General features: G+C 67.5%; 50 protein-coding genes (1 of these 50 only partly in view). 15 read left to right on the top strand and 35 right to left on the bottom strand.

The window, feature by feature from the left end:
- The 6 genes from AC3WL8_RS31000 to AC3WL8_RS30975 form a co-directional block, all read right to left on the bottom strand.
- Positions 1-432 carry the 5' portion of an IclR family transcriptional regulator gene (locus tag AC3WL8_RS31000; protein WP_018311864.1) on the bottom strand. 420 nt of this gene lie to the left of the window's left edge, so the window shows 432 of its 852 coding nt (coding positions 1-432); its start codon is at positions 430-432; its stop codon lies off the left edge, out of view.
- Between the two features lie 102 nt (positions 433-534).
- A complete protein-coding gene (locus tag AC3WL8_RS30995) occupies positions 535-1275 on the bottom strand; it encodes an SRPBCC family protein (RefSeq protein WP_013952381.1) in 741 nt (246 codons plus the stop codon).
- Positions 1265-1741 (bottom strand): (2Fe-2S)-binding protein, encoded by a 477-nt coding sequence (locus AC3WL8_RS30990; protein ID WP_010811673.1) that lies wholly within the window; start codon positions 1739-1741, stop codon positions 1265-1267. The genes AC3WL8_RS30995 and AC3WL8_RS30990 overlap by 11 nt, the downstream gene beginning before the upstream one ends.
- A 9-nt stretch (positions 1742-1750) precedes the next feature.
- A complete protein-coding gene (locus AC3WL8_RS30985) occupies positions 1751-2617 on the bottom strand; it encodes an FAD binding domain-containing protein (protein ID WP_013952380.1) in 867 nt (288 codons plus the stop codon).
- The gene (locus AC3WL8_RS30980; protein WP_492379558.1) at positions 2610-4901 is read right to left on the bottom strand and encodes a xanthine dehydrogenase family protein molybdopterin-binding subunit; all 2292 of its coding nucleotides are present in this window, start codon (positions 4899-4901) and stop codon (positions 2610-2612) included. The genes AC3WL8_RS30985 and AC3WL8_RS30980 overlap by 8 nt, the downstream gene beginning before the upstream one ends.
- Before the next feature lie 44 nt (positions 4902-4945).
- A complete protein-coding gene (locus AC3WL8_RS30975) occupies positions 4946-5938 on the bottom strand; it encodes a tripartite tricarboxylate transporter substrate binding protein (RefSeq protein ID WP_013952378.1) in 993 nt (330 codons plus the stop codon).
- A gap of 320 nt (positions 5939-6258) precedes the next feature.
- Here AC3WL8_RS30975 and AC3WL8_RS30970 point away from each other — a divergent pair, with 320 nt between their 5' ends.
- Positions 6259-6777, top strand: a complete 519-nt coding sequence (locus tag AC3WL8_RS30970; RefSeq protein WP_492379557.1) for a MarR family winged helix-turn-helix transcriptional regulator — start codon at positions 6259-6261, stop codon at positions 6775-6777.
- A 92-nt stretch (positions 6778-6869) separates the two neighbouring features.
- Here the strand turns inward: AC3WL8_RS30970 and AC3WL8_RS30965 are convergent, their stop codons facing one another.
- Positions 6870-7769, bottom strand: a complete 900-nt coding sequence (locus tag AC3WL8_RS30965; protein ID WP_492379556.1) for a LysR family transcriptional regulator — start codon at positions 7767-7769, stop codon at positions 6870-6872.
- A 136-nt stretch (positions 7770-7905) separates the two neighbouring features.
- Between AC3WL8_RS30965 and AC3WL8_RS30960 the strand changes: the two genes are divergently transcribed.
- From AC3WL8_RS30960 to AC3WL8_RS30950, 3 genes are all read left to right on the top strand, one after another.
- The gene (locus AC3WL8_RS30960) at positions 7906-9078 is read left to right on the top strand and encodes a TauD/TfdA family dioxygenase (RefSeq protein WP_492379555.1); all 1173 of its coding nucleotides are present in this window, start codon (positions 7906-7908) and stop codon (positions 9076-9078) included.
- Entirely contained in the window at positions 9075-9962 is an 888-nt protein-coding gene (locus AC3WL8_RS30955; protein ID WP_492379554.1) for an isocitrate lyase/PEP mutase family protein, read from the top strand. The genes AC3WL8_RS30960 and AC3WL8_RS30955 overlap by 4 nt, the downstream gene beginning before the upstream one ends.
- Before the next feature lie 125 nt (positions 9963-10087).
- Positions 10088-11041: a tripartite tricarboxylate transporter substrate binding protein gene (locus tag AC3WL8_RS30950; RefSeq protein WP_153955489.1), complete on the top strand. Its 954-nt coding sequence runs from the start codon at positions 10088-10090 to the stop codon at positions 11039-11041.
- Positions 11042-11116: 75 nt separating this feature from the next.
- Here AC3WL8_RS30950 and AC3WL8_RS30945 read toward each other — a convergent pair whose 3' ends face one another.
- From AC3WL8_RS30945 to AC3WL8_RS30885, 13 genes are all read right to left on the bottom strand, one after another.
- Positions 11117-12535 carry an MFS transporter gene (locus AC3WL8_RS30945; RefSeq protein ID WP_080569583.1) on the bottom strand — a complete coding sequence of 473 codons (1419 nt, stop codon included), beginning with the start codon at positions 12533-12535 and terminating at the stop codon, positions 11117-11119.
- 239 nt (positions 12536-12774) lie between these two features.
- Entirely contained in the window at positions 12775-13731 is a 957-nt protein-coding gene (locus AC3WL8_RS30940) for a PDR/VanB family oxidoreductase (RefSeq protein ID WP_492379553.1), read from the bottom strand.
- 26 nt (positions 13732-13757) lie between these two features.
- Positions 13758-14732 (bottom strand): VOC family protein, encoded by a 975-nt coding sequence (locus AC3WL8_RS30935; RefSeq protein ID WP_211979722.1) that lies wholly within the window; start codon positions 14730-14732, stop codon positions 13758-13760.
- A gap of 23 nt (positions 14733-14755) precedes the next feature.
- Positions 14756-16234, bottom strand: a complete 1479-nt coding sequence (locus AC3WL8_RS30930; protein ID WP_211979721.1) for an aldehyde dehydrogenase — start codon at positions 16232-16234, stop codon at positions 14756-14758.
- A 40-nt stretch (positions 16235-16274) separates the two neighbouring features.
- Positions 16275-17075, bottom strand: a complete 801-nt coding sequence (locus AC3WL8_RS30925; RefSeq protein WP_211979720.1) for an aspartate dehydrogenase — start codon at positions 17073-17075, stop codon at positions 16275-16277.
- A gap of 12 nt (positions 17076-17087) precedes the next feature.
- Positions 17088-18803 carry a thiamine pyrophosphate-binding protein gene (locus AC3WL8_RS30920; RefSeq protein WP_211979719.1) on the bottom strand — a complete coding sequence of 572 codons (1716 nt, stop codon included), beginning with the start codon at positions 18801-18803 and terminating at the stop codon, positions 17088-17090.
- Positions 18796-19599 (bottom strand): SDR family oxidoreductase, encoded by an 804-nt coding sequence (locus AC3WL8_RS30915; protein ID WP_013952366.1) that lies wholly within the window; start codon positions 19597-19599, stop codon positions 18796-18798. The genes AC3WL8_RS30920 and AC3WL8_RS30915 overlap by 8 nt, the downstream gene beginning before the upstream one ends.
- A 5-nt stretch (positions 19600-19604) precedes the next feature.
- On the bottom strand, positions 19605-20459 hold the full coding sequence (locus AC3WL8_RS30910; RefSeq protein WP_041228809.1) for an IclR family transcriptional regulator: 855 nt from the start codon (positions 20457-20459) through the stop codon (positions 19605-19607).
- Between the two features lie 38 nt (positions 20460-20497).
- Entirely contained in the window at positions 20498-21034 is a 537-nt protein-coding gene (locus AC3WL8_RS30905) for a cupin domain-containing protein (RefSeq protein WP_013952364.1), read from the bottom strand.
- Positions 21035-21068: 34 nt separating this feature from the next.
- A complete protein-coding gene (locus AC3WL8_RS30900; protein ID WP_013952363.1) occupies positions 21069-21842 on the bottom strand; it encodes an SDR family oxidoreductase in 774 nt (257 codons plus the stop codon).
- Complete coding sequence (locus AC3WL8_RS30895) at positions 21835-22896, bottom strand: aromatic ring-hydroxylating dioxygenase subunit alpha (protein WP_013952362.1); 1062 nt, start codon at positions 22894-22896, stop codon at positions 21835-21837. The genes AC3WL8_RS30900 and AC3WL8_RS30895 overlap by 8 nt, the downstream gene beginning before the upstream one ends.
- A gap of 40 nt (positions 22897-22936) precedes the next feature.
- Positions 22937-23242, bottom strand: a complete 306-nt coding sequence (locus tag AC3WL8_RS30890) for a recombinase-like helix-turn-helix domain-containing protein (protein WP_371827369.1) — start codon at positions 23240-23242, stop codon at positions 22937-22939.
- 251 nt (positions 23243-23493) lie between these two features.
- Positions 23494-24378, bottom strand: coding sequence for an alpha/beta fold hydrolase (locus AC3WL8_RS30885; RefSeq protein ID WP_013952360.1), 885 nt, complete (start codon positions 24376-24378; stop codon positions 23494-23496).
- A gap of 313 nt (positions 24379-24691) precedes the next feature.
- Between AC3WL8_RS30885 and AC3WL8_RS30880 the strand changes: the two genes are divergently transcribed.
- Both AC3WL8_RS30880 and AC3WL8_RS30875 read left to right on the top strand, forming a co-directional pair.
- Entirely contained in the window at positions 24692-25786 is a 1095-nt protein-coding gene (locus AC3WL8_RS30880; protein WP_492379552.1) for a porin, read from the top strand.
- A gap of 112 nt (positions 25787-25898) precedes the next feature.
- A complete protein-coding gene (locus AC3WL8_RS30875; RefSeq protein ID WP_013952358.1) occupies positions 25899-26891 on the top strand; it encodes a Bug family tripartite tricarboxylate transporter substrate binding protein in 993 nt (330 codons plus the stop codon).
- A gap of 85 nt (positions 26892-26976) precedes the next feature.
- On the opposite strand, the gene AC3WL8_RS30870 is transcribed toward AC3WL8_RS30875, so the two are convergent.
- Together AC3WL8_RS30870 and AC3WL8_RS30865 are read right to left on the bottom strand one after the other, a co-directional pair.
- Positions 26977-28560, bottom strand: coding sequence for a fatty acid--CoA ligase (locus AC3WL8_RS30870; RefSeq protein ID WP_153955483.1), 1584 nt, complete (start codon positions 28558-28560; stop codon positions 26977-26979).
- Positions 28561-28635: 75 nt separating this feature from the next.
- Entirely contained in the window at positions 28636-29418 is a 783-nt protein-coding gene (locus AC3WL8_RS30865) for an SDR family NAD(P)-dependent oxidoreductase (protein ID WP_013952356.1), read from the bottom strand.
- A gap of 264 nt (positions 29419-29682) precedes the next feature.
- On the opposite strand from AC3WL8_RS30865, the gene AC3WL8_RS30860 reads away from it, so the two are divergent.
- Positions 29683-32052: a mechanosensitive ion channel family protein gene (locus AC3WL8_RS30860; RefSeq protein WP_211979717.1), complete on the top strand. Its 2370-nt coding sequence runs from the start codon at positions 29683-29685 to the stop codon at positions 32050-32052.
- A gap of 27 nt (positions 32053-32079) precedes the next feature.
- Here the strand turns inward: AC3WL8_RS30860 and AC3WL8_RS30855 are convergent, their stop codons facing one another.
- Complete coding sequence (locus AC3WL8_RS30855) at positions 32080-32508, bottom strand: type II toxin-antitoxin system VapC family toxin (protein WP_211979716.1); 429 nt, start codon at positions 32506-32508, stop codon at positions 32080-32082.
- Positions 32505-32759 carry a FitA-like ribbon-helix-helix domain-containing protein gene (locus AC3WL8_RS30850; RefSeq protein WP_041228808.1) on the bottom strand — a complete coding sequence of 85 codons (255 nt, stop codon included), beginning with the start codon at positions 32757-32759 and terminating at the stop codon, positions 32505-32507. Before AC3WL8_RS30850 ends, AC3WL8_RS30855 begins: the two co-directional genes overlap by 4 nt.
- Between AC3WL8_RS30850 and AC3WL8_RS30845 the strand changes: the two genes are divergently transcribed.
- Both AC3WL8_RS30845 and AC3WL8_RS30840 read left to right on the top strand, forming a co-directional pair.
- Complete coding sequence (locus AC3WL8_RS30845; protein ID WP_211979715.1) at positions 32758-33138, top strand: hypothetical protein; 381 nt, start codon at positions 32758-32760, stop codon at positions 33136-33138. The genes AC3WL8_RS30850 and AC3WL8_RS30845 overlap by 2 nt on opposite strands.
- A 67-nt stretch (positions 33139-33205) precedes the next feature.
- Positions 33206-34402 (top strand): helix-turn-helix transcriptional regulator, encoded by a 1197-nt coding sequence (locus AC3WL8_RS30840; protein ID WP_153955480.1) that lies wholly within the window; start codon positions 33206-33208, stop codon positions 34400-34402.
- 24 nt (positions 34403-34426) lie between these two features.
- Here the strand turns inward: AC3WL8_RS30840 and AC3WL8_RS30835 are convergent, their stop codons facing one another.
- Entirely contained in the window at positions 34427-35317 is an 891-nt protein-coding gene (locus AC3WL8_RS30835) for a LysR family transcriptional regulator (protein WP_153955479.1), read from the bottom strand.
- A gap of 106 nt (positions 35318-35423) precedes the next feature.
- Between AC3WL8_RS30835 and AC3WL8_RS30830 the strand changes: the two genes are divergently transcribed.
- From AC3WL8_RS30830 to AC3WL8_RS30810, 5 genes are read left to right on the top strand one after another with little or no spacing between them, the layout of a single operon-like run.
- A complete protein-coding gene (locus AC3WL8_RS30830) occupies positions 35424-36647 on the top strand; it encodes a CaiB/BaiF CoA transferase family protein (RefSeq protein WP_013952349.1) in 1224 nt (407 codons plus the stop codon).
- Entirely contained in the window at positions 36644-37105 is a 462-nt protein-coding gene (locus tag AC3WL8_RS30825) for a MaoC family dehydratase (RefSeq protein WP_013952348.1), read from the top strand. The genes AC3WL8_RS30830 and AC3WL8_RS30825 overlap by 4 nt, the downstream gene beginning before the upstream one ends.
- A gap of 50 nt (positions 37106-37155) precedes the next feature.
- The gene (locus AC3WL8_RS30820; protein WP_153955478.1) at positions 37156-38145 is read left to right on the top strand and encodes a tripartite tricarboxylate transporter substrate binding protein; all 990 of its coding nucleotides are present in this window, start codon (positions 37156-37158) and stop codon (positions 38143-38145) included.
- A 40-nt stretch (positions 38146-38185) separates the two neighbouring features.
- A complete protein-coding gene (locus AC3WL8_RS30815) occupies positions 38186-39346 on the top strand; it encodes an acyl-CoA dehydrogenase family protein (protein WP_013952346.1) in 1161 nt (386 codons plus the stop codon).
- A gap of 38 nt (positions 39347-39384) precedes the next feature.
- Positions 39385-40383 (top strand): acyl-CoA dehydrogenase family protein, encoded by a 999-nt coding sequence (locus AC3WL8_RS30810; RefSeq protein ID WP_211979714.1) that lies wholly within the window; start codon positions 39385-39387, stop codon positions 40381-40383.
- Positions 40384-40414: 31 nt separating this feature from the next.
- Here AC3WL8_RS30810 and AC3WL8_RS30805 read toward each other — a convergent pair whose 3' ends face one another.
- From AC3WL8_RS30805 to AC3WL8_RS30770, 8 genes are all read right to left on the bottom strand, one after another.
- Positions 40415-41968: a SpoVR family protein gene (locus AC3WL8_RS30805; RefSeq protein WP_013952344.1), complete on the bottom strand. Its 1554-nt coding sequence runs from the start codon at positions 41966-41968 to the stop codon at positions 40415-40417.
- Positions 41969-42103: 135 nt separating this feature from the next.
- Positions 42104-43366 (bottom strand): YeaH/YhbH family protein, encoded by a 1263-nt coding sequence (locus tag AC3WL8_RS30800; RefSeq protein ID WP_013952343.1) that lies wholly within the window; start codon positions 43364-43366, stop codon positions 42104-42106.
- Between the two features lie 37 nt (positions 43367-43403).
- Positions 43404-45326, bottom strand: coding sequence for a PrkA family serine protein kinase (locus AC3WL8_RS30795; RefSeq protein WP_013952342.1), 1923 nt, complete (start codon positions 45324-45326; stop codon positions 43404-43406).
- A 426-nt stretch (positions 45327-45752) separates the two neighbouring features.
- Positions 45753-46940, bottom strand: coding sequence for an acyl-CoA dehydrogenase family protein (locus AC3WL8_RS30790; RefSeq protein WP_041228807.1), 1188 nt, complete (start codon positions 46938-46940; stop codon positions 45753-45755).
- Between the two features lie 131 nt (positions 46941-47071).
- Positions 47072-47851, bottom strand: a complete 780-nt coding sequence (locus AC3WL8_RS30785) for an enoyl-CoA hydratase/isomerase family protein (RefSeq protein ID WP_013952340.1) — start codon at positions 47849-47851, stop codon at positions 47072-47074.
- A gap of 24 nt (positions 47852-47875) precedes the next feature.
- Positions 47876-48859 carry a Bug family tripartite tricarboxylate transporter substrate binding protein gene (locus AC3WL8_RS30780; protein ID WP_153955476.1) on the bottom strand — a complete coding sequence of 328 codons (984 nt, stop codon included), beginning with the start codon at positions 48857-48859 and terminating at the stop codon, positions 47876-47878.
- A 34-nt stretch (positions 48860-48893) separates the two neighbouring features.
- Positions 48894-50606 carry a long-chain fatty acid--CoA ligase gene (locus tag AC3WL8_RS30775; protein WP_153955475.1) on the bottom strand — a complete coding sequence of 571 codons (1713 nt, stop codon included), beginning with the start codon at positions 50604-50606 and terminating at the stop codon, positions 48894-48896.
- A 34-nt stretch (positions 50607-50640) separates the two neighbouring features.
- On the bottom strand, positions 50641-51633 hold the full coding sequence (locus tag AC3WL8_RS30770) for a tripartite tricarboxylate transporter substrate binding protein (RefSeq protein WP_492379551.1): 993 nt from the start codon (positions 51631-51633) through the stop codon (positions 50641-50643).
- A gap of 318 nt (positions 51634-51951) precedes the next feature.
- On the opposite strand from AC3WL8_RS30770, the gene AC3WL8_RS30765 reads away from it, so the two are divergent.
- Complete coding sequence (locus AC3WL8_RS30765) at positions 51952-53133, top strand: AraC family transcriptional regulator (protein ID WP_492379550.1); 1182 nt, start codon at positions 51952-51954, stop codon at positions 53131-53133.
- A 73-nt stretch (positions 53134-53206) separates the two neighbouring features.
- Here AC3WL8_RS30765 and AC3WL8_RS30760 read toward each other — a convergent pair whose 3' ends face one another.
- Positions 53207-54559, bottom strand: coding sequence for a TolC family outer membrane protein (locus tag AC3WL8_RS30760; RefSeq protein ID WP_153955474.1), 1353 nt, complete (start codon positions 54557-54559; stop codon positions 53207-53209).
- A gap of 166 nt (positions 54560-54725) precedes the next feature.
- A partial coding sequence (locus tag AC3WL8_RS30755; protein ID WP_492379549.1) for a VCBS domain-containing protein occupies positions 54726-56670 on the bottom strand: 1945 nt, incomplete at its 5' end.

Here is a 56670-nt window from a genome sequence, read left to right as displayed (position 1 = left end):
GCGCGAGGCCACCGACTTGGCCACATAGACGATGGAGCGCCCGTCGCGCACCACCAGGTTGCACGGATAGTGGATCTCGTCGCGCAGCCGGTCCAGCAGCGGGCGGCCCAGCTCGGTCAGCTCCAGCGAAGCCAGGTAGTCAAAGCCCAGCCGCAGCACCGCCATGCCCAGGCGGAACTCGCGCCCGCCGTCGGTGCGCTCGACGAAGCCCATCATTTCCAGCGTGGCCAGCAGCCGGAACACGGTCGAACGCGGCACCTTGAGCCGGCGCGCCAGCTCGGCCGCCGACAAGGTGCGCTCACGGCTGCTGAATTCGGCCAGCAGCCGCAGGCCGCGCTCCAGCCCCGGCACGATGTACTTGTCCTGGGCGCTCTCTTGGGCGCCCTCCTGGCCGCTTTCCTGCGTGTCTTCCTGCGGCGAATCGGTCGTCATGGTCTGTCTCTGCAATATTCGGTCTTGGCGTAACGCTCTCATATATCACGCCTGCACCCCGTAGGGTACCCGTATTGCCGGCAGACCCCGCCCCGGGCCCGCCTATGCCCCTGGGCGCAGGTAGTCGCGCAGCCAGGCCGCGCATTGCTCGCCCTGGGCGGCGGGCCAGCGCACCACGATGGTCTCGTCGCGGCGGCGCAGCTCGACGCAGATGTCCGACAGCGGCCCGCGCGCGGCCTCGCCGCGCCCGAACAGCCGCGAGAACAGCCCGGCGGCGGCGGGTGCCGGCGGCGTGGACTGCGCCGGCAGCACCGCATGGCCGTTGACCGCCGCGGCCGATGCCACCGGTGCCGCAGGTGCGGACTTCGCCGCCGGCTCGGGCGCTGCTTGCGCCTCCTGCGGCGACAGCCGTGCCAGCAGGTTGGCGCCGAACTCGTCCCACATGCGGTCGGCCTTGGTCTTCATCACGCTCAGGCCGAACGTGCCCAGCCGGCCCAGCACGTCCACCTGCACCTTGATACGCACCTGCGTGCCGCCATCGTCCAGCGCGGTCAGGAAGAGCTCGCTCGACTGGCGCAGCGAGCTGGCCACCGAAGCATCCTCGCCGGTGCCCTCGGTGCGCAGGTAATGCGGCGCGCGTGTCTCGACAATCTTGGTATGCAGACGGAAGCGCGCGTTGATGAAGGCGATCTTGACCGCCATATGGGCGATGTACTCGACATCGCTCAGCACCTCGATCGATTCCATGCCGGGCACGCACGCGCCCATCACGTTGGGGTCGAGCAGCAGCTCCCACACGCGCGCCGGCGGCGCCGCGGTGACCAGGGTCTTTTCAATTTCCACGCATTTTCTCCGCGGCGGACAGGACCGATTCAACGATGCCGACATAGCCCGTGCAACGGCACAGGTTGCCGTTCAGGCCGTGGCGGACCTCGTCTTCGGTAGGGTTGGGGTTGTTGGCAAGCAGCGCGCACGAGGCCATCAGGAAGCCCGGGGTGCAATAGCCGCACTGCAGCCCGCCGTTGTCCATGAAGCACTGCTGCAGCGGATGCAGCTGGCCGTCGGCGGCCAGCCCCTCCACGGTCATCACATGGCGCCCGCGTGCCTGCACGGCGAGCATCAGGCAGGACTTGACCACCTCGCCGTCGACCAGCACGGAGCAGGCACCACAGATGCCGGTCTCGCAGCCGCGCTTGGTGCCGGTCAGGTTCAGGTCGTCGCGCAGCAGGTCGGACAGCAGGCGCCGCGCCGGCACCTCCACCTGGTGTTCTTCGCCGTTGACGGTGAGTTCGATGCTGACTTGGTTCATGAGGACTCCTTACTCCGATGCCACGCCGAACAGCTCGGCAATGGTGCGGCGCGCGACTACCCGCACCATCTCGCGCCGGTAGCTTTCGGACCCGCGCATGTCCGAGACCGCGTTGATGTCCGCGGCGACAATGGCGGCCGCTTCCTCGGCCAGTTCCGCGGTGACGGCCTTGCCGGCCAGTAGCGCTTCGGCGCGGCGCAGCCGGGCCGGAATCGGCGTGGACGCGCCTACCGCCAGGTGGGCCTCGACGCAGAACGCGCCCTCGCGCCGCACCGCCAGCGCCACGCTGGCGAGCGGCCGGTGCTCGGCGGCGGTGCGCAGGAAGCGCGCATAGCGGCCATCGGCGCCGGCACCCGGCGCCGGCACGCGGATCTGCGTGAGGATCTCGTCGGGCGCCAGCGCCGTGACGTAGTAGTCGACCAGGAAGTCCTCGATATCGATCTCGCGCTCGCCGCCTCGGCCGCTGACCACAATCCGCGCGCCCAGCGCCATCATGCAGCCCGGCGGATCGGTGGCGGGGTCGGCATAGCAGAGGTTGCCGCCGATGGTGCCCTGGTTGCGCACCTGCGGATTGGCCACGCGCGAGGCCATGCTGGCCAGCATGGGGTAGTGCGCCTGCACCAGCGGCGAGCGCGCCACCTCGGCATGCAAGGTCAGCGCGCCGATGCGCAGGCCCTCGCGCGCATCGAAGGTGATGCCGCGCAGCGCATCAAGCCGGCCCAGCGAGACCAGGTGGCCGGGCGTCAGCATGCGCTGGCGCATGCCGAGCATCAGCGCGGTGCCGCCGGCAAGGATGCGGCAACTGTCGCCCAGGTCGGCCAGCATCTGGCTGGCCTCGGCCACGGTGGCCGGCTCAAGGAATGCAAAGTCACGCATGGGCGGCCTCCTTCTGCTTCAGTTCGCGCAGGCCAGCCAGCACCTTCTCCGGCGTGATCGGCAGCGACTGGATGCGCACGCCCACGGCGTCGAACACGGCATTGGCGATCGCCGCCGCGCCCGGCAGGATCGCGGTTTCGCTGGCGCCCTTGGCACCATAGGGGCCGTTGGGATCGTTCGATTCCACCACGTCAGTGCGCAGCATCGGCACTGCGTCGGCGGTAGGCATGGTGTAGTCGGCAAAGTTGCCGTTCATCAGGCGGCCATCCTCATATTGCAGGTTCTCGTACAGGGTCCAGCCGATCGCCTGCACGGTCGCGCCGTGGGTCTGGCCGTGCACGGCGAGCGGGTTGATGGCCTTGCCGCAGTCGTCGGCGACAAAGCTGTCGATCACGGTAACCTGGCCGGTGCTGGTGTCGACTTCCACTTCCACCGCCTGTGCCGCGAAGGAGTGCGCGGGCGCGACGTTGCCGTAGTAGTCGGCATCGTGCATCACCGTGGGCGCGTCATAGGTGGCGCGAACATGGATGCCCTCGCCGCCGTGGCGGAAGATATGCAGCCGCGCGATCTCCGCCAGCGTGGCGGACTTGTCGGGCTGGTCCGGCGCGGCGATGCGGCCATCGGCAATCTCCAGTTGTTCCGCGTCCACGCCGAGCTTCTCCGCCGCGAGTGCCAGCAGCTTCTGCCGCGCCTCGCGCGCGGCACGCAGCACTGCATTGCCGGCGATGATGGTCACGCGCGACGCCAGCGAGCCCAGGCAGAACGGCGCGGTATCGGTATCCGGCGCCATCACGGTGATGTGCGACAGCGGGATGCCCAGCTCCTGCGCGCAGATCTGGCTGAGCATGGTGTTGGCGCCCTGCCCCATGTCGCATTCGCTGGTCTGCAGCATTACGCGGCCGTCCTCGTTGACCTTGAGCAGGATGGTCGAGCCGTCCCAGTTGCCCAGCGTGCGGTTGCCGCTGACGTGCATGGCCGCGGCAATGCCCACGCCGCGCCGGCGCGTGCCGGTGCTGCGCGGGGCGGCGCGCTTCTCGTCCCAGCCGATGGCCTTGCGGGTCATGTCCAGGCACTCGGCCATGCCGGTGCTGCTGATCTTCCAGCCATGCACGCTGGTCTCGCCGGCGCCGATCGCATTGCGCTTGTGCACCTCCACCGGGTCCATGCCGACCATGCCGGCCAGCACCGTCAGGTGGCAGTTCAGCGGAAACTGCATCTGCTGCCCGCCAAAGCCGCGGAAGGCGCCGCGCGGCGGGTTGTTGGTATAGGCCATGACCGCGTGCGAGCGCACGTTCTGCACGCGGTGCATATTGTCGCTGCGCATGACGGTGACGTGCATCACGTCACCGGCAAGCCCGGAGTAAACGCCGCATTCGGCCGTGATGCGCACATCCTTGGCCAGGATCACCCCGTCCGCCGACAGCCCCATGCGCAGCCACACTTTCATCGGCACGCTGGCGCGCGCGCCCTGGAAGTCTTCCAGCCGGTTGTTGACCAGCCGCACCGGGCGCTCCAGCCGGCTGGCCAGGAAGGCGCAGATCAGGCTGTTGTTCTCCTCGACGATCTTGGCGCCGAAGCCGCCGCCGGTGGTGGCCTGCACCACGCGGATGGTCGAGACCGGCCGGTCCAGCGCCTCGGCCAGCCGCGCGCGCGCCAGGAACACGGACTGGGTCGAGGCCCACAGCGTGAGCCGCCCGTTGCCGTCCTGCGCCGCCACCGAGGCCATCGGCTCCAGGTAGCCCGGATACTGCGAGTGCATGTCGTAGGTGGCCTCATACACCGCGGCGCAGGCTTCGAACGCGGCATCCACGTCGCCCCGCACGATGTGCATCTCATGGCCGATATTGCGCGTGCCGGCATGGATCTCGGGTGCGCCCTCGGCCAGCGCCGCTGCGGGCGTCAGCAGCGCGGGCTGCGCCTCATACTCGATGCGGACCAGGTCCAGCGCGTCGCGCGCGATTTCCTCGCTGACCGCCACCACCGCGGCCACTTCCTCGCCGACGTGGCGCACCACGCCGCAGGCCAGGATGCGCTGCTCCTTGCGGTGCGGGCCCCAGTTGCGGGTGGGCACATCCTGCCCGGTCACCACCAGCTTGACGCCGGGCAGCGCCTTCGCCGCGGCGGTGTCGATGCGCACGATACGCGCGTGCGGGTGCGGGCTGCGCAGCACCTTGGCGTGCAGCATGCCGGGCAACTTGATGTCGCCGGCATACCGCGCGCGCCCCATGACCTTTTCCCGCGCGGTCACCTGCGGCGTGGAGCTTCCCACGATGGCCTTGCTCATGCCGGCCTCCTGCTTGTCTGGTTGCATGAATGCGATGCGGTGCGTCATTCCGCCGCGATCGCGAGGTCGCGGATCACCTTGCCCAGCCGCTCGTAGTCGGCCGCGTTGACCTTTTCCAGCGCGGCCGGGACGCCGCCCACCGGGCTGGCGCCGAAGGTGGCCATCTTCTCGGTCACGTCGGGCAAGCGCAGCACGTCGTTGAGCTGCTGGTTCAGCACCTTGACCACCTCGGGCGGCGTGCCCTTGGGCGCCATCACGCCATGCCAGGCGCCGACCACCACGTCCTTGTAGCCAAGCTCGGCCAGCGTCGGCACGTTGGGCAGCAGCGGCGAGCGCTTTGCGTCCGTGATCGCCAGCGGGATCAGCCGGCCGGTGTTGATGTACTGCGCCACCGGGCCCAGCGTGACGTAGGCAAAGTTCACGTGCCCCGCCACCACGTCGTTGACCGCCGGCGCCACGCCCTTGTACGGCACGTGCTGGATCTTCACGCCCGCGGCGCGGTTCAGCATCTCGCCGGCGATATGCATCGGCGAACCCGCGCCCGGGCTGCCATAGGTCAGCGTCTTGCCGCCCTTGGCCGCGGCAATCATCTCGCCCACGGTCTTGATGCCCGCCTGCGGGTTGGCCACCAGCAGCACCGCCTGCACCGCGGTCTGGATCACGGGGGTGAAGCCGTACAGCGGGTCATAGCTGGCCGACGGCGCCAGCCTGAGCACCATCGGCGCCAGCGTGAAAGGGTTGGGCGTGTACAGCAGCGTGTAGCCGTCCGCCGGCGCGCGGCTGACAAAGCTGGCGCCGACCACGCCGCCGGCGCCGGGGCGGTTCTCGACAATGACCGGCTGCTTCAGGCGCGCCGACAGCTTATCGGCATAGAGCCGGGCCATGGCGTCGGTGTCGCCGCCGGGCGGATAGGCCACGACCATGGTCACGGTCTTGGCCGGATACGCGGCGGTGGCCAGCGCGCTGCCCGCGGCAAGCGCGAGCGCGGCCATGGCAGTGGCGGCAAGGAAAAGGCGGCGGGGGCGTTCGTGTCTCATCAACAGCTCCTGTGGGGGCGCATTCGCGGTTGGAGTGGGCTGTTTTGCGCACCGCGAAAACCGGGTTGGCTCGGGTTACAACACTTTTGGTTGTTTTATTAGTAAAACGTACGTTCACATCAGGAACGTTATTAATCCTAGGTCGTCAATATTGACAACTCAACTTACGTTAAATACCAATTGACATGGTAATTTTTTATACGTCTTGCCCGTTGCCGTGAAAGCGACACACGGTGGCGGAATTGGCTAGCGGCTGTGAGACAATCTGGCCCGCAAACCGGCCCCGCATGACGGCCGGCAGACCCGATCAAGAGGAACGCATGCCCCGTGACGCCGCGCCCGCCAAGGGCCAGCCCGCGCCAGACACCGACATCACCAGCCCGTGGACCGACCTCGACGAGGCCGGCAGCGGCCTGACCGTCGACAATTTCCTGACCACGATGCTGAGCCAGCTGGTCACCGCGCTGCGCAGCACGGTGACCAAGCCCTATGCGGAACAGTTCGGCCTGACCGTGCCGGAGTGGCGCATCCTGGCGCTGCTGGCGCACGCGCGCGAGCTGCCGTTTGCCGAGCTGGTGACGCAATCGACCTCGGACAAGGCGCTGGTGAGCCGCACGCTGCGGCTGCTGGAGGAACGGGGGCTAGTGCAGCTGACTTCGGCCGGCAACACGCCGCGCAAGAAGCTGATCTGTGCGATCAGCGAAGCTGGTGTGGCACTGCACGACCAGGTGATGCCGCTGGCGCGGCGGGGGCAGGCGCAGGTGATACGGCAGTTGTCGCCAGAGGAGCGCGAAGCGGTCTACCAGGGGCTGCGCAAGCTGTTGCGCGCGCAGGCCTGACAAGGAAAGCGGCTTCCGGACGACTTGCTCGCCCGGAGCCGCCACAGCCAGCGTTTGCCGGGCACCCCAACCCGGCCTTCACTCCCGCCGCCTCAGTGGCGCGCTGCCACGCTCTGGCGCTGGTACGAGGCCAGCGTCAGCCGCATGGCGTCACGCACAGCCGCCACCGAGCGGTTGTCGTCATCCCCCTTGCGCGTCACCAGCGACAGGGTCAGCACCGGCGCCGAGCGGCCCAGCCGCACCAGCCGCACCGGGTAGTTTTGCACCAGCGTCGGGTCGGGCCCCTGCAGGATCGACACCCCCAGCCCGGCACTGACCATTGCCACGATCGCCGGCGCACTGTCGAACTCCAGCGTGCCGCGGATTTCGGACACGTGCGCATGCACGTACTGCGCCGCCATCGCCCCGGACACGGTATTGCGGTCGTAGCGGATCCAGTCGTACAGGCGGAACAGCGAGGCCACGTTGGTCTCGGTGGACGCGGGTGGTGCGATCAGCATCAGTTCGCGCCGCATCATCGGGGTCCAGCGCAGCCGCGCCGAACCGCCGGCTGCCGGCTGCGCCACGAGCGCCGCATCGATGTCGCCTGCCTTGACCGATGCCGTCAGCGTGCTGCTGCGCCCGCGCACCAGCCGCAGTTCCAGCCTGGGATGGCGCTCGCGCACATAGCGCACGATGCCGGGCAGCACGACCGGTTGCAGCGACTCGATCACCCCCAGCCGCACTACCCCCTCCACCGCCAGTCCACTTCCGGAGCGCAGCGCTTCCAGGTTCTGCAGTGCCTGGCGCATGGTGTCGGCCACCTCGCGCGCGAGCTGGTTGGGCCGCGCCTGCAGCCCGTAGCGGTCGAACAGCGGCTTGCCCAGGTACTGCTCAAGCTGCTTCATCTGCATGCTGACAGCGCTGGGGGTGACGTTGGCCTGACGCGCGGCGCCGGCGAAGGTGCCGGTCTGCAGCACGCCCTCAAGCGTATGGAAGGTCTCAATTTTCATCAAAAAATCTTATGAAGTAACTCAAATAAGTTCGCTTTTCTAATGATAGGGCACGCCGCTAGACTGGGCTCACGGGATCGAACACAGATCGAACCCAACCACTGCACGCTACGCAAAACACGGAGGAGCCCCCGACATGTCAGTCATCGCCGCATCGCAACGCCCCGTCGCCTGGACCGCCCAGCAAGCCCGCGAGGACCGCTCCTGGGTACTGCGCATGAACGAGGCCGAAGTCCAGGGCATGCGTGACGCGCTCGACCACGCCAGGACACTGAACAAGCCGCTGCTGGCAATGCAGCAGGCCGACTTTCCGCTCAATGACGCCGCCCGCGCCGTGCTCAGGCGCGCCATCGACATCACCCAGGGCGGCTGGGGCATGTGCCTGCTCAAGGGCTTTCCGGTCGACGAATGGACCGAGGAGGAATCGCGCCTGGCCTACTGGGGCATGAGCCTGTACATGGGCGTGGGCCGCACGCAGAACCGCGCCAGCCAGTTCATGAACGACGTGCGCAATGAAGGCGGCGAATACAAGGTCAAGGGCGGCCGCGGCTACAACACCAATGCCGGGCTGGATTTTCACCAGGACTCGTGCGACGTGGTCGGCCTGCTGTGCCGGCGCACCGCGCGCGCGGGCGGCACCAGCAAGGTGACCAGTTCGATAACGCTGTATGAGGAAGTGCAGCGCCGCCGCCCCGACCTGATCCCGGTGCTCAAGGACACCTTCTTCCACAGCTACCAAGGCACGCAGGACCCCAGCCAGCCGCCGTACTACCGCTGCCCGGTCTTCGGCAGCCATCCCGAGTATTTCTCCGCGCGCACCAACCGCAAGAACACCGACGCCGCGCAGCGCGACTTTGCCGAGCTGCCGCGCCTGACGCCGGCGCAGGTCGAGGCGCTGGACCTGCTCGACGAGCTGATGCCGAGCGAGCTGCTGTGCTTCACCATGGAACTGGAGCAAGGCGACATGCAGCTGCTGAACAACTACGTCACGCTGCATTCGCGCACGCCGTTCGAGGACCATGAGGAGCCGGACCGCAAGCGCCACCTGTTCCGCCTGTGGCTGGCCGTGCCGGGTTCGCAGCCGCTGCCCGAAGACTGGAAGGAATATTACGGCGACGTGCGTGCCGGATCGGTGCGCGGCGGCGTGCGCGGCAGTGAGATCACGCAGGAATTCCTTGACTATGAGAAGCGCCAGGCGGCGGCGCTCGGCATGCTGTTCGAGACCTGGCGCCCACAGCTGCGCCAGGAAGACATGGTGCGCATCCTGGCCGGGCATGCGGCCAAGGCGGCCGCGGGAGCCACGGCATGAGCGGCGACAGCACGCACTCCCCTTCGCTGAAGGAACGCCTGCGCCGGCCCGAGCCGGTGCTGGCGCCCGGCGTCTACGATGCCCTCAGCGCGCTGCTGGCCGAGCAGGCCGGCTTCGAGGCGCTGTACCTGTCGGGCGGCGCGGTCGCCTACACGCTGCTGGGCCACTCCGACGTGGGCCTGACCACGGCCACCGAGACCGCCGACGTGCTGGCGCGCATCACCGACCGCGTGTCGCTGCCGGTGATCGTCGACGGCGACACCGGCTACGGCAACGCGCTCAACACGCAGCGCACGGTGCGCGCTTTCGAGCGCGCCGGCGCGGCGATGATCCAGCTCGAGGACCAGGGCTTTCCCAAGCGTTGCGGCCACCTCGCCGGCAAGTCGCTGGTCACGGTGCGCGAGATGTGCGGCAAGCTGCGTGCCGCTCTCGACGCGCGCCATAGCGCCGACACACTGATCCTGGCGCGCACCGACGCCGTCGCCGTGGAAGGCCTGGACGCCGCCATCGAGCGCGCCGAAGCCTATCTGGCCTGCGGCGTCGACGCGCTGTTTATCGAGGCAGTAGTGTCAGCCGCCGACATGGACCGCGTCTGCGGCCGCTTCGCCGCACGCGTGCCGCTGCTGGCCAATATGGTCGAGGGCGGCAAGACCCCGATCCAGAGCGCGGCCGAACTGGGCGGGCGCGGCTACCGCATCGTGATCTACCCGGGCGGCACCGTGCGCTTCGCCTCGCGCCAGCTGCAGCGCTACTTCGCCGGCCTCAGGGCCGACGGCTGCACACGCGCATTCATGGAGGAAATGAACGATTTCGACGCACTGAACCGGCTGATCGGCACGCCCCAGCTGCTCGACGCCGGCCGCCGCTATGCGGACGACGACTAACGGCACGCGCCGCCACGTTGCCCCGCACATGCTGTAAGGCATTCCGCCCACCAGAGGCAGGCCAGAAGCCCCCGCAACGATGCCCCCATCGTCCAGGTACATAAAGAGAGAAACGGAGACAACCCATGCAACGACGCGAATTCCTGGCGCTGCTGGCGGCCAGCACAATGCTGCCCGGCACCCTGCAGGCCGCCCCGGCCGTGACCAAGTTGCTGGTCGGCGCCACGCCCGGCGGCGGCACTGACCTGGTGGCGCGCGCGCTGGCCGCTGAACTGGAGCAACGCCTGAAGCACCCCTATATCGTCGAGAACCGCGGCGGCGCAGCCGGCAACATCGCGGCGAGCGCGGTGGCCAAGGCCGATCCGGACGGCGGCACGCTGCTGCTCAGCTACACCAGCCACGCCATCAATCCCGCGCTGTTCGACAAGAAGCCGTTCGACCCGATCAAGGACTTCACGCCGATTTCGCTGATCGCCACCTCGCCGCTGCTGCTGGTGTCACGCCCCGACCTGGGCGCGAACAACGTGCGCGAGCTGATCGCGCTGGCCAAGTCCAGGCCCGGCAAGCTCAGCATCGCCGTGGCCGGCCTCGGCAGCGCCAACCACCTGGCCGGCGAGATGTTCAAGCAAGAGGCGGGCATTGACCTGGTCAGCGTGCCTTACAAAGGCGCGTCCCCCGCGATCGCCGACGTGGTCGCCGGCCAGGCCGACTTGCTGCTGGGCAACGTCGCCACGGTGCAGCCGCTGTTGCGGGCCGGCAAGGTCAAGGGGCTGGGCGTCAGCAGCCTGAAGCGCCTGCCCGCGTTCCCGCAGATCGCGCCGATCGCCGACGTGGTGCCCAATTTCGACTACAGCTCGTGGTACGGCCTGCTCGGGCCGGCCGGCATGTCGGCGGACGTGGTTGCACAGCTGGAGAAAGCCGTGCGCGCCGCGGTCGCGTCGCCGGCAATGCGCAAGCGCCTGGCCGGCGAAGGGCTGATGCCGGTGGGCAATGATGCCGCGCAGTTCACGCAGTTCCTGCAGGGGGAAATCGCGCGTTGGGCGAAGGTGGTGGCGGTTACCGGGGCGCGGATGAGCTGAGCTTCCGGCGCAAAGAAAAAGGGCTGCACCGGATCACGGTGCAGCCCCCAAGGGAACGGGACGAGCAACGCCCGTTCAGACCTCCAGCTCCTCCAGCACGCGGCCCTTGGTCTCAATCCCAAGGAAATGTACCGTGACAGCCGCCAGCGCGGGCACCACGGACAGCGCGAAGAAGGCAATGCTGAGATCACCACTGCCGATGGTGCTGGCAATCAGCCCCGGCGCGAAGATCGCCGCCAGCTTGAGCCACGCCCCACCCAGCCCACACCCCATCGCCCGCACGCTGGTCGGATACAGTTCCGGCGTATAGACATAGGCGGTGATGAAGCCGCTGGCCAGGAACCCCATCGCCAGCGCGCACAGGGTCGCGACCACATACACGTTCGACGCGTGGAACACCCCCGCCAGCACCAGCGACAGCGCGCACAGCAGGAACGACACATTGATCACCGGCTTGCGCCCGACCTTGTCCACAATCATCGCGCACACCAGCGAACCGACCACGCCCAGCACCGAGGCGCCGGCGGCGAGGTTCAGCGCCAGCTGCAGCGGCGCGTGGTAGACGGTCTTGTAGACCGTGGGCAGCCACGTCGACAGCCCGTACTGGATAAAGCCGCAGGTTGCCCACAGCATCCACACCGCCAGCGTGCGGCCGATATAGGGCTTGCTGACCAGGTCGCGCACGCGGCGGCGCGGGTGCTGTGCCATGCGTTCGTAGGCGCTGGTGTCGCCCAGCGGCGGCAGCGGCGTCCTGGCGCGCGCCTCGAAGGCCCACAGCGCGGCATCGGCCTCGTCCAGCCGGCCCTTCTCGGCCAGCCAGCGCGGCGATTCCGGGATCACGCGGCGCAGGATGAAGAACAGCACCAGCGGCACGCCGCCGATGAAATACATCAGCTCCCAGCCGTAGTGCGGCACCAGCCAGGCGCCGATGCCGTTGGACACCATCAGCCCGATCGGGAACACCACCTCGTACAGCAGCACGAAGCGCCCGCGCCCATGGGCGCGCGTGACCTCGTTGATATAGGTGGCCGCCACCGGCAGTTCGCCGCCCAGGCCCAGGCCCTGCACGATGCGCAGCAGCGCGAAGATCTCGAACGACGGGGCAAAGCCGCAGGCCAGGCTCATCAGCCCGATGATGCCCGCGCTCCAGCCGATCGAGCGCAGCCGGCCGAAGCGCTCGGCCAGCCCCGGGAACAGCAGCGCCCCGACCAACTGGCCGACCGACGGCGCCGCGATCAGAAAGCCGATCTGGCCCGGCGTGAGCGACCACTGCGCGATCAGCAGCGGCAGCGTGGCGGCGATGGCGATCACGTCGAAGCCATCGAAGAAGGTGGCCAGGCCGATCAGCAACCGGGCGCGGATATGCATGGCGTTTCCCGGCATGCGCTCGATGCGGGCAACGATATTGCCGCGCGTGAGCGGGCCGCTGCGGGCCGCCGCTGCGCTCTGGCCGGCGCTGTCAGCCGTGGTCACGATACCTGCGGTGGCGGCCACCGGTGCGCCGGGGGACGCTGCGTCTTGTCTCTGGGTCAGCACGGGATGTCTCGGTTTGATTCTTGGGGCGGCCCGGCATGCGGGAGGTTTGCTCCCCTCTCCCGCATGCGGGAGAGGGGCCAGGGGTGAGGGGCGGCGGTTCTGGTGGCGTGGTGCCTTGCCAAACCACCCCTCACCCTGCCCTCTCCCCATGAGGGGAGAGGGGAACACCATCGGTGTCCAAAGGCTGTGCGGCAGGATTACAGGTCGAGCACCAGCTTGCTGCCCTTGCACCCCGACACGCACACCATCATGGTCTTGTTGCTGGCGCGCTCGCTGCTGCTGAGCACGCTGTCGCGATGGTCGGGGCAGCCTTCCAGCACCGCGGTCTCGCACGAGCCGCACACGCCTTCGCGGCAGCTGTAGTCCATCTGTACGCCGGCATCGAGCAGCGCGTCCAGCAGCGACTTGCCGGACGGCACCTTGACGGTGGTGCCGGTGCGCGACAGCGACACGGTGTACTCGCCTTCCTGCACCGCCTCGGTCGAGGGATCGGCGGCAAAGCGCTCGATGTGCACGTTCGGGTAGCTATGCGCTTCGCAGGCAGCCTCGAACGCCTTCAGCATCGGGCCGGGGCCGCAGCAGTAGAAGTGCGTCTGCGGGTCCTGGCCGGCCAGCATCGCGTTCAAGTCCGGCGGCACGCCGGCCTCGTCGTCGAAGTGAAAGCGCACTGCATCGCCATGGGCCGACAGCTGTTCGACGAATGCGGCCTCGGCACGCGAACGGGCGCAGTAGATCAGCGTGAACGACTTGCCCAGTTCGGCCAGCCGGCACGCCATGCAGACGATCGGCGTCACGCCGATGCCGCCGGCGACCAGCACGGTGTGCGCGGCGCTTTCGTCCAGGGCGAAGTTGTTGCGCGGCGCCCCCACGGTCAGCGTGGTGCCAACGCGCAGCTGCTCATGCACGTAGCGCGAACCGCCGCGGCTGCCGCGGTCCAGCAGCACGCCCACGGTATAGCGCTGGCGCGCTTCGGGCGCGCCGCACAGCGAGTAGCTGCGCACCAGGCCGTTGCCCAGGTGCAGGTCGATATGGGCGCCCGGGCTGTACTCGGGCAGGGTCTTCCCTTCGGGATCTTGCAGTTCGATGCTGACCACGCCGCGCGCTTCATAGCGCATGGCGTGGACGCGCAGGGTCAGGGACTGGTGGGCACTCATTGCTGCTTCCTTCGATTGCTGCTGACTTACCGCTTCTCGGTCAGGAACTTGCCTGCCGGTCCGCCCGCGTTCTTCTGGCGGCGGGTGTTGCCGTCGATGCCGCCTTCGATCGCCCATTCGGCGAACATGGTCGGCCCCGGCTCGAAAGCGCGCGGCTCCCAGTGTTCGTCCAGCTGGTCTTCGTCGGCGTAGTACTCGATCAGGCCGCCGGCCGGGTTCTTGAAGTACCAGAAGTAGGCCGACGAGATCGGGTGCCGGCCCGGGCCGAGCTGCGTGTCCCACCCCTTGCGCGAGACATGCATGCCGCCGCCGAAGACTTCATGGATGTCGCGCACGGTGAAGGCGACGTGGTTCAGGCCGCTTTTGGGTTCCGGCAGCTGCAGCAGGAACAGGTCGTGGTGGCCGCCTTCGGGCGTGCAGCGCAGGAAGGCGCCGCGGTCCGGATAGCGGTCCGACGGCACGAAGCCGAACTTCTCGACATAGAAGCGCTCCGTGGCCTTGACGTCCTTGACGAAGAACACCACGTGGCCCACTTCGATCGGGGTGGCGTGGTCGTAGATCGGGCTGCGCTGGTTCAGGCGCGGCTTGTCGTTCCACGTGTTCATCAGTGCGCATTCGACCTGCACGTCATGCTTGCGCGTGGCCTGGAAACGCACGGCCAGGCCGTTCGGGTCGGTGCAGCCGATGCGCATCGTATCGCCCTCGCCTTGCTTCACGAAGCCCGGTGCGTCGGCAATCGTCTTGGCGAGCTGGTCCAGCGAGGCCTGCGAGTCCACGCCCCACACCACTTCGCGCAGCGTCGGGCCGGCTTCGATCGCGGGCGGCAGCGTGGCGTCGTCGATGCGGCGCACCAGCACGCGGCAGCCGTTGAGCGTTTCGAAATCCAGGCCCTGCGCGTCGTCGCGCTTGATGGCCAGGCCCCAGTCGGTGAAAAAGCCACGGCAGGCGTCAAAGTCATCCGCGCCGTAGACGATCTCGTCGATCCCCAATACCTTGATCATTGCTTCTCTCCAGCCTGCCGGGTTCAGTGGTTGGCCCACGGCAGCGGTTGTTCGTTCAGGCCCCAGTACACGCTCTTCTGCTCCATGTACTGTAGGATGCCAAGCCGTCCCTTCTCGCGGCCCAGGCCACTGTCGCGCCAGCCGCCGAACGGCGTCGCGATCGAGAACTGCTTGTAGGTGTTGATCCACACGTTGCCCGCCTGCACGGCCCGTGCCACGCGCCAGGCGCGTTTGTAGTCACGCGTCCAGATGCCGGCGGCGAGCGCATAGACGCTGTCGTTGGCCTGCGCGATCAGGTCGTCCTCGTCGTCGAACGGGATCGCCACCAGCACCGGCCCGAAGATCTCTTCCTGGCAGATACGGGCGTTGTTATCCAGCCCTTCGATGATGGTCGGCGTGTAGAAATAGCCGTTGGGCAGGCCGGCCACGTCGGGGCGCAGGCCGCCGGTGCGCAGCTGGCCGCCCTCTTCCACGCCGGCGGCGACGTACGACTCGATGCTGTCGCGATGGCGGTCGGTGATCAGCGGGCCCATCTGGGTGCGCTCATCGGCGGGGTCGCCCACGCGCAGGTGCGCGGCGCCCGCGGCCAGGCGGTCGATAAAGGCTTCGTACTGCGAGCGTGCCACGAACAGGCGCGAGCCGGCGATGCACGACTCGCCCGACGAGCTGAAGATTCCGTACAGCACGCCGTTGACCGCATGGTCCAGGTCGGCATCGTCGAACACCATGGTCGGCGACTTGCCGCCCAGTTCCAGCGACACCGGCATCATCTTGTCGGCGGCGATATGGGCGATGTGCTTGCCGGTGGTGGTGCCGCCGGTGAACGACACGCGCCGCACCAGCGGATGCTTGGTGATGGCGTCGCCGATCACCGAGCCCTTGCCCGGCAGCACGCTGACCAGGCCCTTGGGCACGCCGGCCTCTTCGCAGATGCGCGCCAGTTCCAGCGCCATCAGCGGGGTGACTTCAGCGGGCTTGACCACCACGGCGTTGCCCGCGGCCAGCGCCGGCGCCATCTTCTGCGCCTCGCTGGCGATCGGCGAGTTCCACGGCGTGATCGCCGCGACCACGCCCATGGGCTCGTACACGCTCATGGTCAGGCAGTCGCCGCGCTGCGGCGTGATGGTTTCTTCCAGCGTCTCGCAGGCGGCGGCAAAGAACTGGAAGGTGCCGGCGGCACTGGCCACCAGGGCGCGCGTCTCGCTGATCGGCTTGCCGTTGTCCAGGCGCTGGCGCTGGGCCAGTTGCTCGCCCTGGGCGCGGATCAGTTCGGCCACGCGGTACAGGACCGCGGCGCGCTCATGCAGCTTGCGCTGGGCCCAGCCGCTGGTGAGGAAGGCCTGGTGGGCGCCCTGCACCGCTTCTTCCACGTCCGACAGGCTGGCGGCGTTGAGTTCGGCCACCACTTCGCCGGTAGCCGGGTAGCGCGTGCCATAGCGGTCGCCGGTCCCCAGGCGCCATTCGCCCGCGATGCAGATGGGGAGTACTTCTTGCGTCTTCATTGTCGTTGCCTGCTAAGTCTGTAGGGCGTGGCTGCCGGGACTAGATCGATACCGCGTGCGCGCGGTTGCCCAGTGCGCGCACCACGCTGAACACCGTCAGCGCGGAAGTCTTGGGGTTGGCCGCGAGCGGCTTGCCGCGCATGGTCAGCTCGAAGCCGCCGAAAGCGCCTCGCGCCTCCACGTGATGCACGTTCTCCACCGCATGCGGGTCGGCCAGCAGCTTCACCGACGTGCGGTCCAGCCCCAGGCCTGCCAGCGACACAGTGGCGGCCACGTTGGCGTTCTTGGGATACAGGCGCGCCGCGTCGCGTGCCGTGCCTTCGAAGATCACGGTCGCCTCGGTCAGCGCATTCAGGTCGAAGAGCTGCTCGGCCGGCGTGCCGGCCCAGGCGCGAGCCGGCTTGCGGCCGGTGTAGATCACTTCATCCAGCCCGCCGACACGCGCCGCGGCCAGCGCATCGATCGCGCCGATCGCACCCGACAACAGCTGCACCTGCGTGCCGCCGCGGCGCGCCGCCGCTTCCAGCCGCTCGGCCATGCCGGGCTCGGACAGCGCGCCCACCGACACCACCATGCACGGGATGCCGCGCTCCAGCGCCGGCACGATGTGCTCTTCCAGCGCATGGTGGCCGGCACACTCGACCAGCAGGTCGGGACGCTGGTCGTCCAGGTGCGTCGCCACGCGGGCGCCCGGCGCCAGCGCGCAGACCGCGTCGCGTGCCTCGTCCATCGTGTGCTCCGGCACGATCACCATGTCGAACACCACGTCAGGATCGCTCTTGAGCAATTCCATCACGCCGCGGCCGATCGCGCCGCAGCCAACCATGGACACATGCAGCATCTCCGGTCTCCCTCAGGCGGTGACAGTGGTTTGTTCGCGCGCCGGCTCTTCGTTGTCCTTGTTCACCGGGGGGCCGGCAAAGATGGTCTTGAAGGAACCGATCGACAGCATGTCGATTTCAAGCAGGAACGGGCCGGACTCGGCCGTGGCCGCTTCCAGCGCGGCGTCGACCTCGGCCAGGTTGCTCACGCGGGCATGGCGCAGCGACAGCGACTTTGCCAGCGTGGCGTAGTCCGGCGTATGCAGGTCCACGTAGTGGCGGCGGCCGCCGTACTGCGCGTCCTGGATGTTCTTGATCACGCCGTAGCCCTTGTCGTTCATCAGCACGATCACCATGTCGGCGCGTTCCTGCACCGCGGTGGCCAGTTCGCCCAGGTTCAGGATGAAGCCGCCGTCGCCGGCCAGCGTGAACGTCTTCTTGCCCGAAGCGGTCGCCGCAGCACCGATCGCGGCGCCGATGCCCATCGCCAGGCCCTGGCCGATGCCGCCGCCCAGCGCATGCACGCCGGCACGCGAATCGAAGATGCGCAGATGGCGGTTGCCCCAGGTGCTGTTCGACACGGTCACGTCGCGCACCCAGTTGAAGCTGCGGCCGACCGCGCCCTGCAGCGCCTGCACCAGCGCCGAGTACGGGCCCAGGCCGTCGACCAGGCTGTTGACGGCGGTGTCGTGCGCGCGGCGCAGGTCGGCGGCGAAGGCCGGATCGATCTGCATGCGCTTTTCGAGCCGATCCGCCAGGGCGTCCAGCGCCAGCGCGGCGTCGCCGCTGACAAAGTAGTCGCTCAGGTAGCAGCGGCCTTCGGCGGCTGGGTCGGCGTCGATGCGCAGCAGCGGGCGCGGCAGCTTCAGTTCGTACTTCAGGGTTTCATTGCCGCGCAGGCGCGAACCCACCACCAGCATCGCATCGCAGGTCTGGTAGAAGTTTTCGACCGGCTTGTGCAGGTTGAAGGCACCCAGCGAGTGGGGATCGTCTTCCGGCACAATGCCGCGGCCCTGCGTGCTGGTGACCACGCCGAAGCCCAGGTCCAGCAGGCGCTGCACCTGCTTGCTGGCGTGGCGCGCACCGCCGCCCAGCCACAGCAGCGGGCGCTTGGCCTTGACCAGGCGCTCGGCCAGCGCGTCCAGCGCGTGCGCCGACGGCACGTGCTGCGGCACCGGCAGCGGCTGCAGGTCGGCCGGCATGTCGATCAGCGCGGCCTGGATGTCGATGGGGATCTCCACGCTGACCGGGCCGGTCGGCGCCGTCAGCGCGGTCTGCACGGCCAGCTTGATGGTGCTGATGGCGGTGTCGGCACTGCGGATGCGGAAGGCGGCCTTGGACACAGCCTTGAGCATGGTGAGCTGGTCCGGGGCTTCGTGGATGTAGGCGAGGCTCTGGTCCAGGTACGGCGTTTCGATCTGGCCGGTGATGTGCAGCATCGGCGTGCCGGCGGTCAGCGCTTCGACCATGGCGCCGGCGGCGTTGCCCGCGGCGGTGCCGGTGCTGGTCAGGCATACGCCCAGGCCGCCGGTGGTGCGGGCATAGGCGTCGGCCATATTGGTGCCGCCCGCTTCGCCGCGCGCCGGCACGAAGCGGATCTTGCCGCGCTCGCCCATGGCATCGAGGATCGGCATATTGTGGATCGAGATCACGCCGAAGGCGGCCTTGACGCCGCACTGCTCGAGAAACGCCGTGATGGCGCAGCCGACGGTGACCTGCTGTTGTTCGTACTGGTGTTGATTAGGCATGACGGGAGTGTCCTCCGGAGATATCGAAATGGCTGCCCGTGGTGTACGAAGACAACGGCGAGGCAAGGAACAGGATGGCGCGGGCTGCCTCGACCGGCAGGCCCAGGCGGCCAAGGGGAATATGTTTCTGCTGGGCCAGGCGCGCGGTCCATGCGGCCCAGTCCAGGTGGCGGTCTGCTTCGGGGCGCGCCTCGAAGCGGCGGCGCCACTGGCCCGATTCGACCAGCCCGATCAGGATGCCGTTGACCCGGACGCCCTTGGGCGCAAACTCGGTGGCCATCGAGCGCACCAGGTTGAGCACGCCGGCACGCGCGGCGGAGGTCGCCACCATGTGCGGCTCCGGCTGCTGCGCCAGCAGCGAGTTGACGCAGACGATGGCGCCCTGGCCTGACTTCTCCAGTTGCGGCAGGAAGGCGCGCGTCGGGTGGATCACGGAGAAGAACTTGAGCTGCAGCTCTTCCATCCAGGCAGCGTCTTCGGTGTTGGCGAAGGTCGACACCCGACCCTGGCCGGCATTGTTGACCAGCATGTCGACGTTGCCCAGCGTGGCCTGCACGGCAGCGGCAAAGGCGGCGACCTGTTCAGGCTTGAGCACGTCGCAGGTGGCGGCATAGAGCCGGCATCCGGGGAATTTCTCGCGCAACTGCGCCTCGGCGCTGCGCAGGCGGCTCTCGTCGCGGCCGCACATGGCCACGGCGGCACCCGCTTCGAGCAGTAGCTCGACGGTCGCCAGCCCGATGCCGGAGGACCCGCCGGTAACGACGGCAACCTTGCCGCCGAGTTCAATCATGGACATTGTCCTCACTCCCGATACAGATTCACCACCTTGGCGCCGCTGCTGTGCAGCGACGGGCGGTAGTCGAGCAGGCGCGACAGCTCGCCCGCGGTATCCCTGACCTTCTCCACCATCGCATCCAGCTGCGCCGGATCGATATGCGCGGCGGGGATGGTTGCGCCCAGCGCCGCCACCACCTTGCCGGTGCGGTCGCGCACCGGCGCGGCAATGGTCGAAATGCTGGCTTCGAAGAAGCCTTCCTGCAACACGTAGCCTCGCTCGCGGTCGCGCTGGACGATCTCGTGCAGCTCGTCGACCGTGCGCGGCGTGCTCTCGGAGAACACCGCAAGGTGCGTTTCCGGGTACAGCGTGCGCAGCTCCGCCAGCGACAGGTCTTCCAGCAGCACGCGCCCCAGCACCGTGGCATGCGCGGGCAGGCGCGTGCCGACGTTGACCGAGCTGGCAAACGGCCGCGGCGACACCGCCTTGGCCACGTAGACGATCGAACGCCCGTCGCGCACCACCAGGTTGCTGGGGTAGCCGATCTCGTCGCGCAGCCGCTCCAGCAGCGGGCGGCCCAGCTCGGTCAGCTCCAGCGACGCCAGGTATTCAAACCCCAGGCGCAGCACGGCCATGCCCAGCCGGAAATCCCGGCCGCCATCGGCGCGTTCCACAAAGCCCAGCATTTCCAGCGTGGCCAGCAGGCGGAACACGGTCGAGCGCGGCACCTTCAGACGGCGCGCCAGTTCCGCTGCCGACATGGTGCGGTCCTTGCTGCTGAACTCGCTCAGCAGGCGCAGGCCGCGCTCCAGGCCCGGAACGATGTACTTGTCCGGGGTCTCGTTGGCGGCGGGCGTGGCCGGAATGGGGTTGCTGCTCATGGCTTCGGTGGATGCGTGCTGACGGACGTTCGCCGGCATCAGCGCTTGATCTTCGTCAGCGGATGCTCGGGCGGGTAGGTCGGCGTGATCGGCTTCTTGGCACCCAGCATCACGCACATCAGCGCGTCTTCCTCGCCGATGTTGATTTCCTCCCGGTAGACGCCAGGGGGCACCGAGACTAGGTCACGGTCGGTCAGGATGGTCTCGAAGCGCTCGCCGTCCTTTTCCAGGATCAGCTTGACCTTGCCGCGCAGGATAAAGAACACCTCTTCCACATCGGTGTGGATATGCGACGGGCCTTCATGGCCGGCCGGGATGATCATCGTGGAGAAGGTGAAATGCTCGCTCGGCACGGTGTTGGTGTCGGCGGCCACGCCGGTGCCGCCGGTGCCCAGGTAGCGCATCTGCGCGCGGCGGTACTTGGGGTCGTAGTCGGCCTGGAACTTCAGCGCGTCCCAGTCGTACTTGCGCGTGGAGAAGCGCGCCACGCGGCTTTCCATCCACTGGTCGAACGAGGCGTCCTCCGGCTGGTCCCAGGAACGCTTGATGTTTTGTGGTTGAGAAAGATCGCTCATTTGGATTCCTTCTGTTTTCAGTGGATCGGTTGGTTCAATGCATGACAAAGCCGCCGTTGACCGCCAGCGTCTGGCCGGTCACGAAACGGGCGAGGTCGGACAGTGCAAACAGCACCGCGCCGCAAACATCGTCGGGCAGTTGCTCGCGCGTGATCGCGCGCTGCTCGCGGTACAGGTCGTGCCGGTGCTGCGGCACGTATTCGGTGGCTTCCACCAGCGTCAGGCCCGGGGCCACGGCGTTCACCGTGATCTGGTCCTTGCCCAGTTCACGCGCCAGCGACCGGGTCATGCCGATGATGGCGCTCTTGCTCGCCACGTAGGCCAGCAGGTTGGGCGCGCCCCACAGCGGCGTGTCCGAAGCCAGGTTGACGATGGCGCCGCGGCCGCTGGCGCGCAGCGCCGGCAGGCAGGCGGTGGTCATCAGCCAGGTGCCGCGCACGTTGACGTTCATCACGCGGTCCCAGGTGGCGATGTCGATGGTGGCGGCGTCACGGCCGCCGGAATCCGTTACCGCGGCGTTGTTGACCAGGCCGTCGAGCCCGCCCAGCGCCTTGACCGCGGCCTCGGCGCAAGCCTGCACCGAGGCCGGATCGGACAGGTCCAGCGTGACCGGCACCACCTTCAGGCCGCGGGCGCGCAGGGCGTCGGCTTCCTGCTGCAGGCGCTCGGCCAGGATGTCGGCCATGGCCACGGTGGCGCCGGCTTCGGCCAGCGCCTTGACGAAGGCCAGGCCCAGTCCGCGCGCGGCGCCTGTGACCAGCACCTTGCGCCCGGCCAGCAAGGTGTTGTTGGTGTTTGCCTCAGGCATGGCTGGCGGCTCCGGCGGGTTGCAGCATGGCGACGGGCTCGTCGGCCACTTCCTGCTCGGCGCGGCGCTTGAGCAGGCGGCGCACGCGGGTGATGCCGGCGTCGTGCTGGTACAGCATCTCGTGGTCGCGCGCGTTCGGGGCCATCATTTCCAGCACCACGCGGTCCTGCTCCAGCACGTCCCAGTGCAGCTGCTCCAGGCGGTTGCGATACAGGAAGCGCCACACGTCGCGCTCCCAGGCCTGCACGTGGCGGGTACGCCAGAAGAACACCATGCAGTGGTCTTCATCCACCGGCGTGGCCATGCCGACGATGCCGAACGGGCCGCCCGGGCCGACACTGGCGCGGTACGGAATCGCCAGGCGCAGCCACAGCGTGCCGGTCTCGCCAAATTCCACCCAGTCGAAATTGACGCCGCGCTGGCCGGTCTTCTCGAACACCAGGCCATGCTCGGTCTCGCGCACCTGCATCACGGCGGACTTCTCGCCGCTGGCCATCGAGTGCGACACCGCATGCAGGTAGGCACCGTGCATCGGGTCCATCACGTTGTCGATGGCGTAGCGGTAGTTGCAGTCCCAGTGCGCCACGCACAGGAAGTTGCTGTGTTCTTCGCTGACCAGTTCTTCCGGCAGGCGCAGTTCGTCGGGGCTGCCCTCGCCTTGCGGGGCCTGGTCGCCGAACCACAGGAAGATGGCGCCGGCCTTTTCCTGCACCGGGTAGCTGCGCACGCAGGTGCGGCCTTCCAGCGGGCAGCTTTCCACCGCCGGCACGCTCTTGACCTGACCGTCGCCGCCGACCTCGACGCCGTGGTACCAGCAGGCAACGCGGTCGCCCAGGTTCCAGCCCATCGACAGGCGCGCGCCTCGGTGCGGGCAGCGGTCTTCCAGGGCGTGGACCTGGCCTTCGCCGTCGCGCCACAGCACGATGTTCTGGCTCAGGCGGGTGATGCCGATCGGGGCATGGGACACCGCCCACGAGGCGGCGACCGGGTACCAGTAGTTGCGCAGGCCGGTGTTCAGGCGGGCTTCGGTGCGGGCTTGCTTGTTCGATTCCATGGTTTTCTCGCTTCGAGGCTGGACTTGGACTGGGGCGGGCTCAGGCACCCAGCCGGCGCATTTCGGACAGGAAGCGCTCTTCGGTCCAGGGCTGGCCGTCCACGCCCAGGAAACCGGCGTCGTTGAAGGCGCGCACGATGTCCTGCGGGTTCTGCGCGCCGCCTTCGAACGCGGCTTCGAGGGCATCGCCCAGCGCGTTCTCATAGGCGGTCGGTGCGGCGGCGCGGGTCTGCCAGACGATGTTGGCGACCTTGCCGGGTTGCTCGATATGGCCCTTGCCTGCCACGTTGTTCGGCGCCGGACGCTCCCAGGGCACCAGGTTCGGGTTGTACGTGAGGCTTTCCATTGCGCTTTGCTCCATGTCTTGCAGCGGGGGGACCGTGTTCCGCGTGCCGCGTCGACCGGTCTTGCGATCGCCTGGCTACGTTTTACTAATGAAACACTGGTTTAGATATTGAACACAGGTACGACTATAGACAACGCGGCCACAAAAATTGACTGGGGTTAACCCGCGATCGGCACTACGAAATCTGGAAGGGGTGGCGCAAGGTGCGCGCCACCACGTGGGATGCGGCGGCAGGCGCCGCCGCGGTGGCTTCAGGTGATGTCGTCCAGCACCGAGCGGATCAGCCGCGCGGTGGCGGCGGCCTGGTCGATATAGCAGGCGTGGCCGGCATCGGGGATCAGCGAGAACGGCAGACCGAAGCGTTCGGCCAGCGTGCCGCAGGCGGGCGGCGTGGTGACCACGTCATGGCTGCCGCAGGCAATCTGCGTGGGCAAGGCATCGGGGCGCTGCGCCAGGTAGGCGTGGATGTCGTCGCCGCACAGCATCGCCACCGCCTGCCGGTAGCCGTCCGGGTTCAGCCGTTGCATGTTCCAGCGCACCCATGCCTGTGCGCCGGGGTCGGCCTCTTCGCTCAGCAGCCGGGCCGGCCCGCGTTGCGCCAGGCCATCGACGCCCAGGGATTCCAGCGCCTCCAGCCGCTGGCGCGCAACCTCCCTTGCCTGGGCTTCCCTTCCCGCGCCGCCGTAGCCTTGCGCCACGCTGAGCAACAGCAGGCGCGCGGGCAGCTGGCGCGCGTTGGCGACATAGGCCGCCGCCATCAGCGCGCCCAGCGAATGCCCGACGATCAGCGCCGGCTGCACGCCCAGGGCCTGCAGCAGTCCGTCCAGCCGCTGCGCGTAGTCAGATGCCAATGGCCGCGCCTGCGCCAGCGGCGACGAATCGCCATAGCCCGGCGCATCCCAGGCGATCACCCGCGCGTGCGCGGCCAGCAGGCTCGCGCACGGCAGCCACGACGCCGCGCCGGAACTGATGCCGTGCAGCAGCACGACCGCCGGGCCAGTGCCCCCGCCGCAGCGGTAGGCCACGCGCTCGCCGCCCGCGCCCACCTGCACCACGCGCTGGGCAAACCCGCTGTCGAGGGCTTCCAGCAACTGCCGGTCTGGCTCAGTTGGCTTGCGAGGCTGATTTTGTTCCATATATAAAACTTAGGTTTGAGAATAAACTTTTGAAGCATAGGCGTGTCGGGGTCCAACCGGGATGAGGGTTAACGATAGGGAGAGCGAAAACCTGTGCGCAGAGCCGGCGTTAGCCGTCGTGGCGCCGCCTCACTAGGGATAACCCTCCTCACATCTTGTGGAAACTCACGGCTATATTTTGCCTAACGTTTCTTATGTTGTTTGATGTTTCATATATAAAACACAAAAGAGACCGAAACAGCATTCGCGGCCGCCATCCGTAGTGGCAGCGGACAACAAGACGACAAAACGGAAAACGGAAGGAAACTGGTAGATGAAACTTGCACGAATTGCCGCAGGCCTGGCCGCGGCTTTCCCCCTGCTGGCCTCGGCACAATCTTCGGTCACCCTGTACGGGGTCATCGACACGGGCGTCGAGTATGTGAGCAATGTCGGCGCCAACGGCAACGGCCTGGTGCGCATGCCCAACCTGACCGCGACCGTGCCCTCGCGCTGGGGCATCCGCGGCACCGAAGACCTGGGCGGCGGCCTGAAGAGCATCTTCGTGCTGGAGTCGGGCTTCTCGCCGGATTCGGGCACCTCCAATCAGGGCGGCCGCCTGTTCGGGCGCCAGGCTCTGGCCGGGCTGACCAACCAGTACGGGACGCTGTCGTTCGGCCGGCAGTACACCATGCTGTTCTGGGCCACGCTCGACAGCGACGTCCTGGGGCCCAACGTGTACGGCTCGGGCTCGCTCGACAGCTACCTGCCCAATACGCGCGCCGACAACGCGGTGTCGTACAAGGCCAACTTCAACGGCTTCGTGGTGGGCGCCACCTACAGCTTCGGGCGCGACGCGGTCAACGCCGGCCCCAGCCCCTCGGGCACCAACTGCGCCGGCGAGAACGCCGCCGACAAGAAGGCGTGCCGCGAGTGGTCGGCCATGCTCGGCTACGACAACAAGACCTGGGGCGTCACCGCCGCGTATGACTCGCAGCGCGGCGGCCCGGGCGCCTTCGGTGGCCTGACCAACAGCAACCTGACCGACGACCGCCTGTCGCTGGGCGGCTACATGCTGTTCCAGCGCGCCAAGATCGGCGCCGGCTGGATCCGCCGCGACAACGAGGGCAGCCGCACGCCGATCAGCGACCTGTACTACGCCGGCGCGTCCTACGACATCACCCCCGCGGTCAACCTGGCGGGCCAGGTCTACTTCCTGAACTACCACGGCAGCGACAACCAGGCCATGCTCTATACGCTGCGCGCGATGTACAGCTTCAGCAAGCGCACCTCGGTGTACGCCACCGCCGGCTTTATCAACAACGGCGGCCAGCTGGCCATGTCAGTCAGCGGCGGCTCGCCTGGCTCGAACCCGCGCCCGGGCGAGAACCAGTGGGGCTCGATGATCGGCATCAAGCACGTTTTCTGATTTCCTCCGCGCCCCCCGGCGGTACCGTCCGGCGCATGCAACGCGCCGGACGCCAACACAGCCATCGGCCCCGGCCCGTCCGGGCGCCGCGTCTTACAGAGGTCTGAACATCATGAAGTCCGTACGCCGCAAAGTACTCGCCACGCTGGCCGCCGCGACCGCCCTGGTCGCTGCCACCGGCGGCACCGCCCTGGCCCAGGGTGCGTACCCGAACAAGCCCATCACCATCGTTGTGGCCTACCCGGCCGGCGGCGACGTCGACGTGCTGGCGCGCATGTTCGCCGAAAAGCTCGCCCCGCGCCTGAAGCAGTCGGTGGTGGTGGAAAACCGCACCGGCGCCGCCGGCACCATCGGCAGCGCCTACGTGGCGCGCGCCAACCCGGACGGCTACACTCTGCTGCTGGCCCCCAACACCGTCGCCATCGCGCCGCTGGTGCTCAAGGCCGGCGCCGGCGCCAGCTATGACGTGCAGCACGATTTCACGCCCATCAGCCAGATCGGCACGCAGTCGCTGTTCGTGGTCGTCAACAAGGGCACCGGCATCACCAAGGTCAGCGACCTGGTGGCACGCGCCAAGGCCGGCAAGGTGGAAACCTATGCCACGCCCGGCAATGGCTCGCCGATGCACATCATGGGCGAACTGTTCAACAAGTCCGCCGGCATCAAGATCAGCCAGGTGCCCTACCGCGGCCTGGCGCCCGCCATCGTCGACGTGATCGGCGGGCAGGTGCCGGTGACCTACATCACCTACGGCGCGATCTCGCAGTACGTCGGCAACGGCAGCCTGGTGCCGCTGGCGGTGGCGGACCAGAAGCGCTCGCCGTTCGCGCCCAACGTGCCGACGCTGGCCGAGCTGGGCTACAAGGACGTGGAAATCGGCGCCTGGCAGGCCCTGCTCGGGCCCAAGGGCATGCCGGCCGACCTGGTGCGCACGCTCAACACGCACGTCAACGAGATCCTGAAGATGCCCGACGTGGTGGCGCGCATGGCCACCATCGCGGTCACGCCTTCGGGCGGCGAGCCCGCGGTGCTGTCAAAGCTGATCGCAGCCGACACGGCCCGCTATACCAAGGTGGTCAAGGAGTTCGGCATCCAGGCCGACTGAGGCCGGAGCAATGCCGGCAGGCAAAACAAAACCCGCCAGTCACGGCGGGTTTTGCTTTGGTGCTTTGGCTTGCTGCTTGCCAGCGTCAGTTCACCCGCCGGTTCATCCCTTCCCAGAACGGCTCGCGCAGCTTGCGCCGCAGCAGTTTGCCCGATGGGTTGCGCGGCAGCGCTTCGACAAACTCGATGCTCTTGGGCACCTTGAAGCCCGCCAGCCGCTGGCGCGTCCACGCGATGATGCCGGCCTGGTCCGGCGCCTGCCCGGGCTTGAGCACGACGATGGCCTTGACCGCCTCGCCCCACTTCTCGTCGGGCACGCCGATCACCGCCACGTCCGCCACTTGCGGGTGGCCGTAGATCGCGCTTTCAACCTCGGCCGGATAGACGTTCTCGCCGCCGCTGATGATCATGTCCTTGACGCGGTCATGGATGTACAGGTAGCCGTCGGCATCCATGTAGCCCGCGTCGCCGGTGCGCAGCCAGCCTTCGGCGTCGATGGTGCGCGCGGTCTCTTCGGGCTGCTTCCAGTAGCCGGCCATGTTGTGCTGCGAGCGCACCACGAGTTCGCCGACCTCGCCGGGCGCGAGCTGGCGGCCTTCATAGTCGACCACCTTGATCTCCACGCCAGGCAGCGGCTTGCCCGCGGCACGCATGCGCGGCACTTCCTCGGTGGTGTGGTCCTCGGGCGGCAGCGCCACGATGGTGCCGGTGGTCTCGGTCATGCCGTACTGCTGCACGAAGCCGCAGCCGAACACCTCGATGCCCTCGCGCAGCAGCGCCGCCGGAATCGGCGCGGCGCCGTACAGCAGGTACTTCAGGCGCGAGTAGTCCACCTGGCGCGCGCGCGGGTCGCGCAGCACGATCTGCATCGCGGCCGGCACCAGGAACAGCTTGCTGATGCGTTCCTTCTCGATAAAGTCGAGCACCGCGCGCGGATCGAACTCGCGCGCGACCACGCCCTTGGCACCGGACAGCAGGTTGCGCAGGCCCCAGCCGGAGCCGCCGATATGCGCCACCGGCATCGCCACCAGCGAAACATCGTCGGCGACCCAGTGCGACCAGCGCACGTTCTCGCGCTCGCTGACTTCGGTGCCGATGGTCAGGTTGCGGTGCGTGAGCATCGCGCCCTTGGGCCGGCCGGTGGTGCCGGATGTGTACAGCTGCAGCAGCACGTCATGCGCGGCGGGCTGGTGCGCGGGCGGCGTATCCGGCTGCGCGTCGCGCCAGCCGGTGTAGCACTGCCAGTCGCCTTGCTCGGCGCACGGCTCCATCACCACCACCTTGCGCACCATCGGCAGCGCGGGCAGCAGGTTCCGGACCATTGCCGCCGATTCCGCCCCGACGAAGAGCACCACGGCATCGCAATGGCCGAGGATGAACTCCACCTCGGGCGGCGCCAGGCGCCAGCTGGCCGGCGTCATCACCGCGCCGATCTTGGACGCGCCAAGCAGCAGCTCGAAATAGTGGTCGCTGTTCTTGCCGATATAGCCGATGCGCTCGCCGACCCCGGCGCCTTCAGCCAGCAGGGCCTGTGCCACGCGATTGGTGTTCCGCTCGAACCCGGCATAGGTGGTCTGCCGGCCTTCGAACGCATACGCCACCGCCTCGGGCCGCAGGCGCGCGAAGTGGCGTACCGCGTGGGGCAGTGTCGTCAGATAGCTGAAGTCCATCCGCGCCTCCTGATTCTGATAGTGTCCGGACCAGCGGTGCGCGGGCCCGGACACGACGATGTGCTGGCGCTACGCTCAGCGCGGCGCCATGCGGATGGCGCCGTCCAGGCGCACCGACTCGCCGTTGAAATAGCCGTTGCGGCACATCTCGACGGCCAGCGAGGCAAACTCTTCCGGCTGCCCCAAGCGCTTGGGGAACGGCACCGAAGCGGCCAGCGCGGCCTTGACGTTCTCTGCCGCACCCTGCAGCAGCGGCGTATTGAAGATGCCCGGCAAGATGGTGTTGACGCGGATGCCTTCACCCGCCAGGTCTCGCGCGATCGGCAGCGTCATGCCGACCACGCCGGCCTTCGATGCCGAGTACGCGGCCTGGCCCATCTGGCCGTCCTGCGCCGCCACCGACGCGGTATTGACGATCACGCCACGCTCGCCGCCGGCGCTGTCCAGCGTCAGCATGCCCGCGGCCGAGCGTGCGATGCAGCGGAAGGTGCCGATCAGGTTGATCTGGATGATGCGCTCGAAGGCATCGGTCGGGAAATGCTTGATCTGGTCCGGCGCTTCCTTGGAACGCGAGGCGGTCTTGATGGCGTTGCCGGTGCCGGCGCAGTTGACCAGGATGCGTTCCTGGCCGATGGCGGCGCGCGCCTTGGCAAAGCCGGCCTCGACCTCGGCCTCCGAGGTGACGTTGACCTGGCAGAACACGCCGCCCAGTTCACGCGCCAGCGCTTCGCCCTTCTCCACGTTGAGGTCGAACAATGCCACGCGCACGCCCTGCGCTGCCAGCGCACGTGCCGTCGCCGCGCCCAGGCCCGAAGCGCCACCCGTCACCACTGCCGATACCGATGCATTGAGTTCCATATCGTCTTCCCTTGTCTCTTGTTCCTGGCCCGGCCGGATCCAGCGCGGCCCCGCGGTTTGATGAAGCCGGCAGGCGCAAAAATCGCCTGTACCGGAGTGGGGTCGAGATTCGTGGATCGGCCGTTGCAACGCATCGTCCGAAGCGACGAATGAGGATGGCGCGTGCCTGCGGCGCGCTCCGGCACCCGGCGCGACCAATGCGCTACAGTGACGCGATCGACGGCCATTCCGGCGCCGCCCGGCACCGGCAACCGACTACGAACCATGCACAAACCCGAACACCACGCCCCCACCCCTGCGCCCCGCTGGCATGCCGCACTGCGGCCGGTGCTGCGTGCGTTCGCCGTGCTGGCCGCGCTGTTGACGCTGCTGTGCGCCATTCCGGCGCACGCCGCCCCGGCCGGCTCCCTCGCCGCACTGCTGGGCAAGGCGGATAAGCCCGCGGCGCCGGCCAGCGCACCCGCCGCCAGCGTGCCGCTGGCGCAGTCGCTGGACCAGGTGATCGCCACGCTGCAGAACGACGGCGAGCGGCGCGCCCTGGTGGGCCAGCTGCAAACCATGCGCCAGGGGCTGGGTGACTCCGGGGCCGCGCCCGCCTCCGCCGCGGCAGCCCCGGCCGGTGCCTCCGCGCCCGGCCTGATCGGTGCCGTCGCTGAAGTGCTGGACGAAGTCGATACCCATCTGCGCAAGGATCGCGGCCCGTGGCAGTTCTGGCGCTGGCGCACGCGCTTCGCGGGCGAGGAATGGCACGCCGCGCTCACCCACAACGGCGCCCGCACGACGCTGGCCTCGCTGCGTGAATTCGCGCTGGTGCTGGCAGCCTGGGCAGTGAGCGGCGGGGTCTTGTGGGAGATCGGCCACCGCATCCGGCGCCGGCGCGCGCGCAAACCCACGCGCGCCGAGCGCGGCAAGCTGCCCGAACTGCCATCGTGGGTCGACGTCGGCGTCTTCATGCTGCGCCATATCGGGCCCTGGGTGGTGGCATTCGGGCTGACCTCGCTGCTGGCCCAACGCGTATTTGCCCAATCGCCGGCCAGCGTCGCCGCCGTGCTGGTAGCGTATGCAATCGTGGCGGGAGCGATCGCGGCAGCGGTGTGCCAGGTCATCTTCACGCTGTTCCGCAGCGCGCACCGGCAGCTGGCGGTGCGGCAGCTGCTGGCGCGCTCACCGTGGCTGCTGATCTGCACGGGGGCGCTGGCGGCGCTGGGCGACGGCGCCACCGACAGCCGCGTGATCGCCGTGCTCGGCACCAACCTGTGCGCGCTGGTGGCCACCGTGGCCAATATCGCCGCAGCCCTGGGCATCGGCGCGTTCGCGCTGTGTTTCCGCCGGCAGATCGGCCAGCTGATCAGCCAGCGGCCGCTGGCCTTCCGCCAGGCCCACCCGGCCGCGACCGACCTGCTGCGGCTGGCCGGGCAGGCCTGGCACCTGCCGGTGCTGGCGGTGGTAGTGGCATCGGTGGTCGGCACCATCCTGGCCACCGGCCATGCGGATGTGTTCCTGCGCCGCACGGTGGCATCGGTGGCACTGTTCCTCGCCGGGCTGCTGCTGACGATGGTGGCGGGGCACTCGCCCAAGGCCACCGCGCGGCCGCCGCGCATCCGCGACCGCCGCCGCTCGGCCTACCTGCAGCGCTTCGGGCGCTTTGCGCTGGCACTGGTGCGCGTGCTGATCTGGGCGGTCTTCATTGAGATGGTGATGCGCATCTGGGGCACGTCGCTGGTGCGCCTGGCCGAGTCGTCCGCCGCGGGCCGCCATCTCACCGAGACGGTCTTCAGCGTCACCAGCACCGTGCTGCTGGCCTGGCTGGTCTGGCTGCTGATCGACACCGCCATCATGCAATCACTGTCGCCGGCGCACGGGCGCGGCGCGCAGCCCAGCCTGCGGGTCAAGACCATCCTGCCGCTGGTGCGCAACGCCTCGCTCATCGGCCTGCTGGTGATCACGGTGATCGCGGTGCTGGCCAACCTGGGCGTCAATGTGACGCCGCTGCTGGCCGGCGCGGGCGTGGTCGGCCTGGCCATCGGCTTCGGCGCGCAAAGCCTGGTGCAGGATCTGATCACGGGGCTGTTCATCGTGGTCGAGGACTCCATCGCCATCGGCGACTCGATCGAACTGCCGGACCACGCCGGCGTGGTCGAAGCCATGACCATCCGCACGGTCAGGCTGCGCGACGGCCGCGGCGCGCTGCACACGCTGCCGTACAGCCAGATCAAGGCAGTCAAGAACCTGTCGCGCGGCTATGCCTACGCGGTGTTCAACATCGGCATCACCTACCAGAGCGACCTGGACCAGGCGCTGGAGCTGATCCGCACCACCGGCGCCGAACTGGCGCGCGACCATCGCTACGCGCGCAACCTGATGTCTGGGCTGGACATCCTGGGGCTGGACCGTTTCGACCCCAACGGGCCGGTGGTGATGGCACAGTTCAAGACCCGGCCGCTGATGCAGGCCGAGATCACGCGCGCCTTCAATGTGCGGCTCAAGCGCAATTTCGACGCCAGCGGCATCCGCATGGCATCGCCGAGCCTGACGATTCAGGTGGGTGGCGGCGCAGCGCAACTACTGGATCCGGAAAGCGCCAACGAAAAAGCGACCCAGCGGGCGGCTGATCCGACGATTCAGGGACAGTAGCAATGCGGTTGGCGCGGGCGTTCCTCTTCACGACGGAGGCGGCGCCAGCCACGGGTTGAGCACCTGCAGCCCGGCCGCTTCAAAGGGCGACACATCCCGCGTCGCGACTATCATGCCGTTGGCCGCGGCAATCGCGGCGATGTGGCCATCCGGCGTGGGAAGGCCGCGGCCACGGCTTCTGGCGGCAGTGGCGAGTTCCGCATAGTGCCGGGCCGCATTCGTGTCGAACGGCAAGATGCGCCCTTCGAACAGCGTCACCAGGCCGTCCAGCGCAGCGGCCAGCATGGCGCGGCGCCTGCCCGCGGGCAGCGCGCCGATGCCGAACAGCAGTTCGGCCAGCGTCACACTGGACAGGTACAAGGTCTCGGCGGCCTGGTCGTTGAGCCAGCAGCGCACGGAGTCAGCCGGTTCCGGCTTCATGGCCTCGGAAATGACATTCGTATCCAGGACGATCATTCAAACCTCACCGGCTCGGCCGCTGCCTTGTCCTTGCCCTGCTCGATCGCTTCAACGTCCGCATTCGACAAGCCGATCTCGCGGCCAAGCATCGCCAGCGCATCGCCCAGGCGCACGCGCTTCTGCGGCATCACCGCGCTGGCCAGGATCTCACGCACCTCAGCTTCAGTGCTGCGTCCGTTCTGGGCGGCACGGACCCGCAGCGCACGGTGCACGTCGTCGGGCACATTTCTAACGGTCAGGATCGGCATGATCGCCTCCATGGATGCAGTCAATGACTGCATTATTACACCAATGCTGTCACTCAAACAAATGCTGTGGCCTTGCTGGGTCGAACCTGTGGCGCAAGCGCCAACAGATTCGTGGCGCATGTGGAACGTCGCTCACTATTTCAGCGCTGGAAATTTCTTTTCTTCTCGGGTATTACCATCGCGCCGCGACATGATCACGCCCCTGCCCGGCCTGGCGGGGAGTTACGCCGCGCAATCCGGGTTTCCCCCCCCCGATACGGGGGATAAGACAAACAACATTGTTTGGCATGATTGCGGTACGGCGGACATGACGGGACAATGCGCGCCGCCAGCAGCATCCGTATCGGCGCAGTACAGAACGCCAGAACGGAACCGATAACACAAAAAGATGTAGCCACTTGCCGTGGCGCAGAGCAATAGGCGTTTGCCACCGGGGGGATCTGAACATGGGCGAACACCCGACTACGGACGAGGACTTCCATCGTCTGGTCGACTCAATCTACGAGTCCGCGCTGGACGTTGCCGTCATGCCCGCCGCCCTCGACCTCTTTTCCCGTTACACCTGCACAGGCAGCCCGCGTTACCTGATCTGGGACAAGCTTGCCGGCCATGCCCGCCTTGGCGTGACCCCGCACGGCTGCTTCACCAGCGGCGTCAGCATGCCCGACTGGCTGCCCGGTCCGCTCGACCTGCCCCATCCGGGCGCTTGCTGCCCCCCCAATGACGCCCCCGCGCTGGCCTGCGACGGCACGTCCGCGCTGGCGGCGTCGTACGATGGCGGCATGGCGGACGCAGCCACGGCTGCGCTGGCCTGCAGCGGACTGGAACAAGGCATCCGCCTGATTGAGAACGCCGAGGTTTGCGTGCTGATGAGCGGCACCAGCGCGGGCAGCATCAGCACAGGCCAGCGCGAGCGGCGCCTGGCCCACGTGATGCCGCACTGGGTGCGCGCGGCACGGATGCAGCAGCGCAACTTCGAGCTGAGCGGGCTGGCCAGTCTGGGCCTGGCCGGGCTGGATACGTTGGATTTCGGCGTGATGGTGCTGCAGGCGGACCTGCGCGTGCGCTACGCCAACAGCTGGGCCGAGGCGCTGGTGCAGGCCGACGGCCACCTGTCGCTGCAGGGCGGCGTGCTGCGCGCCCACAGCGACACGCTGCAGGCGGTGCTGCGCAAGCTGCTCGACGGTGCCATGCGTGCCCGCGGCACTGAGGCGGCCTCCGGCTCGTGGATGCACATCACCTCGGGCGGACAGCCGGTGCCGATCATCGTCACGCCGCTGGTGTCGCGCCAGCCGGTGGAAGGCCCGTGGCAATTGCCGGCCGCGATGATGCTGTTCGGCAACTCGGAATCGCGCTCGGTGCTGGATGCCGGCGTGCTGACCTCGCTGTTCGGGCTGTCGCGCAAGGAAAGCATTATCGCGATCCGCCTGGCTGCCGGCGAAACCCTCAACGAAATTGCCGAGCGCGAATTTCTCTCGCCCCACACCGTGCGCGTGCATATCCGCGACACGCTGCGCAAGACCGGCACGCATCGCCAGTCGGAATTGGTGCGGCTGCTGCACCTGCTGCCGGGCGTGAACCTGGAGCGCGCCGGCGTGACCCCGCCCGCGCGGCCGCGCACGCCGCGCACGCGCGCCGCCTGAGACGCTGCACCACCCGCCTTCCCATCAGTTCACCGCCGCCTGCGCCGCCGCCAGGAAGCGCTGCACCTGGCGGTCGCCGTCGTCGGGCCGCGCCGCCAGCGCAATGCCGATGCGCCCGGCCGGACGCGGGCTGGACAATGGCAGGAAGCGCACGCGCCGGTTGGCGTAGCGTGCCGCCACGCTCGGCACCAGGGCCACGCCAAGCCCACTCTCGACCAGGCTGACCTGGGTCTGCACCTGCACCGCCTCCTGCGTGACGCGCGGCACAAAGCCCGCCTGCTGGCACAGCAGCATGGCCACCGCGTGCAGATTGGGCACCTGCATCGCCGGATACATGATGAAAGGCTCGTCCGCGAGCGCGCGCAGCGGGATGGCGTCTGCGCTTGCCAGCGGGCTGTCAGCCGGCACCGCCGCGACAAAGACGTCGTTTTCCAGCGGCGTCAGCGAATAGTTGCCGGTGTTCAGGATCGGGAAGCGCACCAGGCCGGCGTCGATCTGGTGCTTTTCCAGGCGGTCCAGAATCGCGGCGGTGGTGGATTCATGCAGGATCAGCTCGATGCCGGGATGCGCCGCGCGGAACGCCGGGATCAGCTTGGGCAGCAGCGCATACGTCGCCGACCCGATAAAGCCGATGCGCAGCGCGCCGCGCTCGCCCTGCCCTGCAGCGATTGCCGCGGCACGTGCCTGTTGTGCATGAAACAGCGCACGGCGCGCATCGTGCAGCGCGGCCTCGCCCGCCTGTGTCAGCCGCACCCCGCGCGAAGTGCGCACGAACAGCGCCGTCCCAAGCTGGTCCTCGAGCTTGCGGATGGAAATGGAAAGCGGCGGCTGCGCCATGTGCAGGCGTTCGGCGGCGCGGTGGAAGTTGCCCGTCTCAGCCAGGGCGACAAACTGCTGCAGCTGGCGGAAGTCCATGGCTCGTTAATATCCTCTGAATATCGATTTCTAAAAAACTAATATTAGACCAGGCCTCGCCTGCTGATCTACCCTGTGCCCCACAGTCAACAAGATCGGAGACAACATGCTGCCGCTTGCAGGCATCCGCGTGGTCGACCTGTCCACGGTGGTGATGGGGCCGTATGCCAGCCAGTGGCTGGCCGACCTTGGCGCAGAGGTGATCAAGGTCGAGCCGCCCGAGGGCGATTCCACGCGCCGCACCGGCCCCGCCGCCGAGCCCGGCATGGCGGCCATTTTCCTGGGCGTGAACCGCAGCAAGCGCAGCGTGGTCCTGGACCTGAAGCAGCCGGCTGCGCAGGCCGCTCTGGACCGCGTGCTGGCCGGCGCCGACGTGCTGATGCACAGCATGCGCCCGCAGAAGCTGGCCGCGCTGGGGCTGGCGCCTGACGACGTGCGGGCGCGCCACCCGGAGCTGGTCTTTGTCAGCCTGCTCGGCTTTGCCGAGGATGGCCCCTATGGCGGCCGGCCAGCGTACGACGACATCATCCAGGGCCTGTCCGGCAATGCCGCGCTGATGGCGGCGCAAACCGGCGACAGCCGCTACTTCCCCACCATCGCCGCGGACAAGACCAGCGGGCTGGTGGCAGCGCTGTCGGTCTGCGCGGCGCTGGCCGGGCGCGCCAGGCGCAATGCCGACGGCAGCACCGGCCACGGCACGCTGGTCGAGGTGCCGATGTTCGAATCCATGGTCGCCTTCAACCTGGTCGAGCACTTCTACGGCCGCCATTTCGAGCCGCCGCGCGGCCCCAGCGGCTACCCCCGCGTGCTGGCGCCGCTGCGCCGCCCGTACCGCAGCGCCGACGGCTATGTCTGCATGATGCCGTACACCGATGTGCATTGGCGCGACTTCTTTCACGCCGCCGATCGCCCCGGGCTGGCCGCCGATGCGCGCTTTGCCGATATCGCGGCACGCACGCGGCATATCGAGACGCTGTACGAGCTCACCGGCGAAATCGTGCTGGGACAGACCACTGCGCACTGGGTGGAGCTGTGCGAACGCCTGCAGATCCCGGTGGCGCGCATTAATGAACTCGACGATCTGCCGGCCGATCCGCACCTGGTCGCCACCGGCTTCTTCGAAACCGTCGAAGACCCGGCCATGGGCACGTTGCGTTTTCCCGGCGCGCCGGTGCGCTTCGACAGCCAGCGCGCGCCGCTGGGCATCCCGCCGCGGCTGGGCGAGCACACCGGGAGCGTGCTGGCGCAGGCGGGACTATCCGCAGAAGCGATCGCGCAATTGCAACAAAGCGGTGCCGCACGCTGCGCACCCGCCAAGGAGACACCATGACGCATGCAGAACTGCCCCGCCTCGGCCAGGGCTTCTACTGGCAAGACCTGCAGGAAGGCCAGGCCTTCCGCACCTTCGCCCGCACCGTGACCGAGACCGACCTGGTCAATTTCATCTCCGTCACCGGCATGGTCGAGGCCATCTTCATCGAAGCCGGCTATGACGGTGGCGCCATCCAGGGCCGGCCGGTACCGGCGGCGCTGACCTACACGCTTATCGAGGGCTTTATCCTGCAGACCATGATCCAGGGCACCGGGCTGGCCATGCTGGAACTGACACAACAGATCCACGCGCCCGTGATGGTGGGCGACACCATCCACGCCACCGTGACCGTGACCGGCATCCGCCCGACCTCGCGCAGCGGACGCGCCGTGGTGGATTCGCGCATCGAGGTATTCAACCAGCGCGGTGAGCAGGTCATGACCTACACCGCGCGCCGGTTGCTGGCGGGACGCTGAACCCACGGCGGCACCCGCCGCGTGGCTGCATGGACGGAGGAGACAAGCACATGAAGGCAAAGACTTTCATCACGACACTGGCTGCCGCGGCAGCCATCGTATTGCCGGCGGTGCTGGCGCAGCCGGCGGCGGCCGCCGATGCCGCCTATCCGTCGCACCCGATCCGCATGGTGGTGCCGTTCCCGCCGGGCGGCCCGACCGACCTGGTGTCGCGCGTGATCGCACGGCGCATGAGCGAGGCGCTCGGCCAGCAGGTGCTGGTCGACAACCGGCCCGGCGCCAACGGCAATATCGGCGCGGAGATTGTCGCCAAGGCGCCGCCCGACGGCTATACGGTGCTGTACAACACCTCGTCGATCGCGCTGAGCCCGGCGCTCTACCACAAGCTCAGCTACGACGTGAAACGCGATTTCGCGCCGGTGGCGCTGACGGCGATGGTGCCGCTGGTGCTGGAGGTCAACGCGCAGCTGCCGGTACAGAACGTGAAAGAGTTCATCCAGTACCTGAAGGCCAACCCCGACAAGCTCACCTATGGCTCGGCCGGCAACGGCAACGTGACGCACCTGGCGGCCTTCATGTTCCTGCAGGCCAACGGTCTGTCGGCGGTGCACGCGCCCTACAAGGGCAGCGCACCGGCGCTGACCGACCTGGCCAGCGGACAGGTGCAGTTCATGGCCGACACCATCAATTCATCGCTGCCCTTCATCCGCGACAAGCGCATGCGCGCGCTGGCAGTCACCAGCACCACGCGCAGCGCCCAGTTGCCGGACGTGCCGACCCTTGCCGAAACCGTGCAGCCGGGCTTCGAGGTCGGCGCCTGGCAGGGCATGATGGTGCCGGCCAGGACACCGGCCGAGATCGTGCGCAAGCTCAATGCCGCCGCCACCAAGGCGCTGGCCCACCCCGAGACGCGCGCAAGCCTGGCCGCGCAGGGTGCGGAGCCGCGCGGGTCGACCCCGGAGGCCTACGCCGCCTACCTCAGCGCGGAAATGACGCGCTGGCAGAAGGTCGTGAAGGATTCAGGCGCGACGCTGGACTGAGACCACTGCCACCAGCCAATACCAGACACAGGATTTCACCGTGACCGCATTGCTTTCCACCTTCAGCCTGACCTCCCTGCCGCCGCACGCCGTGGCGTTCCGCGGCAAGGTGCGGGCCTTTCTCGATGCACACCTGCCCGCGCTGCCGCCGGAAACGCGCGCGCGCTCGTGGATGGGGTTCGATGCCGCCTTCAGCCGGGCACTGGCCGCGCGCGGCTGGGTCGGCATCACGCTGCCGGCGCAGTTCGGCGGCGCGGGCCTGGACCCGTTTTCGCGTTTCGTGCTGGTGGAAGAACTGCTGGCCTGCGGCGCGCCGGTGTCGGCGCACTGGATCGCCGACCGCCAGAGCGGCCCGCTGATCCTGCGCTACGGCAACGACGCGCAGAAGGCGCGCTACCTGCCGGCGATCAGCCGCGGCGAGGCCTTCTTCTGCATTGGCATGAGCGAGCCCAACTCCGGCTCGGACTTGGCCAGCGTGGCCACGCGCGCGGTGCGCCAGGCGGACGGCAGCTGGCGCCTGAACGGCCGCAAGATCTGGACGACCAATGCCGACCGCTGCCACCTCATGATCGCGCTGGTGCGCACCTCGGGCACGCCGCAGGACCGGCAGACCGGGCTGTCGCAGTTCATCGTCGACCTGCACGCACCGGGCGTCACGGTGCGGCCGATCCACGACCTGGCGGGCGATGCGCACTTCTCCGAAGTCACCTTCGACGACGTGGCGCTGGCCCCGGACACGCTGGTCGGCCAGGAAGGCAGCGGCTGGGAGCAGGTCAACGCGGAGCTGGCGTTCGAGCGCAGCGGCCCCGAGCGCCTCTATTCCAGCGTGGTGCTGCTCGACACCTGGCTCGACGCCATGCGCCGGCTGCCGCCGGCACGGCGCGACACGGTGACCGCGGGCCGGCTCGCCGGCCACCTGGCGGTGCTGCGCGCCATGTCGCTGGCCGTCACGTCGCGGCTCGCCGCCGGTGAAAGCCCGGTGGTGGAGGCCGCGCTGGTGAAGGACCTGGGCACAACCTTCGAGCAGTCGATTCCGGCACTGGTGGAAGCCGCGCTCGGCGATGAACCCGCGCTGGCGGCCGATGGGGCGCTGTACCGCACCCTGGCCTATGTCACGCAGATCGCGCCGTCGTACTCGTTGCGCGGCGGCACCCGCGAAATCCTGCGCGGCATGATCGCGCGCGGACTCGGCCTGCGCTGAATCCGCCTCCGTCGACCGCCATCCTGAACGAGATACCCATGCATAACGACTACTCCGACGCCCTCGACGCGCTGCTGCGCGACTGCTGCCCGCCCGCCACCGTGCGCGCGCTGGAACAGCAGGCCGACCCGCAGCCGCTGTGGCAAGCGCTGCTGGAAAGCGGCTTTGCCGATTGCCTGCTGCCCGAATCCGCCGGCGGCGCCGCGCTGCCGCTGCGCGAGCTGGCGCCGGTGCTCTTTGTCACCGGCCGCCACGCCTTGCCGCTGCCGCTGGCGCAGACCATCTTTGCGCGCGCGCTGCTGCAGGCGCATGGCATCGCCCTGCCCGCCGGCCCGGTCGCACTCGCCGGCTTTGAAGACGGCGCCGGCGCTGCGCTGGTGGCCGACGCCCGCCATGCGCAGTGGTTCCTGCTGCAGGATGGCGAACGTTGCCTGCTGCTGGCGGCGGCCGACGCCCGCGCCGAAGCGACCGGCGCCCATCACGACCTGACGCTGCGCGTGCCGCGCCCTGACGCCTCGGCGCCAGCGGACTTTGCACTGCCCGCCGGCACCCTGCGCACGCTGGGCGCCTGCCTGCACACGGCGCAACTGGCCGGCGCGCTGTCGCACGTGCTCGACCTCACGCTGCAGTACGCCAACGACCGCCAGCAGTTCGGGCGCGCCATCGGCAAGTTCCAGGCGATCCAGCACCAGGTCAGCGAGATGGCCGAGCACGTTGCCGCGGCACGCGTGGCGGCGCAGCTTGCCTGCGACAGCGGCACCGGCACGCCCGACCGGCTGCGCGCGGCCATCGGCAAGCTGCGCGCCAGCGACGCGGTCACGCCGGTGGCCGCCATCGCCCACGCCGTGCACGGCGCCATCGGGATCACGGAGGAATACGACCTGCAGCTCTATACGCGCCGGCTGCATGCGTGGCGCATGGCGGACGGGTCGGAGCGCTGGTGGAGCCGGGTGCTGGGCGAGGCGGTGTGCGCCAGCGCCGGCCGCAACGCGGTGGAGCTGGTGCGCGAATGGTGCGAGCCCGCGCCCGCCGCCTGAGCGGCGGGGCTTAACCCCGGCAATTGCGGGATCAGGCGGCCAGGCTGAGGCCGCCGCCGTGTGGGCGGCGGTGGCGCCGTTCCGGCTTGCACTCGTACTTCAGCTCGGTGCGGCCGTCCTCGTAGGCCACCTCGAGCCGAACGGTGAAGCCCCACAGCCGGGTCACGTGCCGGATCACTTCGTCGAAGTTGTGCGCCAGCGGCCGGCGGTCGTTCTGCAGGTGCCGCAGCGTCAGCGAGCGGTCGCCGCCGACGTCGACATTGGTGACCTGGATATTGGGCTCCATGCTGGAGAGGTCATATTGCGCCGCCATCAGCTGGCGGATCGCGCGGTAGCCTTCATCGTTGTGGATCGCGGTGACGCGCAGCTTGCCTTCGCGGTCATCGTCCAGCACCGAGAACAGCTTCAGCTCGCGGATCACGCGCGGCGACAGGAACTGCAGCAGGAAGCTCTCGTCCTTGAAGTTGCGCATGGCAAAGTCCAGCGTCTTGCGCCAGTCGCTGCCGGCGAATTCCGGAGCCCAGCGGTAGTCTTCTTCGGTCGGGTTTTCGCACATGCGGCGCAGGTCCTGGAACATCAGGAAACCAACCGTGTAGGGGTTCATGCCGCTGTAGTAGGGGCTGTTGTACGGCGGCTGGTAAATCACGTTGGTATGCGCCTGCAGCAGCTCCATCATGAACGCATCGTTGACCAGCTTTTCCTCGTACAGCTGGTTGATGATGGTGTAGTGCCAGAACGTGGCCCAGCCTTCGTTCATGACCTTGGTCTGGCGCTGCGGATAGAAGTACTGCGCGATCTTGCGCACGATGCGCACGATCTCGCGCTGCCACGATGCCAGCTTGGGCGCGTTCTTCTCGATGAAGTACAGCAAGTTCTCCTGCGGCTCCGGCGGGAAGATGATTTCCCCCTCGGACGCGTCGTCGTCCGACGCCAGCGCATGCGGCCGGCTCTTGGGCAGGGTGCGCCACAGGTCGTTGACCTGCATCTGCAGGTAGTTCTCGCGATCGGCCTGGCGCGCCTTCTCTTCGGTGATGGACAGCTTCTTGGGGCGCTTGTAGCGGTCCACGCCGTAGTTCTGCAAGGCGTGGCAAGAGTCCAGCAGCAGTTCCACCTCGCGTTCGCCGTAACGCTGCTCGCACTCGGCCACGTAGTTCTTGGCAAACAGCAGGTAGTCCACGATGGCGTCCGCGTTGGTCCAGGTGCGGAACAGGTAGTTGCCCTTGAAGAAGGCGTTGTGGCCGTAGCAGGCGTGCGCGATCGTCAGCGCCTGCATCGGCATGGTGTTCTCCTCCATCAGGTAGGCGATGCAGGGATTGGAGTTGATGACGATCTCGTAGGCCAGCCCCATGTGGCCGCGCTGGTAGCTGCGCTCGGACGCCAGGAAGTGCTTGCCGTAGGACCAGTGGCTGTAGCCGACCGGCAGCCCTGCCGACGCGTAGGCGTCGAGCATCTGCTCGGCGGTGATGATCTCAATCTGGTTGGGATAGGTATCCAGCCCGAATTCGCCGGCGATGCGGGCGATCTCGCGGTCATACCGTTTGATCAGCTCGAAGGTCCATTCCGAACCCGTGGAGAGATAAGCCATCTTCGCCCCTTGTTGCCCGGGCAAGGCGCCAGACCCCTCCCGCGCGCACGGCATCGCCGCGCCGCGTGGTCCGCGTTGCCTCGCCATTTGCCTTCACTGTGGCCCGCCGCAAGGAAGGCCAGGACCGGCGCCACCCTATGCTGCGCGCTTCTGGAACAGGTCGTGCAGCACCGGGTAGATCTCGTCCGCGCCGATGATGCGCTGCATCGCAAAGTGGTCGAACTGTCCCTTGACCGTCAGATACTCTTCCCAGAGGTTCTGCGGCTCTTCCGATGCGACTTCAACATATGCATAGTACTGCACCAGTGGCAGGATCGAGTCGCGCAGCAGGCGTCCGCACAACTCGGAATCACCAGCCCAGTTATCCCCGTCTGACGCCTGCGCGCAGTAGATGTTCCACTGGCTTGGCGGATAGCGGTCGTGGATCACTTCCACCATCAGCTTCAGCGCACTGGACACCACGGTACCACCGGACTCGCGCGAGTGGAAGAAGTCTTCCTCATCGACTTCCTTCGCCACCGTGTGATGGCGAATGAACACGACGTCGATGCGCTCGTAGTTGCGCTTCAGGAACAGGTACAGCAGCATGAAGAAGCGCTTGGCCAGGTCCTTGCGGCTCTCGTCCATCGAGCCGGACACGTCCATCAGGCAGAACATCACCGCCTGGGCCTGCGGGCGCTTCTTCAGCACGCGGTTGTTGTAGCGCAGGTCGAGCTTCTCGATAAAGGGCACGCGGTCGATGCAGGCACGCAGGTGCCGCATCTTCTCCATCACCTCGAGCGTGCCTTCGGCATAGGGGCCGTCCTTTTCCAGCGCCTCGCTGTATTCCAGCTCCAATTCGCGCAGGCGCTTCTGGTAAGGGCTGGACAAGGCGATGCGCCGCCCCAGCGAACTGCGCATGGTGCGCAGGACCGACAGGTTGGCAGGCGTGCCGTCGATGGAAAAGCCGGCGCGCACCTTGCGCACCTCGGCGATCTTGGCGAGGTGGCGCTTGGCCAGGTCCGGCAGCGCCATGTCCTCGAAGAAGAAGTTCAGGAAATCCTCGCGCGACAGCGTGAAGACGAAATCGTCTTCGCCTTCGCCGCTGTCGCTGGCCCGCGAACCGGTCCCGCCACCGCCCTGCTGCTGGCGGTCGAAGGAATCACCCTTGACGAACTTCTTGTTGCCAGGGTGAATCCACTCGCGCCGCCCGCCCGGGCCGTGGTGGAAGATCGGTTCGGAGATGTCCTTGACCGGAATGGACACCTGGCCGCTCTGCTCGATGTCCATGATCTTCCGGCCGGACACCGCCTTTGCCACCGCCTGCCGTATCTGCTCGCGGTAGCGCTTGATGAAACGTTGCTGGTTGACGGCACTCTTGTTGCCGCCGTTCTCGCGCCGATCGATGACCGTAGCCATAAGTTGCCCTCGTTGAGAGACCTGTTCCGCGGCGCCGTTACGATGACTTTCTTACGCGCAGATACCACTCCACCAGAAGTCTCACTTGCTTGGGCGTGTACCCCTTCTCGACCATGCGGTTGACGAAGTTCTCGTGCTTGTCCTGGTCTTCGCGCGAAGACTTGGCGTTGAACGAGATCACCGGCAGCAGGTCCTCCGTAGTGGAGAACATGCGCTTCTCGATCACCATCCGCAGCTTTTCATAGCTGGTCCAGACCGGATTCTTGCCACTGTTGTTGGCCCGTGCCCGCAGCACGAAGTTGACGATCTCGTTGCGGAAGTCCTTCGGGTTCGAGATACCCGCGGGCTTCTCCACCTTCTCAAGCTCGTCGTTCAGCGCGTTGCGGTCGAGGATCTCGCCGGTGTTGGGATCACGGTACTCCTGGTCCTGGATCCACAGGTCGGCGAACACCACATAGCGGTCGAAGATGTTCTGCCCATACTCCGAATACGACTCCAGATAGGCAGTCTGGATCTCCTTGCCGATGAACTCCACGAACGGCGTGGTCAGGTACTCCTTGATGTAAGACAGCAGCTTGGATTCCTGCTCCGGCGGGAACTGCTCGCGCTCGATCTGCTGTTCGAGCACATACAGCAGGTGCACCGGGTTGGCCGCCACTTCGGTGTTGTCGAAGTTGAAGACCTTGGACAGGACCTTGAACGCAAAGCGCGTCGACAGCCCGTTCATGCCTTCGTCGATGCCGGCGTAGTCGCGGTACTCCTGGTACGACTTCGCTTTCGGATCCACGTCCTTCAGGCTCTCGCCGTCATAGACGCGCATCTTAGAGAAGACATTGGAGTTCTCGGGCTCCTTGATGCGGGTGAGCACCGCGAACTGCGCCATCATCTTCAGCGTGTTGGGCGCGCACGGCGCGGCCGACAGCGAACTGCTGCGCAGCAGCTTGTCGTAGATCTTCACCTCGTCGGACACTCGCAGCACGTACGGCACCTTGACGATATAGATCCGGTCCAGGAAAGCCTCGTTGTTCTTGTCCGCCTTGAAGGTCGTCCACTCCGCCTCGTTCGAGTGCGCCAGGACGATGCCATCGAACGGGATCGCGCCGAAGCCCTCGGTGCCCTTGTAGTTGCCTTCCTGCGTTGCCGTCAGCAGCGGGTGCAGGACCTTGATCGGCGCCTTGAACATTTCAACGAACTCAAGCAGGCCGCGGTTGGCCAGGCAGAGCCCGCCGGAATACGAGTAGGCGTCCGGATCGTCCTGCGGAAAATCTTCCAGCTTGCGGATGTCGACCTTGCCGACCAGCGAGGAAATATCCTGGTTGTTTTCGTCGCCAGGCTCGGTCTTCGAGATCGCAATCTGCGACAGCACCGAAGGGCGCAGCTTGACCACCCGGAACCTGGTGATATCGCCGTTGAACTCGTGCAGGCGCTTGACCGCCCAGGGCGAGGCAATAGTGTTCAGATACCGGAGCGGAATGCCGTAGTCCTCTTCCAGGATCTTGCCGTCTTCCTCTGGCGCGAACAGCCCCAGCGGCGATTCATGGATCGGCGAACCCTTGAGCGCGTAGATGGGGATCTCCTCCATCAGCGCCTTGAGCTTTTCAGCGAGCGAGGACTTGCCACCGCCCGGGGGCCCGAGCAGGTAGAGGATCTGCTTGCGCTCTTCCAGGCCCTGCGCCGCGTGCTTGAAGAACGAGACGATCTGTTCGATCGTGTCCTCCATGCCGTAGAAGTCGCGGAAGGCCGGATAGATGCGGATGACCTTGTTGAAGAACAGGCGGGACAGCCTGGGGTCGTGGTGGGTATCCACCAACTCAGGCTGGCCGATGGCGGCAAGCATGCGCTCAGCAGCAGTCGCGTAGGCAGTCGGATCCTTCTTGCAGATCTCCAGGTACTCCTGGATGCTGTATTCCTCTTCCTTGCGAGCTTCGAAGCGCGTAGCGTAATGGCCAAAAATGTCCATACCTCACTCCCGTCAGAGTTCACGTCCGAGGCGTGCTACCCCTAAGGCTTCGCGCAACGTTCGCGGCACACCACCCCGGCCTGGCGACCTGTCATGTTGCGAAGTCTTTACTTCATCATAGTCAAATAACGGCGATGGTGGAGTCCGAGTTGACGAATCTTGCATCGATGCAACGGCTGTTTCGTTGCTGCATTTGCTGCATGTTTCGCTTCAGCTTTTGGCTGGATTTCCGCTCGGGCCTTGCCCCCGCACGCGACGGGCCATTGACCATGCTTGTGAAACACCTTACACCTTTCCCGCCATCCGTGCACATCCGGTTTTGTAACCATACGCACGAAGGCCGGCACTGGTGCCGGCTTTCGTTTTTCCGCATTTTCTTACGCGTTTGCACGCACTAGCACGCGGACATTGCTGATAGCGGACGCATCAAAGCGTGCGCGCGACCAGCTCCTTCATGATCTCGTTGGAGCCGCCGAAGATCTTGCTCACGCGTGCGTTCGCATACATACGCGCGATCGGGTATTCAAGCATGTAGCCGTAGCCGCCGTGCAACTGCAGGCACTCGTCGATGACCTGGCAGTTCTGCTGCGTGCACCACCACTTGGCCATGGCGGCCGTGGCAGCGTCGAGCTTGCCGTCCATCAGGCGCAGCATGCAATCGTCGACAAAGGTCGCGGCAATGGTGGCGACCGTCTTGCACTCCGCCAGCTTGAAGCGTGTGTTCTGCAGATCGGCCAGCGGCTGGCCGAACACCTTGCGCTGGCGCACGTATTCGGTGGTCAGCTCGATGGCGCGCTGCATGGTCGCCACGGCACCGAGCGCAATGATCATGCGCTCTTGCGGCAGTTGCTGCATAAGCTGGTAGAAACCCTGCCCTTCCTGCGTGCCCAGCAGGTTGGCGCACGGCACCAGCACGTCGTCGAAGAAGAGCTCGGCGGTGTCCTGCCCTTTCTGCCCGATCTTCTCGAGAATGCGCCCACGACGGAAGCCCGGCAGGTCGCGCGTCTCGACCATGACCAGCGACACGCCGCGCGAACCGGCTTCCGGATCGGTCTTGGCCACCACGCAGACCAGGTCGGCGTGATACCCGTTTGTGATAAAGGTCTTTGCACCGTTTATGCGATAGCAGTCCCCGTTTTCGGTCTGTTCGCGCACCGCGCGGGTGCGTATCGCTTTGAGGTCAGAACCGGCGCCAGGTTCCGACATGGCAATGGCCGCCACCATTTCGCCGCTGGCCATTTGCGGCAGCCATTTCTTCTTCTGCGCTTCCGTGCCGTAGTTGAGCAGGTAATGTGCCACGATGCCGCTGTGCACATTATTGCCAAGGCTGGTGCAGACGGCGCGCGACATTTCCTGGGTGATGACGGCCTCGTGGGCAAAGGTGCCGCCACCGCCGCCGTATTCCTCGGGGATGCTGGCGCACAGCAGCCCGATCTGGCCGGCGCGGCGCCAGACCTCGCGGTCGATATAGCCCTGGTCGGCCCAGCGGGCCTCGTTGGGCGCCAGTTCGCGCTCGATGAAGCGGCGCACGGTTTCCTGGAACATCCCCAGGTCTTCGGTCATCCAGGGGGTCTGGCGTACGGCGGGCGCCGTGTGCTGGTCGTGGGATCCCATATGGTGTGCGGATATCAGGGTAAACGAGAGGAAAAACAGGCGCGCGACGCCGTCCGGCTGGCGCCCGCCTATATAAGTAAAGTAAACGACGGCAGCCGGATGCTGCGGGGCAGCATGACCGGCGCCGCCGCTCAGTCCGGCCAGCGGTAGCGCAGCGGCTGCTTGGCCATGAAGCGGTCGGCAGCCTCGCGGCGATAGGCGGTCGAGAAGGCAATGCCCTGCCCGTCCGCCTCCATCGCCAGCATGGTGTGCAGGTCCTGATTCAGCGAGGCGTTCAGTGCCTGCTTGGTCAGGCCCACCGCCACCGGCGAGGCCTCGGTGAAGGCCTGCGCCAGCGCCCGCGCGCGTTCCTGCAGGCTGTCCGCCGGCACGATTTCCATGACGATGCCAAGGTCTTGCGCGGCCTGGGCGTTCAGCTCGCGCATCGAGAACATCAGCGCCTTGGCCCGCTGCAGGCCGATCATCCGCGGCAGCGTGTAGAGCACGCCACAGTCGGGGATCAGCCCCATGCGCAGGAATGGCAGCCCGAAGCGCGCGCGCGGCGTGGCCAGGATGATGTCGGCCGTCAGCGCCAGGCTGAAGCCCGCGCCATAGGCCGCGCCGTCCACCGCGGCGATGACCGGCACGTCGAGCTGGATCAGGTCTTCCAGCCAGCCGTGCACCTTGTGCAGGCGCTTGCGGCCCTGCTCGGCGTTGATCTCGACCTGCATCGAGCTGATGTCGCCGCCCGACGAGAAATCGGTGCCGGCCGCGGTCAGGATCAGCGCGCGCACGCTGTCGTCGGCGCGTACCCGGCGAATCACTTCGCCGATCTCGTCGCGCATCGGCAAGGACAGCGCGTTCTTGCGTGCCGGCGAGTCCAGCGTCAGCGTCGCGACGCCGTCCTCGACGGCAAAGCGGATGGTTTCCATCGGTGGGCTCCAGGGGGGCGGGTTTCAGTCGAGCTGGATATTGGCGTCTCGCACGATCCTGGCCCACTTGGGGGTGTCGCCGGTGACCACGGCTGCCAGTTCCTGCGGCGTGGACCCGACCGGCTGCAGGCCCATGCCGGCCAGCTTCTGCGTCACTTCGGGCAGGCGCACGATGCGCGCGGCCTCGGCCGCCAGCTTCGCCGTCACATCCTTGGGCGCATTGGCCGGCAGGAACAGCCCGTACCAGCCGTTGGGCTCGAACCCCGGCAGGCCCAGTTCAGTGAAGGTCGCCACATTGGGCAGCGCCTTGTAGCGCTGGGTGCCGGTGATGCCGAGGATCTTGAACTTGTTGCTGCCCAGGTACGGGTTGGCCGAGGTCACATCGACAAAGGCGCTGTCCACCTGGCCGCCGAGCAGGTCGCTCATCAGCGGCGCCGCGCCCTTGTAAGGGATGTGCACGAGGTCGATGCCTGCCTGCTGCTTGAGCAACTCGCCGTGCAGGTGCGACGAGGTGCCGTTGCCGTAGGACCCATAGCTGAGCTTGCCGGCCTTGGCCAGCGCCAGGAACTCGCGCATATTGCTGGCCGGCACGCGGTTGGGCACCACGAACAGATCGGACGACTTGGCGATCAGCGAGACCGGCGTGAAGTCCCTGGCCACGTCGTACGGCGTGCGCTTGTACAGGGCCGGCGACTGGATCAGCGCGGTGATCGCCAGCAGGATGGTATAGCCATCCGCCGGCGCCTTGGCGACGGTGTCGTTGCCCAGCATGCCGCTGGCGCCGGGCTTGTTTTCCACCACCACCGGCTGGCCCAGGCTTTCGGCCAGGCGCTGGCCGATCAGGCGGCCCACGGTGTCGGTGCCGCCGCCGGCGGGGTACGGCACGATCATGCGGATCGGCTTGCCGGGATACGGCTGCTGCGCGAAGGCGCTGCCCGCGCCGCCGAGGATGGCCGCGCCGGCCAGGGTGCCGGCCTGTGCCAGCCAGTTGCGTCTGCTTTGCTGCATGCTGTCTCTCTCTTTGCTGAATTCGCCGCTGGCGTCACGCGCTCGGGTTGTCCGCCTGCATCTCGCGCTCCTGCAAGGCGCGCCACAGGATCTTGCCGGTGGCCGACTTGGGCAGCGCATCGACCACGTCGACGATGCGCGGCACCTTGTACGCGGCCATATGCTCGCGGCACCAGGCCATGATGCGTTCGGGGTCGGCTTCGGCCGTGCCGCGCGCTTCCGGGCGCAGCGCCACGACGGCCTTGACGGTCTCGCCGCGGCGCTGGTCGCGGGCGGCGATCACGCAGGCTTCGTGGATGGCCGGGTGCCCGTACAGCAGGTTCTCCACTTCCGCCGGCCAGACCTTGTAGCCGGACGCGTTGATCATGCGCTTGAGGCGGTCGCGCATGAAGAAGTAGCCTTCCTCATCCATGAAACCGAGGTCGCCGGTGCGCAGGAAGCGCTTGCCGCCGATCTCGATGAAGGTGGCCGCGTTGGCTTCCGGGTTGTGCCAGTAGCCCTGCATCACCTGGCCGCCGTGGACCACGATCTCGCCGGTCTCGCCGTGGGGCAGTTCCTGCAGCGTCTCGGGATCGACCACGCGCGCGTCCACGCCGAAGGTGGCGATGCCCAGGCATTCGCGCTTGGGCTGGTTGCGCGGGTTGGACAGGATGAAGGCCGCGGTCTCGGTCATGCCGTAGGCCTCGACGTAGGGCAGGCCGAAACGCTCCTGCAGCATATTGGCCACCGCTTCGGGCATGGCCGCGCCGCCGCCGCCCACGTAGGCCAGGCTCGACAGGTCACGCGCATCGATGCCCGGCTGGGAGAAGAAGTCCACCATCATCGCCGGCGGCGCGCCCCAGACCGAGACGCGGTAGCGCTCGATCAGGTCCGCGGCCAGCGCGCGGTCCCAGCGCGGCATCAGCACCACGGTGGCGCCCAGGTAGAGCGGCGAGTTCATGCAGTTCTGCATGCCCAGCAGGTGGAACATCGGGGCCACGGCCAGCACCACGGATTCGGGTGTGGCGCCGCGCCAGATCACCGATCCGGCCGCCGCGGTCATCAGCGTGCCGTGGCTATGCATGCAGCCCTTGGGATGTCCGGTGGTGCCGGAGGTATAGGCCAGCATGCACAGCGTGTCGTAGCCGGCCTGGTGCGGCAGCGGCCGGTGCCCGGCGGCGCTGGCCGCGTCCCAGGCCACCGGCATCGCGCCGGACGGCGCAGCCTGCGGCGCGGGCAGCGGTTCGCGCAGCCAGGCCGGCACCGCCAGGCCGCCGTCGTCGCGCAGCATGCCGGCATAGTCGTGCAGGATCACATGGCGCAGCGCCGGGCCGTGCAGCGGCGCCACGCGCTGGTACAGCTCGCTGCCGGCAAAGGCCGCCACCGCGCCGCTGTCCTGCACCACATGGGCAAGTTCGACCTCCAGCCACATCGGGTTGGCCGGGACCACCACGCCTTCGGCGCGCAGGATCGCGTAGTAGGCAATGATGAACTGCGGGCAGTTCTGGCTGAACAGCAGCACCCGGTCGCCCGGCTGGATGCCGCAGGCCTGCTGCAGGTAGCCCGCCATCCGCTCGATCTCGTCCTGCAGCTGGGCGTAGGAGATCGCGGTGCCGAAATACTGGATCGCGGTCTTGTCCGGATAGCGGTGCGCCGCCGCCTCGACGTTGTAGAACAGGCTGGTGCGCGGCGTATGCAGCGCGGCCGGCAGGCCGGGCGGCCAGGCGGGGGAACGGAACGGCTGATTGGTACTTGTAGCAGGCTTCATTTGCAGCAATCGATACGGGTCAGTCGGGAAGAACTCAGTCCAGGCGGATGTTGTTGGTGCGGATGACCTTGCCCCAGCGTGCGTAGTCAGCCTGGACGGTCTGCGCGAACGCATCCGGCGTGCTGCCGGTCAGGACGATGCCCATGTCGTTCATGCGCTTGCGAATGTCCGGCTGGGTCAGGACGCGATTGACGTCGGCCGAGTACTTGTCGACGATGGCCCGGGGCGTGGCGGCAGGCAGGAACAGGCCGAACCATCCCAACCCGTCCATGCCGGCAACGCCCGCTTCGCGAAAGGTCGGCACATCCGGCAACTGCGGCGAGCGGCCGCCGCCGGTCACGGCCAGCGCGCGCAGGCGGCCCGAGGCGTTGTGCGGCTTGGCGCCCATCACCGAGATGATGGCGGCGGGCACCTGGCCGCCCAGCAGGTCGTTCAGCTCCGGCGCCTCACCCTTGTATGACACATGGACCATGTCCAGCTTGGCGGACTCCTTGAAGATCTCGCCGTACAGGTGGCCGCTTGAGCCGGTGCCGTAGGAGCCGTAGGAGAACTGCCTGGGCTTGGCGCGGACCAGCTCGATGAATTCCTTCAGGCTGGTGACCGGCACCGAGTTGTGCACGGCAAAGACCAGGTTGGTGGTGCCCAGCTCCGACACCGCGGCAAAGTCCTTGACCGGGTCCACCGGCGGCTTCGCATACAGGCTGGGTGCCTGCACGAGGGTGGTGATCGTCAGCAATGCGGTATGGCCGTCAGGCTCGGCGCGGGCCACGGCCTCGGACCCGATCATGCTGCTCGCGCCGGGGCGGTTCTCTACCACCACCGGGCGCGACCAGGCCTTGCCAAGCCCGTCGGCAATGGCACGCGCCAGCACGTCGGTGGCGCCGCCGGCCGGGTATGGCACGACGAGCCGGACCGTCTTCGATGGGAATTGCCCCTGGGCGAAGGCGGCAGCTGCACCGAGCACCCCGGCCACGGCCAGCAACCCGGCGCCAAAGCGCCACAACGCACTACGACGATCTGCCTGCATGTGTTGTCTCCATTGTCTTTTTCTGAGGCGGGAACGGGTCTTTGCCCCGTTTCTGGTCCCGTCCGGGCCGGTGCGCCGGCCTTGTATCGGTATCAGCCGCAGAGTGCGCGATGCTGCGGTGCGTGGACAATGACCAGACAGGCCAAAATGATTGGCCGAATCGCTCAGATGGAAGGCAGCCTTTGGCAAATCCCGATTGTGCGGCGCGGTCGCGGCTTGCTAAGGTGGCGAGACGATGTGGCGAAACGTCCGGGAACGCCCGCGGAACCAGCCGTTCCGCGGTGCCGGCGCCGACGCGTCACCGTGATGAGGAGACCCATGCATACCGCTGTCCTGTCATCGCTGCGCCCGCCCGTGCCAGGCAAGCTGCACCTCGCCGGCAGCGCACTGCCGCCGGCGCTCGGGCACGGCCATGTCCCAGGCTGTGCCGAGGCCCCGGCGACCCCGGCGCAGGCCGCGCCACAGGCCTCGGCGCGCCACACCATTGCGATCCAGCATGTGGATCACATTCTGCTGGGCCCGCGCCGGCTGGGCCACGACATTGCCGCGCTGCTACGCCGGGCCGGAATTTCACCGGCGCTGCTGGCCTCGCCCAATGCGCGCGTCACCCAGGGCCAGTACGCGGCGCTGATCCGCACGCTACGCCGCGTCATGCGCGATGAACTGTGGGGGCTGCTGGACCGGCCCGTGACCCCGGGCGTGTTTGCGCAGGCGTGCCGCAATCTGATCCATTGCGCCACGCTGGAAGACGCCATCCGCGCCGGGCTGCGCCTGTACCGGCTGCATATCGACGCCTTCGCGCCACGCCTGCATGTCAGCGCCGACGGCAAGACCGCCTCAGTGGTGCTGCATCCGCGCGCGCCGGCCTCGGCCTGCCGCAGCTTTGCCGAATCGACTTTCGTGTTCCATGCCTACGCACTGCTCAGCTGGCTGGTCGCCAGCCATATCCCGCTGGCGCGGGTCGACCTGAGCGCCGCGCCGTCGCAGGGCGGCCCAGAGACCGAGCGCGTCTTCAAGACCGCGGTACATTACGGGCAGCCTGTCTCCGTGTTGCATTTCGATGCCGCCAGCCTGCGCCTGCCGGTGATGCAGGACGCCGCCAGCCTGCGCGCGTTCCTGCGCGAGACGCCGCGCAACCTGCTGATCCGCTACCGCGACAACAGCTGCCTGGCCGAGCGTATCCGGCAGCACTTGCGTTCCCACCTGGATGACGAACTGCCGTCGCTGGAACAGATGGCGCAGGTGCTGCGGCTCACGCCCCAGACGCTGCGCCGCCGCCTGCGCGACGAGGGCAGCGGCTACCAGAGCATCAAGGACAGCCTGCGCCGCGACGTGGCCATCGGCATGATGGAGCGCCCCGGCATGACGCTGCAGGACGTGGCGCTGCGGCTTGGCTTCTCCGAGCCGAGCACGTTCCACCGGGCCTTCAAGAAATGGACCGGCGTGGCGCCGGGAGAGTATCGGATGCGGGGATTGCGGGGAGAGGCTGTGCCCGGCTGATGCGGGCCGGGTCAGGATCTCCGGTGGCCGGCGGCTAAAGCATGGCTGCCGGATTGCCCGGTACCGTCCCCCCCTACCTCTGTCCCACCGGCGGCGCTGCCCGCTGCCCCACCTGCACCATCCCCGTCTGAGGCGGCGGCACCTGCAGGGTCGCCAATAGCAAGCCCATGCCGGCAAGGATGCGGTACTGGCTGGCCAGTTCGTTGTACTGGCCGGTCACATAGGCCGTGCGGGCGCTGAAGTACTCGTTCTCGGCATTCAGCAGGTCAAGCAGGCTGCGCTGCCCGATCCGGAATTGCTTGCCGTAGCTGACGCGCGTGGCGTCGCTGGCCTCCACGTATTGCTTGAGGCTCACCAGCCGGTCCTGCGCCGTCAGGTGGGCGTTATAGGCCTGCGATACGGCCTCCTGCACCTGCCTGCGCAGCCGGTCCAGGTTCTGCTCTGCTTCCTGGACCTGGTAGCCGGCCTCGTTGATGCGCGCCTTGTCGGCGTTGCCGCGAAACAGGTTGTAGCGCACGCGCAGCATCACGCTGCGCTCGTCGGTGGTGCCGAGCACGCGGTCGCGGTCGCGCGCCACGCCGACCTCGAGATCCAGCCTTGGCCACAACGCGGACTTGGCCAGCGAACGTCCGGCCAGGGCTTCGGCGATATCGGCCTGCCCAGCACCCAGCGCGGGGTGATTGGCGTTTGCCACCTGCTGCGCCTCCCGTTCGGTGGCAGGCAGCAGCGTCGACAGCGAGTCCGGCCTGGACAAGGCCTCCGGCGGCGCGCCGACCACGCGCAAGTAGGCTGTCATGGCGTCCTGCAAGCTGCCCTGCTCCGCCCGCAGGCTGGCCTTGGCCAGCGCCAGGCGGCTTTCGACCTGATAGAGATCGGCGCGGCGCAGCACCCCGTTGTCGGCGCCAAGCCGGATCTGGTCATAGATGTGCTGGTGCGCTTCCAGATTGGCCAGGCCGATGACCACCGTTTCCTGACGCCGCAGGACCTCCACATAGACGCCGACCGTGCGCAGCGCGATGTCTTCGGCAGTCGCGCCGACCCGGTAGGCCGCACCGTCGATCCGTGCGCCCTGGCGCTCCACATCGCTGCTGGTGGCGAAGCCGTCGAACAGCATCTGCGAGATCGTAACGCCGGCCGCATGACTGGCATAGGAAGAGTCGGACAGGCCCATCAGCCGGGTGCTGTGGCTGTCCAGGCGTACGCGACCGGTGGCGGCATTGACATCGACCCGCGGCAGGTAACCGGCGCGCGCCTGCGTCAGCCCCTCGTCCGCGGCCAGCCGGCGGCTGCCCGCCGCCAGCACTTCGGGATTGGTATGCACGGCTTGCTCGACTGCCTGGCGCAGCGCCTGGGCTGCCGCGTGATGCGGCACCACCATGGCGGCCCATAGCAGTACATGTGCCAGCCGGCACCATGTCGTTGTCATGCTTCCCCCACTCGGGCGCACCCGCTGCCGCGTATCACGCTGGCCGGCGCCTGCGTGAGACGGGAAGCGGTGCGCTACCCGTTTATTATGGTTTTCAACTGCGCCGGATTCCGGCTTTACTGCTGCCCTGCATTTCCCTCTCTGAATCCGCCACCGATCGCACGCCTCAGGCGGTGTGGATATTGCCGTTGCTCAACAACGTGTTGAGATCGAGCCCGACCACGCCCTGCAGCACCGCCACGTCCTGGAATGCAGCCGCCGTGCCACTGCCATCCCGATCCAGGCTGACGACGGTGTTGCCATCGACTTCCGACAGGCGAATGAACTGCCCGGCATTGGCAGCTGTGACGGTGACGCCGGAAAGCAGGTCGGACAAATCCAGCACATCGCCGCCCGCGGCCACGGGCGCCCGGTCAAAATCGGTGACCTTGTCCACCGAGGCCGAGTCGGCCCGGAGAAAGGCGAACGTATCACTGCCTGCACCGCCGGTGAGGGTGTCGACACCCGCACCGCCAATCAGGGTGTCGTTGCCGCCGCCACCAGTCAGGTTGTCATCGCCGGCGCCGCCCCGCAGCACGTCGATGCCACTCGAGCCAATCAGGTTGTCGTTGAAAGCCGAACCGATCACGCCTTCCATGTTCTTGTAGCTGTCGGTGCCAAGGCCGACCGCAACCAGGTTCAGCGCCGTGGCACTGCTGCTCTGTGTCAGAGTGAGCGAGATCGCGCCGGTGGCATCGGAGAAATCCAGCAGATCGATGCCTGCACCGCCGTCGATGGTGTCATTGCCCGCGCCGGCGCGAATGATGTCGCCGGACGAGCTGCCGGTCAGTGTGTCACTGAAGCGCGAACCGATCACGCCTTCCATATTGCTGTAGGTATCCCGGTCCAGGCCGACGCTGGTCAGGTTGACGAGGGTGCCGCTGCCGCTCTGGGTCAGGGTAAAGGTGACAGCGCCGCTCGCATCCGAGAAGTCCAGCATGTCGATGCCGGTGCCGCCGTCGAGCGTGTCGTCGCCTATGCCACCGCGCAGCACGTCGTCGCCGGTGCCGCCCTTGAGCGTATCGGCGGCGTTGCCGCCAATAAAGACGTCGCCGGTGGCGCCGCCCGTGAGCGCATCGGAGTTGCTGCCGCCATCCAGGTAGGAAGCCTGGTAGTTCAGGCCCGCCAGCGACACGTCGGCCGACCCGTTGGTCGACGAGACATTGACCGTGACGGTAGCCGTACTGGTGCCGCCCGCACCATCGTAAATGGTGTAGCTGAAGCTGCCCGACGCCCCGTTGTCGGTGTTGAACATGACGTAGCTGTTATTGGTCCCCGGCGCGAACGCCAGGTTGCTGACCGCGCCCGTGGCAGACCCCAGCGCAATCACCGACAAGGCCATGCCATCGACATCGCCGTCATTGCCAAGCAGTGCGCTGACAGGGATCAGGATGCCGTTGGTATTGTTCGAGGCGTAGATCACGTCCGCTGCCGCCACTGGTGCGTCATTGACCGGATTGATTGCAATCGCGACCGAGTCGCTATCGACCGAGGCGCCATCGCTGGTCTGCATCTGCAGCGTGGCTGCGCCCGCATAGTCCTTGTCACCGACGAAACGCAAGCCGTTCAGCGCGGCATTGATCGCCGCGTCACTGCCCGTGAACGTCATGGTGCTGTCCGAGGTGCCGTCGCCCGCCAGGAACTGCAGCCCCGCGAAGCCGTTCAGGCTGATCGTGCCGGAGGTCGCACTGAGCGTCACGGTATGGCTGCCGTTGTCCACGTCAGAGATGCTGAGGGCGTTGCCATTGGTGGTGCTGAATACCAGCGGCGCGTCTTCGTTGACTACCTGTGCCGTGGGCATGGCGTTCACAGCAGCATCGTTGGCGCCGGTGATGTTGACTGTGATTGCCTGGGTGGCGGTGAGATCGGCCGATTGCACGGACAGCGAGTCGGTCACATGCTGGCCTGCGGCGAGAAACTGCACCTTGCTGTTGTCGAGCGTGTAGGTCCAGGCCCCGGTGTTGGTGTCGAAGGTGAAGGTGCCGTACTGTCCTGCCAGGCTCTCCGGCGCCACCGCGGCGAAGTGTGCTTCACCGGTATCGACGTCAGTGACCGTCAGCTTGCCGCTGGCG

The sequence above is a fragment of the Cupriavidus sp. FW305-F7 genome (genome assembly GCF_058782875.1).
The sequence above is the reverse complement of the archived record's forward strand: the minus strand, read 5'-3'. Positions and strand labels throughout refer to the sequence as shown.

What these genes read in the sequence shown, in the direction of transcription:
- AC3WL8_RS30805 (WP_013952344.1), bottom strand. Translation starts at nt 41,968, where the DNA reads ATGGCTTATCTCTCCACGGGTTCGGAATGGACCTTCGAGCTGATCAAA.
- AC3WL8_RS30905 (WP_013952364.1), bottom strand. Translation starts at nt 21,034, where the DNA reads ATGAGCGATCTTTCTCAACCACAAAACATCAAGCGTTCCTGGGACCAG.
- AC3WL8_RS30930 (WP_211979721.1), bottom strand. Translation starts at nt 16,234, where the DNA reads ATGAAGACGCAAGAAGTACTCCCCATCTGCATCGCGGGCGAATGGCGC.
- AC3WL8_RS30865 (WP_013952356.1), bottom strand. Translation starts at nt 29,418, where the DNA reads ATGGAACTCAATGCATCGGTATCGGCAGTGGTGACGGGTGGCGCTTCG.
- AC3WL8_RS30910 (WP_041228809.1), bottom strand. Translation starts at nt 20,459, where the DNA reads ATGAGCAGCAACCCCATTCCGGCCACGCCCGCCGCCAACGAGACCCCG.
- AC3WL8_RS30840 (WP_153955480.1), top strand. Translation starts at nt 33,206, where the DNA reads ATGGGCGAACACCCGACTACGGACGAGGACTTCCATCGTCTGGTCGAC.
- AC3WL8_RS30850 (WP_041228808.1), bottom strand. Translation starts at nt 32,759, where the DNA reads ATGCCGATCCTGACCGTTAGAAATGTGCCCGACGACGTGCACCGTGCG.
- AC3WL8_RS30975 (WP_013952378.1), bottom strand. Translation starts at nt 5,938, where the DNA reads ATGAGACACGAACGCCCCCGCCGCCTTTTCCTTGCCGCCACTGCCATG.
- AC3WL8_RS30780 (WP_153955476.1), bottom strand. Translation starts at nt 48,859, where the DNA reads ATGCAGCAAAGCAGACGCAACTGGCTGGCACAGGCCGGCACCCTGGCC.
- AC3WL8_RS30955 (WP_492379554.1), top strand. Translation starts at nt 9,075, where the DNA reads ATGAGCGGCGACAGCACGCACTCCCCTTCGCTGAAGGAACGCCTGCGC.
- AC3WL8_RS30940 (WP_492379553.1), bottom strand. Translation starts at nt 13,731, where the DNA reads ATGAGTGCCCACCAGTCCCTGACCCTGCGCGTCCACGCCATGCGCTAT.
- AC3WL8_RS30790 (WP_041228807.1), bottom strand. Translation starts at nt 46,940, where the DNA reads ATGGGATCCCACGACCAGCACACGGCGCCCGCCGTACGCCAGACCCCC.
- AC3WL8_RS30890 (WP_371827369.1), bottom strand. Translation starts at nt 23,242, where the DNA reads ATGGAAAGCCTCACGTACAACCCGAACCTGGTGCCCTGGGAGCGTCCG.
- AC3WL8_RS30785 (WP_013952340.1), bottom strand. Translation starts at nt 47,851, where the DNA reads ATGGAAACCATCCGCTTTGCCGTCGAGGACGGCGTCGCGACGCTGACG.
- AC3WL8_RS30875 (WP_013952358.1), top strand. Translation starts at nt 25,899, where the DNA reads ATGAAGTCCGTACGCCGCAAAGTACTCGCCACGCTGGCCGCCGCGACC.
- AC3WL8_RS30895 (WP_013952362.1), bottom strand. Translation starts at nt 22,896, where the DNA reads ATGGAATCGAACAAGCAAGCCCGCACCGAAGCCCGCCTGAACACCGGC.
- AC3WL8_RS30845 (WP_211979715.1), top strand. Translation starts at nt 32,758, where the DNA reads ATGATCGCCTCCATGGATGCAGTCAATGACTGCATTATTACACCAATG.
- AC3WL8_RS30970 (WP_492379557.1), top strand. Translation starts at nt 6,259, where the DNA reads ATGCCCCGTGACGCCGCGCCCGCCAAGGGCCAGCCCGCGCCAGACACC.
- AC3WL8_RS30990 (WP_010811673.1), bottom strand. Translation starts at nt 1,741, where the DNA reads ATGAACCAAGTCAGCATCGAACTCACCGTCAACGGCGAAGAACACCAG.
- AC3WL8_RS30925 (WP_211979720.1), bottom strand. Translation starts at nt 17,075, where the DNA reads ATGCTGCATGTGTCCATGGTTGGCTGCGGCGCGATCGGCCGCGGCGTG.
- AC3WL8_RS30810 (WP_211979714.1), top strand. Translation starts at nt 39,385, where the DNA reads ATGCATAACGACTACTCCGACGCCCTCGACGCGCTGCTGCGCGACTGC.
- AC3WL8_RS30760 (WP_153955474.1), bottom strand. Translation starts at nt 54,559, where the DNA reads ATGACAACGACATGGTGCCGGCTGGCACATGTACTGCTATGGGCCGCC.
- AC3WL8_RS30985 (WP_013952380.1), bottom strand. Translation starts at nt 2,617, where the DNA reads ATGCGTGACTTTGCATTCCTTGAGCCGGCCACCGTGGCCGAGGCCAGC.
- AC3WL8_RS30960 (WP_492379555.1), top strand. Translation starts at nt 7,906, where the DNA reads ATGTCAGTCATCGCCGCATCGCAACGCCCCGTCGCCTGGACCGCCCAG.
- AC3WL8_RS30830 (WP_013952349.1), top strand. Translation starts at nt 35,424, where the DNA reads ATGCTGCCGCTTGCAGGCATCCGCGTGGTCGACCTGTCCACGGTGGTG.
- AC3WL8_RS30935 (WP_211979722.1), bottom strand. Translation starts at nt 14,732, where the DNA reads ATGATCAAGGTATTGGGGATCGACGAGATCGTCTACGGCGCGGATGAC.
- AC3WL8_RS30870 (WP_153955483.1), bottom strand. Translation starts at nt 28,560, where the DNA reads ATGGACTTCAGCTATCTGACGACACTGCCCCACGCGGTACGCCACTTC.
- AC3WL8_RS30885 (WP_013952360.1), bottom strand. Translation starts at nt 24,378, where the DNA reads ATGGAACAAAATCAGCCTCGCAAGCCAACTGAGCCAGACCGGCAGTTG.
- AC3WL8_RS30800 (WP_013952343.1), bottom strand. Translation starts at nt 43,366, where the DNA reads ATGGCTACGGTCATCGATCGGCGCGAGAACGGCGGCAACAAGAGTGCC.
- AC3WL8_RS30900 (WP_013952363.1), bottom strand. Translation starts at nt 21,842, where the DNA reads ATGCCTGAGGCAAACACCAACAACACCTTGCTGGCCGGGCGCAAGGTG.
- AC3WL8_RS30855 (WP_211979716.1), bottom strand. Translation starts at nt 32,508, where the DNA reads ATGATCGTCCTGGATACGAATGTCATTTCCGAGGCCATGAAGCCGGAA.
- AC3WL8_RS30835 (WP_153955479.1), bottom strand. Translation starts at nt 35,317, where the DNA reads ATGGACTTCCGCCAGCTGCAGCAGTTTGTCGCCCTGGCTGAGACGGGC.
- AC3WL8_RS30770 (WP_492379551.1), bottom strand. Translation starts at nt 51,633, where the DNA reads ATGCAGGCAGATCGTCGTAGTGCGTTGTGGCGCTTTGGCGCCGGGTTG.
- AC3WL8_RS30920 (WP_211979719.1), bottom strand. Translation starts at nt 18,803, where the DNA reads ATGCCTAATCAACACCAGTACGAACAACAGCAGGTCACCGTCGGCTGC.
- AC3WL8_RS30795 (WP_013952342.1), bottom strand. Translation starts at nt 45,326, where the DNA reads ATGGACATTTTTGGCCATTACGCTACGCGCTTCGAAGCTCGCAAGGAA.
- AC3WL8_RS30775 (WP_153955475.1), bottom strand. Translation starts at nt 50,606, where the DNA reads ATGAAGCCTGCTACAAGTACCAATCAGCCGTTCCGTTCCCCCGCCTGG.
- AC3WL8_RS30980 (WP_492379558.1), bottom strand. Translation starts at nt 4,901, where the DNA reads ATGAGCAAGGCCATCGTGGGAAGCTCCACGCCGCAGGTGACCGCGCGG.
- AC3WL8_RS30820 (WP_153955478.1), top strand. Translation starts at nt 37,156, where the DNA reads ATGAAGGCAAAGACTTTCATCACGACACTGGCTGCCGCGGCAGCCATC.
- AC3WL8_RS30825 (WP_013952348.1), top strand. Translation starts at nt 36,644, where the DNA reads ATGACGCATGCAGAACTGCCCCGCCTCGGCCAGGGCTTCTACTGGCAA.
- AC3WL8_RS30915 (WP_013952366.1), bottom strand. Translation starts at nt 19,599, where the DNA reads ATGTCCATGATTGAACTCGGCGGCAAGGTTGCCGTCGTTACCGGCGGG.
- AC3WL8_RS30765 (WP_492379550.1), top strand. Translation starts at nt 51,952, where the DNA reads ATGCATACCGCTGTCCTGTCATCGCTGCGCCCGCCCGTGCCAGGCAAG.
- AC3WL8_RS30965 (WP_492379556.1), bottom strand. Translation starts at nt 7,769, where the DNA reads ATGAAAATTGAGACCTTCCATACGCTTGAGGGCGTGCTGCAGACCGGC.
- AC3WL8_RS30950 (WP_153955489.1), top strand. Translation starts at nt 10,088, where the DNA reads ATGCAACGACGCGAATTCCTGGCGCTGCTGGCGGCCAGCACAATGCTG.
- AC3WL8_RS30880 (WP_492379552.1), top strand. Translation starts at nt 24,692, where the DNA reads ATGAAACTTGCACGAATTGCCGCAGGCCTGGCCGCGGCTTTCCCCCTG.
- AC3WL8_RS30860 (WP_211979717.1), top strand. Translation starts at nt 29,683, where the DNA reads ATGCACAAACCCGAACACCACGCCCCCACCCCTGCGCCCCGCTGGCAT.